Source organism: Paraburkholderia nodosa (assembly GCF_001718195.1).
Lineage (GTDB): Bacteria > Pseudomonadota > Gammaproteobacteria > Burkholderiales > Burkholderiaceae > Paraburkholderia > Paraburkholderia nodosa_A.
The window spans coordinates 1-47572 of sequence record NZ_MCNV01000043.1 but is presented as its reverse complement, the minus strand read 5'-3'; the positions used below and the strand labels follow the sequence as shown (position 1 = coordinate 47572).

Genomic DNA, 47572 nt, shown 5'->3' with positions numbered 1-47572 from the left:
GACCCAGCATGTCGCCCGTCTTGCGGAGGCCGCGCAGTCCTTGCTCATCCCGCGGGAAATGGAGCAGGGAGTGGACGTCCCGGATCTGCAGATTCGCGACGCGAACATTGATTTTGAGAATATCTCGTTCTCGTATCCGGGACGACGTCGCGTGCTGGATCACTTCAACCTGCATATCGATGCAGGGCAGCGCGTTGGGCTTGTCGGAGTGTCCGGTGCCGGCAAAAGCACGGTACTCGCGCTGCTCCTTCGCTGGTTTGATCCACCTGCGGGCGCCGGCGCAGTATGCATATCGGGGCAGCGCCTATGTGACGTGAGCCTGAGGAGCCTGCAAGACGCGGTGAGTATCGTGCCTCAGGACATTTCGCTGTTCAACCGTTCGCTGCTCGACAACCTGCGCTACGGACGCCCTGAGGCAACGGAAGATCAGGTGATGAAGGCCTGCGAGTATGCAGGGTGCCTGGAGTTGATCCGTTCGTTGCCCGACGGCCTGAACACCGTTGTGGGTGAGCATGGATCGAGCCTTTCTGGCGGCCAGCGGCAGCGAATCGCGATCGCGCGCGCCTTTCTGAAGGACGCGCCAATCCTCTTGCTCGATGAGGCGACGTCCGCACTCGATAGCGCGTCGGAAGCTGTCGTCCAGGCTGTGCTGGAAAAGCTAATGAAGGGCCGTACGGTTGTGGCCATCGCTCATCGTCTTTCGACGTTGCAGAACTTCGATCGCATCGTTGTGATCCAGCACGGGCGCCTTGTCGACGATGGCACGCCGCGGGAACTGACGCGTCGGCCCGGAATCTATCGCGATGTCCTGCTACGCCATGAGCGCCGCGCCGGGGTAATGCAAGCCTGACACGACTTTCGCTGTACAAACGGCTGGAGAGGGGTAACATGGGTGCATCAGTCGACCTGCGACCGATCCCAGCCCTCTTCCTGCAGCCTTCCTCGGGGATCGAGCCGCCTCCCTCCATCGCAGACCACGAAACGCGATCGACCGCTGTCCAGATGTGTCGAGGCGGTCGCGTGCGTCCTTATCTCCGCTTTTGCCGCAAACGTGCGGCCAGAAGGTGACATCATGACTGTCGCTGCCCGTCTCTACCGTGGACTTGAGATTTGCCCACTGGTTTATCCGCACCGGCCAACCGCGTCCGGTGCCTGCCATAACTACGACGAGGGGTTTGATGCGGCTGTACGAATCCTGGGACCGGAGGAGCCCGACGGCACTCAACGGAGCCGGGTGTTTTGCCTCGCAGCCAGCCGCCCATTCGGCAGTGCGGGCGATGCGCGTCGTGCATCGATCGAATATGCAGAGCGCCTCATCGATACCTGTTCACCGGGCGAGACTGTGGTCGATATGAAGTCCTGAACGTTTCTCCATTCACGTATCCGCTGTTCCGCGCTGGAGCAATGGCTATGGCTTTCTGATATCGATGGAGGTTCACCGTGAACAGAAACGACCTGCTCAGACGCATCCAGGTCCGCGGCCGCGACATTATCGATGAATATCTTCCGTCGGATGCGAACGCCGACCTGGATAGCCTGATCGGCGACCGTCGCCATGAGGTCGATCCGGAAGCGTACCGGATGTTCGTCGCAGTTCGCGCGCTGTTGCGAGAAAGCGGTATGCCAGGTTGCGAGTCGGATTGCGAGGCGGGGCAGATCATGGCCCTTCTCAGCAGGCGCGCAGCCTGACGACGACGATGGACTCTGCGGCAGCTGGAAGCCGCACCCTGATTGACAAGGTGAATACATGCGTTCCGATTCAATCCGTTTCCGGATCGTCCCAACACCCCGTCGGACGGACGGGGAATACATGGCGCACGCGCGTATCAGCGCCAATCGTGCGGATGGCAGCGAGTAACGACGTTCATCTTAGTGGTGACCTGGCTGGATTCGAAGCACGCGAGGATGCCATTGCCTATGCGAAGCGCTGGGCGCAGCAATGGCTGGACACGCGCTTCGGATAGGAACGCCAGGGCACTGCTGTCGGGTAGAAGGCCGGACGTGTCTGCATCGGATGGACTGCAGCGTATCCAACGGGTCGAGCGGTCTTTTGCTGCATTGGACGGAAAGATAACGCAGCCTTACCGCGGAGCAATGTCCGCCATCACGCGACGGACTTTACGGGATCTGATGGGAGGCATATGGAAACGCGGATCGATACATTCAACGGTTGGCAAATGAAGGCAACAGTAGCAAGCAGACTCACCCCGGCGGGGGAAGCGAGATACTTCATTGTCGAGCCGCCCGTGTACGGTGAGACATCGGAATGCTTATCGAAAATTCGCGCGGACACCGAGTACATCAAGGGTCCATTCGATGATCCCGATGACGCGTTTCGAGCGGCTTTCGATGTCTGCAGACGGGTGATCCAGCAGGCCGAAAGTTCGCGGAACGTGCAGAAGATTGACTAACCGGATTTCTCTATCGTTCTCGCGGGGCTTCCATGCTTCGAGTTTTCTCGCATCGCGGCTTTGATATTCATGTGAGGCTGACGGAGGCTTCCAGAGGCCTGTATGACGCAACGTTCTGGATAACAGGAAACGACAATGTCGGCGTGGTCGAAGAACTTGGCGCCGAGACGAAGCTTTGCAATGGGCCGCTCACTCGCGAAAGGGCTCTGGAGATCGCAGAGAAGGTTGGTCAAGCGGCTATCGATGCCGTTCTGGGAGAGGACGAGTCGTAAGCATCGGCATTTCGTTCAAAAACGGCGAACACCTGGAGTTGGCAGCCCACTGGGAGCCCCAGACTTCGGTGTTCTTCGAAACTCGAAGCTGGCGACAGCAATGGCCACTTTCGCACTCTAACTCTGATCCCCGTATCGGCGCACGACGACACGTCTCCGGTCGGAGCGCAGGATCGCTCCTCATCGTCTGGCGGCTCTGAAGACTACATTTACTTTACATCCCTGGCACGACAAAACTTGGAATGACCGGCCGGGCCTGTTTGACCGCTCTCTGGCCGCGAGGAAGCCCGAGCGTTTCTTCCCGAACAATAGGCATCATGTTATGAAAATGAGGACTGGTCGCCGCAAGGAAATCGTGGGTCTGCACGGGCGTGATCAGCAAGGGTTTGCTTTTAAAAGAGTCATCGTCGTTGTCGCGATGTTCGGCTTGCTCGCCGCGCTAGTCACCTTGAAGATCATGCGCGGCCCGGAAGGAGCGAGGCGTGTCGCTGCGAAACAGGACATCGGCGCGATCGTGCAGGCGATGAGGCAATACCACCGCGACAATGGCCGCTATCCAACCCAGGAGCAAGGCCTGCGGGCGTTGACCGAGAAACCTGCTACCAATCCGGTGCCAATCTTCTGGAAGGACGGAGGCTATCTCCGGCGTTTGCCTGATGATCCATGGGGCAACGCGTATCGGTATCTCAATCCGGGTGTGCATGGTGAGGTCGACGTATTCAGCTATGGCGCCGACGCAAAGCAAGGCGGTGAAGGCGACGACGCCGATATAGGCTCGTGGGAATAGCGGGCGCCCTTTCACTGTGTACCCGATGCATAGCCGCAGCGGTACCCGTCGGTCCAACTACGTGTGCTATGCGTCATGCGTGGGTTCTGGAAGGCGATGCGCGACCGACGTGATTTTCTCTCGAATGGCACGTCGTGGGGGGCCAAGCCGACGTTCGAACGTCCGCGCGGAGGTGTGGGCCATCACCTGTGAGTGACTAAACTCGGATGTCCGTCGACAGCTTGTGCGTAGCAGATCGCCTTTGCCGATGAATTTCTGTAGTCGGCCCGCCGTCGCCGGTCTATCCTGCGTACGGGAGAATGCCGCTACTTTACGTAGAGCGGGCATTCGCCAGTTTACGGTGCGTTACTGTCGCTCCAACATCCCGGTTAACACGCGCAATGATTGATTTCCAGACACTGCTGATCTGCGGTGCGTTTCTGGCGGTTGCGTTGCTCTACGCCAGCACAGGGCAAGCTGGCGCTTCTGGTTACATCGCCATAATGGCGCTGATGGGATACGAGCCCGATAGCATCAAGCCTACCGCGCTTGTCCTGAATATCCTGGTCTCCCTGGTTGCAAGCTGGCGCTTCATACGGGACAGTCATTTTGACTGGGATTTGTTCTGGCCATTTACATTGCCGGCCGTACCGATGGCGCTATTAGGTGGCTATATAACGCTCCCGAATGCAGGGTTCGAGTATTTACTTGGCGCACTTCTGTTGATCGCTGGAACACTGTCGCTGGCGCGTAGGCCATTGAACGACCAGGCTGTGCGACCACCACCTAAGTCCGTCGCGCTCGCTTGGGGAGCAACGATCGGCTTGGCCTCGGGGCTGACCGGAGTGGGTGGAGGCGTCCTAATAACACCGCTCCTGCTGTTTTGTGGATGGTCATCCGTCCGCACCGCTGCGTCCGTTTCCGCGCTGTTCATCCTCTGCAATTCCATTGCGGCGCTGGCAGGTGATTGGACCGCCACAAATCACCTTCCACATGGGATTGGTCCGTTGGCGCTGATGGTGCTCGTGGGGAGTTGGTTCGGGGCATATCTTGGCAGCCGCTGGCTGTCGCCTCGTCAAATTCGTGGCTTGCTTGGCATTGTGTTGATCATTGCCAGCTTGAAACTGCTCCTGCCCATTTGAATTGGCGTAGCTGGCCGCATCTTCGGCGATGATACGACGCACATAGCGGACGCGCGAATACGGCGTACTGCGACGTATGATTGCAGTCATAGTCCGCGCAGCATACCGGCAGCTAAACTGCTTGCGCACTTTCGACTGGAGTACCCCATGGAACGCTCTTCAGCAACTGTCATCGTGGCATGGGCTGTCGTCCTGCTCGGCGCCGCCGTTCTCTCGTCGCCCGCCATCGCCGAAGTCACGGCACGCAAGGGGGACGTTGCGCAACAGGGCGCAAAGGTGATGCCATTCTCGCTTGCCGCTACCACTCACATTTTTACGAAGACCGCAGACGGCGGGATCCAGCAGGTCGTCACGAAGCATCATGATCCGAAGCAGGTCTCCCTGATCCTCAGGCATCTGACCGGAATCGCCCAGCAGTTCGCGGCGGGTGACTTCGAGGCGCCGGAGCAGATCCACGGTGGCGATATACCGGGCCTCGCTGCCCTGCGGACAGCCCAGCCGGGCAAACTGAAGATCCACTATCGAGACTTGCCCAATGGCGGCGAAATCGTGTAATGCTCGGACGAGCCTCGCCTTGTCGCCGCGCTGCACGTGTGGTTCGATGCGCAGTTGTCCGATCATGGCCAGGCCGCGATGGCCCGGCACGATTCCGGCATGATGCATCAATATTCAATGGACGCTTCGACAGCTCAATAGGCCGCGAAGGTGAACATGATCGATCCTTCCGATTTCTTCAGTGAACATGCGGTGGCGGTCATGCGGAAGTGGCCGGACGCGCTGCGCGATTCAGCGCTGGTACGATGGGGGCACTTACGTATTCAATCGCGGACAGCGGGTCGAGTTGGTCTACCGGACGCAAAGCCGTTGATAGCGGCCACCCGAATCTCATGGAGTGTCAAGTGAGCGCGGAGATGCCGGACGCGGTCGGCCGTAGTCGACCCGATATAGATAGTCCGTTCCGCTTTCGTTGATACTTGTTGCACTGGCAGCTTGCTGCCAGTGCAGGCGGAACATGCACCCGCGGGCTACGAATAAGTCGACCCAAACGCCTGGACGTTTGCCGCTTTAGCTTCGAGTCCGCGGGTGCGCTTGCGCTCGTCAACGAATACTCTGGGTTCGCCGTCGCACCGGCTCACTATATTGCCTTCGCAGAGCACAAGCATGCATGTCCCTACTGGATAATCTATCACTCTCAGGGGGCCTTCACTGATCGCTTACGCTGTTGCGCCATCCCGAGCGATTTGCTCCGCTCAGACCGCAGAGCGCAAGCATGCGTTCCCTAATGACCCTGATCGAGCAGCGACGTGAACTGGTTGGTGACAAGACGCGATTCACTAATCGCTTGTGCAATACGCTCAAGCAGTATTATCCGCAGGCGCTGGAATGGTTCGAGCATATCGACACGGTGCTGTTCTGCGACTTTATTGCCCGGTGAGTGTAGGCTTGTTTCAAGTGGCCGACAGGCATCCCCACCGGCAGCGAAGGGCGATCGGGTTGGTTCGGTAGTGCTCGCGGCATCGACTATGTGTGTCACGTCACAGCGTACTGCGGACGCTCGATTGTCCCTTTCCGACTTTTGTCGAGCGGCCGTAGATGGCCGACACCGGCAGCGCTTTCGGCGCCAGATCTTTCAACCGAATCCGCGCCTGCCGTCGATCTCGCAGTGACACAATTGTTGTCGCAACTGTGACGGATTTATTGCGAACTACGGGTGTGCCGCTAGCGGTGCCGATGGCACCGCTTTCGCGAGCCAGGTTACGCCGTAAAGCTGGTTGATAGCTCCAAGTCGAAAGCGCGTACAACTGCTGCGGGCTGCGGTTTCCGCCCGCACTACGAAGAATGGGGACGACCATCATCGGGAAAGCCACCAATAAGATAAACCGTGGCACCAGCGGACACCGGCACGATCAGTATGACGTGCCGGTGGCGAATGTACATCGTGTGTTGCCAGTCAGCCCTCGCGAAGTCGTTGAACTGCTTGCTCTCTTTCCTCGCCGCACCGATGTCGCGATGCCGGCACACGTACCGTCGTCGCCATCCTTGCCGGCTCTCCAGGAAGCGCGCACAGCAGGGTCCGCGACCAGCACACAGCGCGCTATTCTGGTCTCCCCTTGGGAATTGGCGCAGTCACTGAGTATTCGCCGCAACGGAGAGGTCTGATTTCTCATCTCGCGCTACTTCTATTCGGGCTTGTCGGCCGGACCATAAGCGACAGACGGTTCTCTTCCGGTATTGGCGATATGGTCGATGAGCGCGAAGAACGGGTCCACCGCATACCCGGCAATGAACGCGAGTGCGAGAGGCGAAGCCGAAATGGAGCTGTCCATGAACTTGTCGAATAGCCCGATCACCGTGCCCACGATCGCAGCGACGATCACGCGCGCGTGATTGGAACAGCGCGCATGCGACGCGTGATAGGTGTAGCTTCTGGTTCGGGCGCACAGGTCCCGAAGAATGAATGCGAACGTGCCAAGGACCGCGTATAACACCGGCAGTAAATACGCGATGATTGCGCTCCAGAAAAAATCGCTGGTGTGTTCAGCATTCTGCGCCATTGCCCGAATGTCCTGATACACCGCGAGTTTTTCCATGCCATCGTCGATGGCGTGCTCGGGTCCTTTGGGCTTGGGGTCGTCCGTGTCGGCATTGCTCCACCAATTCTTTGGGAGCAGCATCGGCAGGGTGACTTCGAGATTTTCTCTACGGGTCGAAGCGTTCGCCATCCACGGCGACTCGTAGGGGTTCTCGCTGCCATGAAGGGAGAGCCGTTCGAGCCAGATTGTTTCCGCGTAGAGCTGGCGGTTGTTGCGCGCGAACTCCTGAAGCTGTTCCTTTATGACGAGAACAGAGGGTGTCAGCGCCAGATCGGCGTCGATCCCGGGTATCTCCCCGGAGACACGCGACATGCCTTGTTTGGCCGAGACTGGCGTTAGCGGAGTTTTTTGAAGGGATTCGAAGGCATCGCATCGACTTTTAGTCGAGGTAATGGAAATGCGCTGCCGTTCCAGGGCCTCGTGGAGCGGAATGGCGATTTTGTCGTTCTTGTCGATCAACGCCTTGCCGCTCTCCGAAAGCTTCGAGTCGACGAACATGACCATGGAGGCGGGCACAATGATCAGCGTCAGCAAGAGCGCCAGCGAGAAATAACGCCGTGCCGCTTTCCTCGCCGCCTTCATGACTTTCGGATCGAGCGCCTCCGCGGTGACGGGCTTGATTGCGTTAGCCAGATCGCTTTGCGCGCAATACAGCTTCGCTTGAAGTGAAGCGGCCCAGTCGCCGCGCATTTGCGCTTCGCGAGCCATCGCAATCGTTTCTGAAATCTCGAGTTGGATCGGTTTTCCGGCGCGAGCGGCATAGGCCAGCATCCTTTCGGAGTCTTCAAGGAGCTTGACGACGGATGGCCCCATAAAGTTAGGACTGGACATGATCAACCTCGAAGTGATCGCTGTTGGCAAGGTACGAGACCTGGATCGCATCCCTTAAGCATCCATCGTGCCAATCAGCCGACGCCTTGATCCAGCGGACATGCCTGGCGCATCATTCAAATCGGTGTGCCAGGTGTTGCCTCGCGACCAACGCTTTTTCGGATCATGCGTTCGGCGGATTGCGTCGGTGCGGAGGGCACCGCGACGCGCAACGAGCCCAGTTCCGCCTGATACTGACGCCAGTGCTCGCTCGTGCACCAGACTTCTCGCAGCATCCGCAAAAGCGACGCCGCATGTGTGTCGCGGGCGAGGCGCGATCGCATGGCGAGCGTCCGGCAATCGTCGTCAGTCTCGATGAGCGCCGCGTAGCGAGCGTCGGTCAGGCTGGAGGCGAGGCCCTGCGAGGACAGCGCGTCTCGCGCGAAGGCCGCGTCGCCGATCGCAACGGCATTGCCGAACTCGGCCCACTGCATCGACGCAGGCCGGGAGCCGGTGCAGTGCCAGGTCCGCGTGGCGAGGTCGGCGACAGCCCAGCGCGCAGCGCCATTGAGCAAACGCTCACATACTTCGGCCCCGCTGCCGGCCAACATGTGGCCGCGGCCGACGATTCCGATCGTCGTGAAGTGCGCACCAGCCGCTCGATACAGGTAGCCGTGCGGCAGCGCGGCCACCATGAGCGGGGCGATGGCGCGCCGCGCGTCGCAGTCGATTGCGAACGTCCGCGCGACCCAGGGGCGGCGGCAGCGGTAAACATGCGTCGCGGCGACCGCGCGGCGCCCTGAGGCGTCGACGATGCGGCTCTCGCGCCGCCGGTGCGTCGAATCTTGCTCTGCCGGCCAGGCCGGCGCACGGCGCGGCAGGAATTCGATGCGCCGGTTGCGCATGGCGAGGGCGAGCAATGCGCGCTCAAGCGCTGGCCGCTCGAGATGAGCCGCCGGGGCCGTGTCGATGATCTCGGGCTCCGGCGAGCGCCACGCGATGGCTCTCGTGCGAACGAACTCACGCACCCCGAGATCATGTGGATGAACCCCGAGTTCAACGAGCTCCGCAATTGACTTCATGGGCACCGCCTCGATCCAGCTCGCGTCGGCTTGCGAGGCCGCCTTGAGCGGCGGCGTCACGAAGACGCGCTCGTGCCGCGCGCGCCACAGCGCGCAGGCGAGCGCTGCCGGACCCACGCCAATGATGGTGAGGCCGGCTTCGTTCGAAAGCGGATCATCGTCCGGCATCGGCGCGCGCGGCGCGCCGGTTCTCGCTCGACGCGTGCTCAAGGCGGATCCATGGGCGTGAAGCGCGCATCGCCGATGGCGTCGAACACCACGAGGAAGCCTGCGCCGGCAACTGCCTGCATTGCCGGCAACAAGCCGCCGGGCTCAGCGATCATTGCCGACCTCGCCTCGTTGATTTCAGCCGCGCCGGCCGGCAGCCCTTGCGTGTATCCGCTATGCAGTTGGCCCAGCGTTTGCACGTAGAGCGTTTGCAGGGCCGCGTGCGCCGCGTTGTCCGCCGGCGGCGCGGCGAGGTTCGGGCTCACCAGGTAGTCGGCGACCGCATGCCGGCCCAGCCACTCCTGGATGAACTCGAACGTCTCGAAGTGATCTTCGCCTTCGGCCATGACCGTGCGCACCGTCTGCTGGTCCTCGTTGGTGCCGTCGCGCGCCAAGGTAGCAAGGATGCGCGCGTAGAGGCCGTCGATCGACTGCGAAGGCGCTTCGAGCGCAAGGTACCCGACAATTGCCTCGGGCGTGGCCGCGCTCGGCGTCCACGGCGTGCTTCCTTGTCCGGGCAGCACGCGCGCAACATGCAGCGCCGGCTCGAACGCTTGCTGCGCACGCTGCGACATCGAAGCGATCACGCCATTGACCGCGCGCAGATGCTGCATCTCGCCGATGGCGATGCGCATCAGCTCGGCGCGCGCCGCGGTGATGTCATCGCGCAGTGTGCCCACCGGCGCATCGGTTCGCAGCGAGAACGCCGCAGTGAGGTAGGTCTGCATCACGGCCAGTTCGACACCGGACGCGTAGCGCAACTGTGCCATCAGTTGCTGCGCGTTATCGAACGGTGATGCCGTGCGCACCTGGGCAAGGTAGGGGCCGAGATTCTCGCGCCCTTCCAGAACGAAGTTCAGCTCTTGCCAGCGCGCATTGATTTCGTAGTGGTCCAGCTCGGAATCGGGCAGATCGACAGTGGCCGGTTGCGGCAGTACGTCTGCGACACGGGCCGCGCGCTCCCACGGCACATCGGCATTCCATTCGGGAGCCGTGGCACCTACCGCCGGCTCGGGCGGTCGCGCAATGTCAGGGTGATTCGAGGCCCAGTAGAAGCAGGCGCAGTCCCGGAAGTCGTGCGTCCACGGGCTGCACAGCGATTGAGTCAGCTCTCCGGGCACGAACATGCCGGCGAGCGCGCCCTTATCGTCTAGGTAGCGCTGGCGGGGCCCGGTCAGCGTTCGCGACGTCGCCCCGCGTTTGAGCGTGACCGTCACCGGCGTGCCTTCCGTAAGCAGTCGAACAGCGGTCCAGACATCGGGTGGATTGCCATTGGAGTTCGTGGCGTTGAGGTCGGCAATCTTCAACGTGCGTTGACCCAGTGGGCCAAAGGTGCCTTGCAGTGCAGTGATGGTCCAATGGCGGCTCTGCTCGAGGTCACTGGCGATCGCGCCGTAGGTGCTCGCGCTCGCCGCGTCCAGCGCGCCGGCGTTTTGTGCGACGCCAACGCCGTCCTTATCCACGGAAACCACGTTGATCCGGTCGCCTAGAAGATCGACTTCGAGGAACGGGAAGAAGCGCCGCTCCAGGTTGCGCAGGTCGCATTCGAGTCCCGGAAAGCAGTTGCCGACGCCGGACTCGAGCAAGGTCGAGACCGGATTGCCAGTAACCGGGCTTGCAAGCACCGAGGGCGTGCTCGCGCTCGAACTGCGGCGCAGCGCCGCGACGTTGCGCGGCAACAGTTTGACAGGGCTGCCCACTGCGTCCCCCTTCGAAGATGAGTCAAGTGTGGGAGGTCGACGCGCAGGCGTCGAACCAGTCCGGGTGGCTCGTGCCCAGTTCGCAATAGGCCGCAAGGCAGAATTCGAGCCAGTTGCGAATGAAGTCGCACGAGGCCTCGGTGCGCTGCGCGGCCTCCTGATGACAGCCGCCCGCACAGAGATAGCGAGCCCAGCAACTCGCGCACTGGGTCTGCGCGTGCACATGGCGCTGCTGTAGAAAGCGCGTGCGGCGCTCGCGCTCGAGACCGTTCGAATCGCCGACCTTGAAGTCTGCGTTGCCAATCGCGCGATGGCAGGTGTACCAGTCCCCGTTGGCGGCGACGGAGTGATAGCCGCCGCCCGCGCCGCACGGGTAGGGGGAGCTCGCCCCACGGTGCAACTGCTTCAGTGCAACTGCAAGGTTGGTGAGCCGCAGCGCGCCTCCGGCTGGAATACGCGCGAGCTCTCTGCGCGCCAGGTCCGACAAGGAGCGCAGGTAGACGGGCCAGTCCGCGTCTTGCAGCGCGCCTGAGCCTTCGGGGCCACGGCGCAGCGGTGCGAAACCGACTTCTTCGAACCCGAGCGACAGGATCGCATCGAACGCGCGCGGCAAGTCGAGCTGCATGCGCGTGATCGTCGCGCGCGCGGCGATATGCGCCTGGCCGGGGGCGGCGAGCAGTGGCGCGATGGCTTCCCGCAGCCGTGCGTGGCTGCCCGCGCCGTTGCCGGGGCCGCGAACGAACGGGCGCAAGCGTTCGTGAGTGGGCGCGTCGCCATCGACACTGACCGTCACGGCAAAAGGATGGCTGCGCAGCAATTGCCGATCGTCGCCGTCGAGCAATGTGGCGTTCGTTGTGACTGAAAAGCGCACATCGAGGCCGGCGCGCTTCCCGGCATCCGTTGCGTACGCGACGGCCTGGTGCACTAGGTTGCGGTTGACGAAGGGCTCGCCGCCCAGGAATCCGATGGTCAGCGGCGCATCGGCGTCGGCTGCGGCGAGCAACTGGTCGATTGCCGCACGCGCCGTTTCCCAGCGCATGGGCTTGGGCTGCGCGCCTTCGAAGCCGCCGCGCGCGGCGTAGCAATAGCTGCAAGCGAGGTTGCAGCTCGAACTGACGTTGAGCGAGATGCTCTGCGGAGCCGGCACGACGACCTGCGAGAGCGAGCCTGCCGCGGCGCCGTCCAGCAGAAGCGTATCCGCGACGGCACTCACGAGACGGTCGATCTCTTCGTCTGGCTCGCCGTTACCATCCGCGCCGGCGAGGTCGTAGATGCGCGAGCCTGGCACGAGCAAGACATGGTCGCCAACGCGCGAGCGAAAGCGCCGTACGAGTGGCGCGTCGGGTGGTGCAGGCAGCGGCGCAGGCGGGTCGGTGAGTCGCTCCATCACGGCTGCACCCTGCGTACGCGCGCGAGCACCTGGTCGCGACGCCGCTGCGCGCGCGCGGAGAGCGGACTGCCGGCCGGACGCGGAGCCGCTGCTGCGGCTTGTGCCACCGCTTGCGGTATCGCGCCCGTGCCGGTCTCGGTCTGGCTTACCCAGTCCATCAATAATTGGTACTGCCAGGCGGACAGGCTGAGCGGGAGGGCGTTGGACTGGCGCATGAAAGGCGGCATGGCCATCGTGGTCACATCGGCGGTCTCGTTCGCCCTGATTTCGAACGGGCCGCGAATCAAGGCCCGCAGGCGCCCCGGGTTCTTGAGGATGAATGCGACCAGGGCCTGCAGATCGGACAGATACCGGTGTCTCGACCGCGCGTGCTGGGTCATCGGCAAAGGAACGTCGTTGCTCGGAGCCAGCAGTGCGTACATGGGATTGCGCAGCGCGTCGCGGCCGCCGGCAGCATGCGTTGCGTCGGGCGTCGTGTCGTTGGCAATGGGCTCTGGCTTGAGCTGGGCGCCGGTGAGCGTCGCCGCGCGTTCGGCTCGCCAGCAGTCGACGTTGAACAGCGACATGGTTTCGTAAATCCGCTCGAAGAGATTCTCGACCCAGGCATCCCGCTCCGGCGCCGACATCGCGGAAGAGCGCGCGGCGGTGTCGCCCGCGCGGTCGTTGATCTCGTCAGCGAGGGAGACGAAGGGTCGCCGGTCCGGGGCGAAATCCGGCGGCGCAACGAAGATCGACGCCGCCGCCGTGAGCGTGTGGCCGCCTTGCGGTAGCGGGAGCCGGACTTCGATCCGCGCTTCGCACGTGTCGTCGACGACGCCCAGTGAGGCTTGATTGCCGACGCTTGCGCCGTCGTAAGTGTCGGATGGCGCGTCGGGCGCCTTGGTTACAGCGATCGCCCCGGCCCAGCCCGCGGAGGGGTCGAGGAAGGCGCGCGCGGCGTCCACGGGTGCGAAACGGTTGCCCCGGCGCGTGGTGGGCTGAGGCGTCGCGGTGTTGGGCGGCCCGTAGAAGTGACCCTGCGCCGGTGTGAAGCGAAGCCGGATGACGGCGACGTCGACGGCATCGGCCCAAGGCGTGCTTCCGGGCGCCGGCTGCGATCGCGAACGCAGCACCTGCACCGAGCCAAGCGGAATGCTGCGGCCTTCCGGGATCATTTTCGGTTGTGCGTTCGGGGGGCTCGTCGCAAGCAGCAGTTTCGCGCCGTGATCGTCCGCCCCGACATCCACCGGCGCAAACGTGCCGAACCGAAGCGCCGGGTTGCCGGTGCGTCGCGCCGCCTTGCCGTTCATTGCCGTCACGCTGAATTGCAGAGCGCTGAGCGCGATGTCCTCGGCAGTCAGCCGATCAGGCGTCAGCGAGACTTCCCGCCAAGTCGAGGGCGCACTGCCCGGTTCGCCGACGAGCGCCCACACTTCGACAAAGGGTGCCACGGGGCGGATCATGGCGCCGTCCCTGAAGCGCAGACTGGCCGGCAGGTGCGGTGTGACCGTCGCGTCGGCTTCCACGGTTAGCGACCAGTCAGGTGCCGCCACCGTCTCGCCGTTCGACCTTGGATCGGGCGTGGTCTCCCAACGATACGAATCCTGCGGCACGCTGCCCCCGCCGAGCCGCGCAACGGCGAACGGCGGGTTCAAGAACAGGTCCTGAATCACTTCGGCCATGTTCGGTCCTCCTGGGTCATGGGCGCGGGTTCGCGATCGGCCCTTCGGCCCCGTGAACGGCGTTTGAATAAAGAAGCTGCACCGGCAGAAGGGTCGTTCTCGGCGGGTCGCTGATCTCCTTGAAGACCAGCGCTAGGTTTGAGGCGGCCTGGAAGATCGGCTGGTCGCCGACTTCCCGGCCTTGCCTGGAGGACCAGCCGAGATAGTCATTGTTGTTCTTCTCGATCGCGTCGTTGACGTCCGGGTCGGTGCGGAACTCGTTGACTTCGTGATATAGCGTTCCCACTACGCTCTTCCACGACTGATCAAACGAAACGATTCCGTTCTCCTTGTTGCCCGGAAGCATTTCGGAGTACACACTGGCCGAGTAGTACAGCGTGCGTGTGGCGCCGCCTTGGGTGAAGTGAACTGAACCATGATAGCCGCCCAGCCCCTCAAGCGAACTCGCCCCCTGAAGCTCGAGTATCGTTCCAGCCGGCAGCAGCAAATTGAAGAGGCACGTATCGAGGTTGCTGTCCTGGATGAGCGCTGATTCCAGCAGCGCGACCACCTGGTCTTGCACGTTCTTCTCGGTCATCTTTTCGGGCTTCGCTGCGTTGAGAATGACAAACTCACGCTGTTCGCACGCGAGCGCGGCGCCGGGGAAATACTGCTGCATGACGTTGTTCATCTGCTTGTGCTGCATGGCATGCCCGATCGCCGCGTCGATGAACTGAATATCGCTCTGCACCCAAGAACCGCTTCCACCCAGAAAAATGTTCTGAAACTCCATGCTCGGGATCACTTTTCCGCCATGAAACAGCAGGTCTTCGAGCGGTGCAGGATTGACGCCAGGTGCAATGGCTTGCGGTTCCGGCCAGTGTTGACCAGGGAGTTTGGAACTCACGAAATACTCGCGCTCTGCCTTTGAGCCAGGCCTCGCTTGAATTCGCATGGGCATTTGCTTTGGATAGGCGGCCATATTTCCGCTCCTGATTGATGTGGGCGTGATCGAATGCGGCAGGACTTACAGCGAGCGACAGTTTTCACAGTCACATCGACGGCGGGTTGAGCACAGCAAAAAACTTGACGAAAGCCATGACGTCACGTTGAAGGGACACTTGCCGCGCGTCAACGGCGGATTCTCGGCAATCCGGGTGTGGCAGCTTTCGAAACAATGATGCTATCGCCCACTCAATACGTTACCTTTCTTTAAATAAAATTGATCTTTAGTGCCAATTTAGAATTTGTTGTAAGCGATGCTTTTTTATCCGGCAAACGATTAATTCATCAACCTATGTGTGTGTCCGCACAGACTTCCTGTCCTTCGTCTCCCATGGAGTCGGACTGCGAGCATGCCGCGAGGAAGATTGTCGCGCGTACTGACAAAGTTGCGTCGTTTTTCTTATGTCGATCAGAAGCAGGTGCTGAATCAGCTATTAAATCGGAGAGAAAGTTATTTAACAACAAGCGCTATTGTTCGCTTCCGCACACAGAGAATAGATTTTCTGTGTATCACGACTCGCGATTTTCTAATCTTCTCGTCGAAGGCCATCCAAAAATCAAGCCCGGATCACTGGTGCGGGAGTGCTTCTGGGGGCATTCTTCGTTCCACTCCAGTGTTCGTCACGCTTGCGTGAATCTGCTGAGGAGGACGAGTCTCGCCCGAGGATGTCGTCCAGATCGTGTATCGAGAAAATATGAGGAGAGAGACATGTCACGCAATCTGAGCGACGAACCTTTGCTGCCGACAAATGACATTCAAGGCGATATTCTGGCTGGTCTAATCAAGCAAAACGAACATCTTCTTTTCTTCAAGATATCGGACGTGAAGCGTTTCAAAACCTTCCTTCGTTCGTTGCATCTGACGAGCGTCGACGAAGTACTCGCACAGGATGAGATGATCAGAAAGAGCAGGAACGGCACCGGTAGAAAACTGCTGCCCACTCCGGGTCTCAACATCGCTTTCACATTCTCTGGACTGAGCGTACTTGGCATTCGTGATATCGACCCAGGATCGGCGAAGGCTTTCATCGAAGGCATGGGCAAGCGGGCGGACCAGATGACCGATCCGCCCACAACGTCGTGGACTATCCTGCGCCCAGACGCGAATCTCCACGGAGTCTTCGTTGTGACCGGCGCCAGCCATGCTGAAGTGGCGGACATTATCTCTCTGCGTCTCGCTCCACCAAACGAGAATGGCTGGACGCTCTTGCACACGGAGGAAGGCCAGGTACGTCCTGCACCTGTTGCTGGTCACGAACATTTCGGCTACGCGGATGGCGTGTCGCAACCGGGTGTGAAGGGGAGAACCTCTGCCAACGTCGCACTCACACCGACAGCTACTGGTGCGGATCCCTCGCAAGGCCAGAAAGGCCAGGATTTGCTGTGGCCCGGTGAGTTCGTCTTTGGGTTTCCCGGCCAGAATCCGCAAGCCGCTTCGCTGGAAGTCAAGGGAGACGATATAAAGCCCCCCTCGCCGTTCATGGAAAACGGTGCATATCTCGTGTTCCGGCGTCTCGCGCAGAAAGTTCCTGAGTTCAATCGCTCAGTCAAGCTTGCCGCACAAAGCATCACTAGTGCGGCCAACCCGATGAATCCAGATTTACTCGGCGCACAGATGGTTGGCAGATGGAAAAGCGGTGCAGCCATCATCAAGGCGCCGCTCGTTGACAATCCCACCATCGCCGACGGGACGCCCGATGTCAACGATTTCGAATTCGACGGCGACCGGCAGGGCTTCAAGTGCCCGTTTGCCGCGCATATCCGCAAAGCGTATCCACGCGACGACGTCCCGGGCAAGCCAAACGTCAAGGACAAGAAGGAGATCGACGCGGCAGAGGCGTTTACGCAGTCTCACCGCATGCTAAGACGTGGCATTGCTTTCGGCCCTGAAGTGACTGAAGAGGAGGCGCTGAACGAGCAATCGGCAGGTGGCGACAAAACGCGTGGTTTGCTTTTCAAGTGCTACATTACGTCGATTGAGAACCAGTTCGAGTTCGTTCAGCAATCGTGGGCGAACAACGTCAACTTCTCACAACCAGAAAGCGGTATTGATCCCATCATCGGCCAGTCCCATGAAACGCACCGGTTTTTTGCCGGTGCCGCGCCACAATCACTACAGCAAAGCGACAAGCCGCAACTCGAGCTGGAGAGTTTCGTGACACTGGAAGGTGGTGCTTACTTTTTCGCGCCCAGTATCAGAAAGCTGCGCGGGATTGTTTAGATTCCGACTGATAGGAGCGAACGCGAGTAGCCGCCATGCCAGAAGGCGTTTCGGGAAAGCCGCATTCTGCGAAGCAAACCCGAAACGCCTTGCTTTGGTGACGAAACGAAAGCAGTGAAGCCTTCGAGGAGGTGGCAGCGCCAGCTCTGGGTCGTCGAGACTCCTTGGACGGCGGTGAGAGCGGCCAATCGTGCACGCGCCAGCTCGCTAACGTCTGCAAAGGAAAGTGCAACCGCCTCAAGGCTCCCGATCATCGACAGTCTGCCTAGGCCGATGGGACTAAACCGCTCGCGCGGTATGGGGCTCCGTCCAGCCTCTGGCGGCGAATGAGAGGTCAGTGGCGCCGGTGCTTATGTTGGTGACTGAGGCAATCCGCCTCGTTCTCCAGCAGGAGCCCCATCATGACCTCCTCCGATCCGGGCGTCAGCCCGCTGCGACGGCGCATGGTTGATGACATGCGCATGCGCAAGTTCGCACCCAAGACCCAGTCCGGGTATCTGCGTGCCGTACGCCAGTTCGCCAGGTTTCTCGGCCGCTCACCCGATACCGCGACCGTCGAGGACCTGCGGGACTACCAGCTGCATCTGGTCGATCACGGTACCTCGCCGGTGTCGCTCAATGCCGCGATCAGCGCACTGAAGTTCTTCTTCGACGTTACGCTCGGCCAGCCTGAGTTGATGGCCCGGATGCATCCGGTTCGTGTGCCCCGCAAGCTCCCGGTGGTACTCAGCCCCGACGAGGTGCGGCGGCTGACCGCAGCCGCCGGCAACCTGAAGCACCAGACCGCGCTGTCGGTCGCCTATAGCGCCGGCCTGCGCGCGAGCGAGCTGGTGGCGCTGAAGGTCAGCGACATTGACAGCCAGCGCATGACCCTGCGCATCGAGCAGGGCAAGGGCCGCAAGGACCGCTACGCGATGTTCTCGCCGGTCCTGCTCGAACGCCTGCGGCTCTGGTGGCGCGTTGCCCGTGCCCAGGGCAGCATGCTTGACGGCGGATGGCTGTTTCCCGGCATGGATCCCGTCGACCCGCTCAGCACGCGGCAGCTGAACCGCGCCGTTCACGCCGCCGCCGAGGCCGCGCAGATCGACAAGCGCGTCACCCCGCACACCCCGCGTCACAGTTTCGCGACGCACCTGCTCGAACAGAAGGTCGACATCCGCGTGATCCAGGTACTGCTGGGTCACAAGCAGCGCGAGACCGCTGCGCTTTACGTGCAGGTCGCCACCGATCTCCTGCGCGAGGTCATCAGTCCACTGGAGCGTCTGCCTTCCGAGTAACGCGGCGCAGTAGCCCATGCTGGAGGTCGCGGACATCTTCCGCGCTCAGGGCCCGGCATGGCGACGCACGGTGTCGCTGAGCCTGGGGCAGCTGAAGGTCATGTCGGCCATCGAACAGTGCCGCACCGCGGCGCTGGGAGGGCACGTGTTGCGCTGCTCCGGCTGCGCGCGCACCGAGATCGCGTACAACTCGTGCCGCAACCGCCATTGCCCCCGATGCCAGGGCAGTGCCGCATGCCGCTGGCTCGAGGCACGCCAGGCCGACCTGCTGCCGGTCGAGTACTACCACGTCGTCTTTACGCTACCCGCGCCGATCGGCGCCATCGCCTGGTACAACAAGCAGGTCATCTACGGACTGCTGTTCGACATCGCCGCCGACACGCTGCGCACGATCGCCGCTGATCCCCGACACCTCGGTGCGCAGATCGGTGCCACGCTCGTGCTGCATACCTGGGGCTCGGCGCTCACGCATCATCCTCACGTGCACGGTATCGTTCCCGGTGGCGGCCTGTCACCGAATGGTGAGCGGTGGATTGCCTGCCGCCCTGGCTTCTTCCTGCCGGTGCGCATACTCTCACGCCTGTTCCGCAGGCGCTTCCTCGAAGCGCTGACGGAGGCACACCGATGTGGCTGGTTGCAGTTCTTTGGTGAGTATGCCGGACTCGCCGACCCGGCTGTCTTTGCCAGGTAGCTTGCGCCGCTGCGTGCCTGTGAATGGGGCGTGTATGCCAAGCGTCCCTTTGCGGGACCCGAAGCGGTACTCGCGTATCTCTCACGCAATACACACCGTGTGGCGATCTCCAGCCAGCGCCTGCTCGCGTTCGATGAGCGCGGCGTGACGTTTCGCTGGAAGGACTATCCAAGCGCAGGCAGCTGGTGCGGGTGCTGCGGGCAGCATGGTTTCGCAAGGGCTTTCAAGTGCGCTGAGCAACTACTTCGGTGGTGGTAACAACTTTTCGGGCGACTTCTCGGGATCGACGCCATTCTCGCCCAGCGGCTCTTACGACCCGACCACGTTCGGCCCGTCGGGCTATGGCGGGGGCTACACCTACCCCGGCAGCAACTCCTATGGCTTCACGATGTGAGGCAGATCATGGCAAACAACACCAGCAAGCCTCTCGGACCGCCGAACTTCGTGGACATCACGATCAGCCTGACCGGCGACGAGAACAAGCTCATCTCTGCGGCCATTTCCCGCGTGAACGAGGCCGGCTTGCTGTGCGATTTCATGGGACATGCCGGGCCGGGGCTCACGATGGGCATATTCAACAAAATCGCCGTCGCGTCCGCCGAGCAGTGGGACCCTTACGCCCAGGCGCTTTGCCTGCAGGCGGGCCTCCCATTTGGCGGCGGAGCGGGCACGGTGCAATAGCACAGCATGCTGTTGGGCTTGTTTCGGCCGTAAATAGGCGAGCGCTAAGCTTCGTTGAACGAGTAGAAATACGGAACCTCGAATTGATCGAAATCCGGGGCATCGAGCGAGGGAAGAGCCTCTTCAAACACGGCTTTGGCCGACGATGCGTCGTGATCTTTCGCATTCGAGATAAAGCTCTTCAGCGCGGTCTGAATGAATTCTCCGAGGTGGGCCCCTAACTGCAAAAGGTCATTCATCATTGTTTCCGCACCGGTGCGCCAATCGCCTGGGTCAACCTCGTGAAAGAATGCCAGGCCGGCCATTGCGTCGGATGAGTGGTACAGCATGTTTCCATCCAGTTCCCCGCAAACGAATTCAAATCCGGCATTGTTCTCGGCGAGGACCTTTAGTCCTGCTTCCCAGTGCTGCACGCCGGGATAGTGCATCGCGTGGCCATTGCGCGCGCCATTCAACCATTTGCATTTCGATGCCGCGGAGTTGAAGGCCGAGAGCAGCGCGGGCCCAATTCGGTCGGGCACATGCGGAAAGCAATAGGTGCTTAAGAAGGCGTGGATCTCCTTCGAATTGAGCCTCCGTTGCGCCTCATAGATCTTGCCAGCGAGGATGCGGCAGAAGAGTGTCGCCTGACACACCGCGGCCGCCGTTTCGGCTTCGGTGCTGTCGTCACGCTTAGTTTGAACCGCGTACATCATCTTCGTTAGCGCCATCGTCTCGTTAAAAATATGACCGAGAAGATGCAAGCTGTAGCAATCCGCTTTGGATAGTTCCGCGATCGCAGCGTAAGGAATGATGACGCGCTTCAATGCGACACTTTTTGCCATTGAATTCTCCCAGTGCATTCAATGCGGCCCCCACAACGAAGCGCGTACCGGATACGTCATCGGCGCTCTTCTACCACGCTGGGACGCCTTGCATCAGTTGCAGCTGTATGACGTGCAGTAGTGGTTGTAGGCATTGCCGCGCGAGTCGGTGCCGTATACGGACCGGTTGCCGTTGCCGTAATTCTGGATAGTCTCGTTCCAGTGCTGGCCGCTCGCCGCGGTGCCATTGATCTGCGTCGTGTTGCCGTAAGTGTTCGACGTCTGATTCCACTGCCGGTCTGCGCGTTGTAACCGTTGACTGTGGTCATGCTGCCCATCCGGTTGACGGTGTACGAGTTGCCGCTCGAATCGTTGCAGGTCTGCATGTTCGGACCGCCGAAGCAGTTCGCGTATGCCGCGCCGGAAACAGCAACGGCACCGCACAGGATGGCGATGTTAAGCATCGTTTTCATGGAGGTCTCCTCAAAAGGACGAGCTAAATTAGCAGGATTCAGGCGGAAAGCCTATCCGGTACGTCGCCACGGGATCCGCGCCACCCGGCCCCTATCTCGGTTACAGCAGTAAGCGCATCGGGGTTGTACCGACACACTACGAGTACATCGGCACCGTCGCGGGAGTTTGGCCAACGGCGAAGGCATTCGGCGTTGTCATTGAGAGCGGAGTCGTCAACATCGGCGACACGCTTGCCATCGAAGGATCGATCTATTTCGAGGAACAGCCCGTGTCCTCCATCCGGGTGAACAACGCGGAGGTCCAATCTGCGACGATCGAGGACCAGGCCGGCTTTCCGAGCGGCGAAGGCGGCGCAAAGATCCGTGAGGGGATGCGGGTGTACGTGGTGCGCCGCGACAGTGCCGCTTTGGCGACGGAGGCATAAAATCCAAGTTGCCTCACCGGCGTCGCCATCGGAAAACGACTTGGCGGCGCCTGTCACCGCCCTAGTGCAGGCCGCGCATGTCGTCCAGCAGCGTTCCACACCATGTCGAACAGCGGGCCATAGATGTCGGGAGACGACGTGACAAACGATTCCACGAAAAGCTCGGGCAGATAGAGGTTCGCGTAGTATGTGGGCACCACTGCCGGGCCACCGTGAATTGCCGACATCATGGAGTTGCCCGCTTCCAGCGCAGCTCCCCCGATATCCACGAATGAGAGCATGACGAACGCCGGACCATCGACGCCAAGCTTTGTCTGAGTTTCAATCAGCGCTTGATGATGGTGTTGCTTCACGAGTGCGTCTTCGAATGCTCCAACCCATGCCACTTGCGAATGGTTCGATTGCACGGGCATTACTGTCTCTATGCTTCCGTTCCTGAAAAGCTGAGTATAGGAAAACGTCTCGTCAACCGCTGAGATGCTCATGGCTCCGTCCAGGTTAATGCGGGAGCCCCAGCCGCCTGCAGCCACAGGCGGCCGCAGCTGTTGCGCTACACCGTGCAGATCGCCTATAGCAAAATTCAACGTTCCAAGGATGGAAGCCATCGGAACGATATGTAGCACGCCGACAGGCCCTTGCCTCAGAGGTGCCGATAGCGGGCGTTGACGCAGTCCGGTAATGCGTTCTTCCCGAAACGCCCGCACCTTCTCACTTGCCGTCGCACTTTGAAGAAAAGCGCTGCGCAATGTCGTGATGTCCATCGGATCGATGCCAGTAGAGGTTCGGGAATAGAAAACGCCGCTTTTGCGTACGCGGTGTGGCGCCTGAAAACTCGGCGGTGTGCGCACGACAACGACGTGCCCGCCATCCGGCATGTCGACGGCCACGAGGTGCACGCCGGGAACCTTGGGCTCGATGAGGTCGGTCAGTGCCGACTGCAGGGTGAGAAGCGCCTTGTCCACGTCATCGAGTTCGATCGGCTTGAAATCCGTGATTACGCCACCTTGCTCGACAGCCCCCAGGATCAAATCACCGCCCCGGGTGTTCGCGAACGCGACGACGTCAGCAGCAAGGCTCGCCCGCGCGGCTTGGTCGGCCGGGAAGTCACGCTTGAAGTCGAGCGTGTGCGATTCGGGGATCTGGTTGTCCTTGAGCGCTTCGAGGTCGGCGAAGGTCACGTCTCGCAGGTCAGCTTTATTCAGCATGGCTCAGCTCCCCCAAATCAGCGCAGCTTTTTGAACGCGTCCGCGAACGCCTTCTCGATGTGCTGTTTCGCTTCTTTCATCGCGGTGCTCCGGAGCTCGCCATAGGTGCCCGCGGAAGCCCCGCACCCCGCGCACGAAACCTCAAATGAGTCCGCAGCGTCATCAGGCCACGAAAGCTGTGTGCCGCATTTCTTGCACTTGAAAGACACGGAGATCTGATCGTTGGACATCCTTGACCACCGGAAGTAGACAGCTTGGTTAGCAGCGGCACAGCGTTGTCTTTCGCCGGCCGCACACGAAACGCAACGAAGATGCTTTTCTTACTGCGCGCGCGATTCCAGCGCCAAATTCAGGAGAACTTGCAGGTCGTGGCGGATCGTCTCAGCGTCGATCGAACCAAGATCACCCGAGCGTTTCGAGATGCCGTTTTTGCCCGGACGTTGGTCGTAGTACGAGCGGAACTCAACGTCTCCATCCTCGAGCAAGGTTACGGCGTAAGCGCTATCGTCGGAGGCATTGACGCGCAGACGGGTGCCCTGCGTGGCGTTAAAGTGCAGGTTTACGTTGCTGCGACCGTGCCCGTCTTTGGACAAGGGCTTGAATGTAGCGTCGCGCCCGCTTCCTCTCAGCGCGGCGACAAAATCCTCGAACAGCGGGCTCACAATGTGTTCGACGGAACTGGCGAATGACAACTCTCGCTGTCCCGCTTCAGTCTTTTCGTTTTCTGCCGCGTCTACCGCGGCCTGACGTTCAGCCGCTACGCGGCTATCGTGATGGTTAATTAGCTTGGCAAAACCGTTCATATCTCTCTTCTCGTTTTGCTATCCGTTTTCGAATTTGACCGCCAACCCCGGACAGTTCGGTTGTCCCAGATATATGGGGCCAACTCTAGACGCTTCAATCTAAGGGTAAACTCGATTCACTCCGTTGCGGCATCCACCGCCGCAAGATCGAAAAGCTGCCCGCCGATTTGTTGGTATTTATGTTGGTATGACGGGTTGTGCCATGAACGTGTTTGCATCCTGAACACGATGCTGTACCTGAGATGGAGGTAGGCCCTCCGAGGTCCCGTTACTCCCGGGATCAGTGTGGTGGCAACCTGCTTATTGGCCACATGGTGTCCGATGTTTAGGTGGCGTGACTCTAGTCTTGGCTCGGGTATGGAACTTGGGAACTCTGCACGTGATGCCAAGGGAAAACCTTATAAGTGGAACCCACGAAGGGGGAAAATACCGATGCACATGCAGGGGGCGGATCACCCCGTACGAGCGTTGAAGGGCCTGTAATGGGCGTGGAGCAAAGGGGATGACTCAGCTCAAGGAAGGTTGTCGCCAACCGGGAAACCGGGAAGAGCTTTGAATCTTCCGCGTCGTTTTGCCATCGCGAGGTGGCATGGGAATGGCTGGGACGAGCCGTGTAAATGGAAACGTTTACGCACGGTTCTGTGGGCGGCTGGTGGTGAAATTCCACCGGCCGACCCGGCATGTCGACTTCGACAGATTCAAGTCGGGAGTGTCTTACAGGCCGATATTCGAGTCCGGCCCCCACAATGTTGCCCAGCGTTGCCCAGATGTATCAAGAAACCCATGCGATTCAGGGATTTGGCGTGGCGCGTTGCCCAACGTTGCCCAGATGGCTCGCCAAAGAAGCCTCGAGTTCCGCGCGGAACCACACACGGACCTTGAACCGGGTACTGTAGTGATTCACGTGGTGGCGCCGGCAGCGTGGCTCCTTTCCCTCTCTGGTGCGTCGAGCATCAAGCTCGATTGCCTGCAAAGAGGAGGGGGCGCGCGCCGAGCAGCTCCGGCTGCAGCGATTCCTGCGGGACTTCCCGGACCTCGCGGGCATTCGCTCGCCGACTTCAAGAGACCGCAGCTGGCGGACTGGCGCGACAGGCGTCTATCCGGCTACAAACGTGCCGATGGCACGAAGCCCGCGCGGTGGGCTCGGCGTCCGTGAAACGCGAGATCAACCTGATCCGCAACGTGTTCGCCGTCGCGCGCGATGAATGGCACTGGATGGAGCACAACCCGTTCAAGGGGCTGCGACTGCCGCCGACGGCGCCGCGCGCACGCCGCATAGACCCCTGGAAGGAAGCGCGGCCGATTGTCCGGTGGCTTGGATATCGCACCGGCCGCCCGCTGGAGACGAAGAGTCAGGACGTGGCGCTGGCGTTCCTCGTCGCGCTGCGCACGGCGATGCGCGCCGGTGAGGTGCTCGCCCTCGGTAAGGGTAGCCTCGACCTGAAAAAGCGCGTGGTCACGATCAAGCTCAAGATGCAGTATCTAACGGGCCAGCCACACAGGGTCCCGCTAAGCCGGGCTGCGGACAGGCTGTTGCGCCTCGTGGCTGACCGTGACCAGTGCTTCACGGTCACGTCGGCGTCGCTCGACACACTGTTCCGGAAGACCAAGACGTCACTCGGGATCGAGGACCCGCATTTTCACGACAGCCGGGCCGAAGCGCTGACACGGCTATCGCGCAAGGTCGACGTCATGACGCTCGCGAAGATCAGTGGCCACAAGGATCTGTTGTTGTTGCAGGAACACTACTATCGGGAAACCCCTGAGCAATCGCGGCGCGTCTCTGATGTACTGTGGCCCCGTTTTAGCGTCTTGTATTTGAAACGTTTGCCGTCAGATACGTAGCGTGCGGCGCCGCACCGACCGACGTGCGACGCGCTGCGACAGTCAGAGCGAGCTTGCAAATTATTGCGAGTAAACTTTTTGTGTAGAATCGCCGTTAACAGCGGTGTGACAGCACCTCTAAAACCTAACCCCGAAGGAGATTCCATGGTCATGAAAGGCAAGACCGGGAACATCCACGGAGTCGAAGTAAAGGCCCGGGCAGGCGTACAGCTCCCCACAACAAAGGTCAATGCAAGCTCCGCGGATGGTCGTAGGCAGATCGTTACTGCCGCCAAACGTGTTTACGAGCAACATCATTCCGTCATCCAGGCTCTCGCTAAGAGATGATTCTTGACGTGGATATGGTCGTGCTCGTGCACGACTTCATCCTTAGCCAGGAGCCGGGTCTCAATGGCAAAGCGAACAGGGGCGCCTTAGAGGGCGCCCTTGGTCGTATTGAGAACCGGGTTATCTACGATGGCTTGGAGGACGTTTTTGAAATCGCCGGGTTGTATGCAGAGGCGATTGCACGCGGCCACGCGTTCTCAGACGCAAACAAGCGAACGGCACTCGTTTCAGCTCTTACCTATCTTTTCATAGAAGGGTACGAAGTCGGGCGAACGCAGGCGCTCGAGGAGATCATGGTCGATATTGCCGAAGGCAAGCTCAACTACTTGGACCTCGCAAACATCTTCTCGTCGCTAGCCAAGAAGATTGACCCGGCTGCGCGGCTAAACCAGATAGGCAAATGATCCCCGCCTCGAGCGCTGCAGGCCGTCCAGGCGGTGAGAAGCGGCTCGTGCAAGCCCGCTTCGCGGTAGCGTCAACCGAATTTCACCGTTACGCCTCATCTAGACAGGTGGGCCTGTCATCCTTAGCGGAGAGGACAACCCCAAGAGAGCCGCCGGCGATGCCTTGCTGTAGCGATGGTGCGGGTTACCGTCGAGCGCCTGCGGCAGGCTGTGGCGTGACCGAAATGATGCTGGCGGTCGTGACTTCGCCGCGCAGGATGGTCGCGTTGATGCTGAGATAGACGGGCGTCCGGCCCCATTCGGCACTCTGAAGCAGGCCAATTTGTGCGCGGTCCAAACTGTGGTCCTGGAAGGTGGCAAGGAATTCCTTGCCATCCTGGACGCGACGCACGCGCAACTTCACGCAATCAGCGTCTCGCAAGTCGGTGCTGAGGATCGTGTACGTGCCATTCAGCTGAGCCTCTTCCGACTGCGTTCGTTTTGCCTGAGACAGGGTGCGAGCGGTGTCGCGATCAATGGATACGTCGTTCACCGCAAGCGTATTCGCGTCGCCCACGCTCTTCAGGAGCGTATGTCGAGCGCCGTCGAAATCTGTCCTCGCAGCCGCGATCGCCGAATTTGCGCCCATGGCGTTGGCGAGCGTCTCAAGCCGCTTCGTCTCTTCCTGGCTCAGCGCGATTTGCTTATCGGCATCGAGCTGGGCCTTCTTGTCTTCCGATCGCGCCTTCAGAAATCCCTTAAAGGCCACCACGCTTCCCGCGATGGCGCCTAGGCCTAGGACCGCGATCACGAGTTGGTCTGGCGTCATTTTGCTCAACAGTTCCGTGGAAAGCGTCTTTGCGAAATCGCCGAGATCAATGTTGATCAACGACGAGCCCTTGCTAACCTTCGCCTTGAATCGAAGCTTATTGCGTTCCGCACCGGTCAAGGTGCGCGAGTCAGGGCTGTCATGCACGAGGCGCGAATATGCGCGATTGAGTGCCGTCTGAATCTCGATGATCGCTTCGGCAACGTCCGAGGTAATCGAGCTGTTGTAGCCCGGCCCTTGGAGGCGGATGGAGACCTTCGGCCAATCGACAAACTCTAAGTTGTATGTAGCATCCGCAAGCTCGTTTCGCAATGCCCTTTCGAGCGCCGCGAAGGCAGTCTTGTCGTCCGTTATTTTGAGTGTTCGTGACGATGCCATATTTACCTTTTTGACGTTTTTCTGTGCGCTGGTCTGGCGAAACGTTGCGCATCCTAGCACTACTTTGGCAAATATGGGCGAGCACTCACGGCAACCAGGACACCCCTCGGATCCCGCGAAATCGGTGCTTATTCATTACGCATGAGCGCCCAATTGGCGCGGCTGGCGGATTTCCGTTATCGCTGCGTCGATCTGAAGACTGGCATCCGCGCCGCCTTCAGCTTCCCGCCTGCTTTCCGACCCGGTGACGATGCGAGACACGGACGCAGAATGCCTCGCTTTCAGAAAAATTCAACTACTGTCTGGCGATTTATGATGATAATTAACATCGTAAACACCTGTGGCTGGGCGTAATCATCCTGCCATTCTGGAGGCGCACCATGGGCAGACAGATCACGAAACTGACGACCGTGCACAACGCGATGATCGACGTGCTGATCGCCAATCCACGCATCACGAAGATGAACTGGCCGCGCAGTTCGGGTTGACCCCGGCGTGGGTTGCGGCGCTCAGGCACATACGGACGTGTTCAACCGAGGGTTGGCAGACCGCCGGGAAGAGCTGATCGCCCCCGTGCTCATCGCCACCATCGAGGAGAAGATCAGCGCTGTGACCGATCTCGCCGTGGAGCACATCCTCGCGAAGCTCACGGCGAAGACCGAGGACCTCTCCGACGGAAATCAGCTGTCCCACGACTCGACATTGAGGACGATCTGTGCGAGCGGGTTGTTGTCTGCGGACTGGGGCGCGAACTTGATCTGGGCGAACGTGACAACAGCGAAAGCGACGACGAGGGCAGCAGATGCGGCGATGCGAGGAATGTTTATCACAGGGACTTCCTTTCGAGGTGCAGGCAGAAACTGACGAAGCTGACAGGGGCCGAATCACTTCGGCGCCATGGCTGTCGACAACCGGCAAGGCCGCACACGGCGTCCGATTGCGCCTGGCGATCTGGACCGGACTGCAAGAAGAGGGGCGACCCAAACCGGGCCACTATAGAGGTTTTACCAGAGTGCGCAGTGCGACACCCAGTCGCCAATGGGTGCTCAATTGTTTGAGCAGTGCTTCGTGATTGAAAGTTTTCTGCAGGCCGTAGCGTGTGTCAAACCATTGCCGTAGAACACAATAACTCCGTCAATCCAGAATTCTGCTGCAACCCGGCCGCACAACGAAGGCGTTGGGCGGATTGACAAAATTATTGCCACTCGCCGCGCACTAATAATGTCACTTCACGTGAGATCCGAATAAATTTGTCAACTGACGTAGAACGCTTCGAGTTTGCAATTAAGATGTTGATATTACTGTGCTTTCTTGTTCCGCTGGATGCGGCGAGGCTATCGGCGTAGCTTACAACACAAACGGAGCGCCAAAACGTGGTAGGTGCGCCCAGCGTACGTCTTCATATGCGAGAAGAGCATCCAATGCATGTGCTGTATCTTGGTTTTTAATTAGGAATACAGATATGTTAGTTATCCTCACAATTTGAAATCAAATAACCATAAAAACAGGTATTTTCGTGAGACTGGATTAAGCGTTATCTTCTAGCTTGGTCCGGCCAGGGTTAGCTTCGCTCAGGCCCAGAACAATTTCCGACCTTCCTTATCAATATCGTGACGCCAGTCGACAGCATTTGTCGGCAGACCAACTTTCCATTGAAAACCTTTCAGTTGACGCTCCGGCGCGAAAGGTTGCGTTGGAAATTGGACTTGAAAATCACTAACCCATTGAATTTATAAGATTTTGTGGATCCTCAGTGAATGCGGTCGGACCAATTGACAGTTTTAATGCCGAAATGTTGACAGTTTTAATGTGCTCTACGATGGCGTGATCAGCCCGATCTTGATGAATCTGTTTATGCACTATACGTTCGATAGCTGGATGCAGCGGACATGGCCGCAGTCTCCCTTTGCGCGCTACGCCGACGATGCGGTGGTTCATTGCCGCAGTCTGGCGCAGGCACAAGCCGTGATGCAAGCGATTGCAGAGAGGCTGGCAGAGTGTGGTCTGACGATGCATCCGGAGAAGTCCAAGATCGTGTATTGCAAGGACGGTAAGCGCACTGGCACTTATCCAAACGTGCAGTTCACGTTCCTCGGTTTTACGTTTAGACCGAGACGGGCATTGAGCAAACATCGACGGTTATTTGCTGGCTTTCTGCCGGCGGTGAGCAATGATGCCTTGAAGAGGATGAGACATACTGTGCGGAGTTGGCGCATACACCGACGAACACCGGCGACGCTTGATGAACTTGCGCAGCAATGCAACACGACGATACAAGGGTGGTGGAACTACTATGGGGCGTTCTATCGGACGGCGATGCACAGCCTCTTCAGCTACGTCGACCTACGGCTTATGCGGTGGGCTCGGAGAAAGTACAAGCGGCTGCGGCAGCACAAGCGACGTAGTGCGGAATGGCTACGCAAGGTGAAGTCCGCCCACCCCTGGTTGTTTGTCCACTGGCGTGTCGTCGGGGTATCGGTTGGATAACGGGTTGTACCATGAACGTGTTTGCATCCTGAACACGATGCTGTACCTGAGATGGAGGTTGGCCCTCCGAGGTCGATTTGCAGGAGTTGACTTCAAACAGCCGTAAGCTGCTTCAGTCGGAAACGCTGCGGTGGTGAACGTTACGGTCAAAAGGCGTGATCAAACACGTCATGTATGGATTAGAGAGACGAACGAAAGTGAACCGCTGATGACGCATCGAAACCAACTTAGACGACATCAAAACCGGGGGCGCCCGTTACTCCCGGGATCAGTGTGGTGGCAACCTGCTTATTGGCCACATGGTGTCCGATGTTTAGGTGGCGTGACTCTAGTCTTGGCTCGGGTATGGAACTTGGGAACTCTGCACGTGATGCCAAGGGAAAACCTTATAAGTGGAACCCACGAAGGGGGAAAGTACCGATGCACATGCAGGGGGCGGATCACCCCGTACGAGCGTTGAAGGGCCTGTAATGGGCGTGGAGCAAAGGGGATGACTCAGCTCAAGGAAGGTTGTCGCCAACCGGGAAACCGGGAAGAGCTTTGAATTTTTCCGCGTCGCTTTGCCATCGCGAGGTGGCATGGGAATGGCTGGGACGAGCCGTGTAAATGGAAACGTTTACGCACGGTTCTGTGGGCGGCTGGTGGTGAAATTCCACCGGCCGACCCGGCAGCCGTATGAGGCGCGAGCCTCACGTACGGTTCTGCGAGAGACTCGGGGTGCAAATCCCCGGGTCTACTTACCAGATTTGCTTGTGCGAGCGGCAAGCGCGATCGACGACTGGAAACGCTTCCCTTCTGGGGCAGCTATCACTCGAGCAAAACCGAAGCGAGCTAAGATCGCGCTGACCATATTCGACGGTCGGGGGATCATGGCTACATTTAAGGAACTGAAAGCGCAAATGGCCGCGTCGGAGGAGCGGGCGGCGGCCCAGGCGGCACAATATGAGGAAGTGCTTGCGGACATCAGGGGGTGGTCAGCGGTCCCGTCCAGCGGACCCCGCTATCGCAAGTCATGATTCACGGGAAGTCTACCGTACATGCGAGTCGATCGAACGGTGCCTGGACCACGCCGTAGACGGTAATACCCGGATCGCTCGTTTTCATCCTGTACAGGCGGCGAAGCATGGGATATCCGTTCGGTACGTCAAATATTCCTTCGACTGCCCCAGCGGCAGGTGCTGCATCGGTAACTATGTGCGTCTTTTGAATGTGGATTGAGTGTGTCTTTAGTACATCGACTACGAACCGCTCGCCGAATTCCTCGACGATCTCATTATCGATCTCAGGCGAAAGATAGGTTATGTCGTACATGAACGGTGCGCCATCTGTCCAGATCGTTTTCCGAATGCAGAGCATAACGTGATCGGGAGGGGCAAGTGTGTTCATTGTCGGATCAGATATCTTCTCTCGCGTAACCGAAACGGCCTGGATGGTCGTGCCTTGCAACGAAGGCTGCTTCACGTCAAGCTGACACAGCAATCTTGGTTGTCGCTTGACATACGTTCCTTTCCCAGGACTGCGGTCAGTTCTCCGTCCGCTTGAAGAGACCACGCAAGGCGCGCTTTACGGTGATTGAGCTGACGCCAAATTCCTCGCTCAACATGGCAGTCGAAGGAATGGGGGACAACGAGTATGCACCGGACGCAATGCGTCGACGAAGCTCCTCCCGTACTGACTCATGCAGTGATTGCGACGGTTGTATATCGAGTTCCGCCTCAGTACTATGCGCGATGTGAAAACGACCGATCACCCTTGATCGCGGGGCTGGATGCGAGCCAATGCGATGATGTGACCGACGTCTCAGTGGGAGGGGCGATTTTACAACGTATTCATCGCATCGAGCGCGCTTCCGACCATCGTTTTCAACGTCTGCTTAACCATCCGTGCGCGGTGCGAGATCAGCCGGAATGGAGCGACTTCCTCCATGTAAGTGCTCTGGCTCATCTCAAGCTGGATGGCGTGAATACCCTCTTGCGGGGCGCCATAGTGACGGGTGATGAACCCACCCTTGAATCGACCGTCGGCCACCCAGGTGTATCCGCTTCTCGCGGCGCCACTGGTCGCAGCGCGAAGTACGCATTCGGCAGCAGTGCGACCGTCCTGTGTGCCTATATTAAGGTCCGGGAGTTTGCCGTCGAACAGGCGTGGTAGAACGCTCGCAATCGAATGTGCATCCCACAGGAGTACATGCGGATTCTCTCCACGAAGCCGACGAAGTTCCTCTGCAAGACAATCATGATAGGGCTGCCAGTGCGCTTTCACTCGCCAGATTTTTTCATCTGTCGAGGGAATATGGCCGTCCCGATATACTGCTTCACCGCGGAATGTCTGCTCGGGACATAAGCTGGTCGTCAGTTGCCCCGGATAAAGGCTTTCGTCCGAAGACGGCCTGTTCAGATCGATGACGTAGCGGGACACATTCGCACTAAGGACCGTAGCCCCGAGTTCATGCGCGAAATCATAGAGTCGATCGAGGTGCCAGTCAGTGTCGGCAAGCGCTAATGCGGCGTCGGTGTATGTCTCTCGCAGTTCGTTTTGGATATGTATCCCGAGATGTGGGATCGAAATAAGCAGCGGGGCCTTCCCTCGCGTCAATTTGTATATCTCAGTCACGATGAATTTCCGTTACGTTGGAATGTCGTAGTGCGGCTGCAGACATCTGTGGTAACAATTTCTTGAGCGCGGGCCGAATAAGCTCATCAAGAGCGTTCCCCGTGAGTACCGAGATCTCATCGACGAATTCGTCCCACTCGCCACGCCGGTGCAAAATAAAGAATTCCCTTCGACTTAGATTGCTCTTAGGAAGTGGGAACACGACCAGATCGTCGAGATAGTGGCGTGCTTGCCAAAGGCAGAGCGGTGTCGAAATTGCAAATCCAAGATTTGCGCTAACAAGGCTGAGTAAAGGATCCGTCGCATCGAACTCGTAACGACGTGCGCAGTCAATGTTCAGGTGTCGAGCCAGCCTCTCAATCTGCTGTCCGATTACCGAACGAGCTGTATAGCGAATCAGCGGAAGCTCGGCAGCGAGCCGCACCCAATCAGCCTTTTCTCCCCCATGACTTTCAAACCAGCGGCGCGAAGCCACCCCGAGAAAGGCCTCCGACAAAAGCGGCACTTCGATCAGTCGCGTATCGGTGATGGTGGTCTGAGTGCAAACCACAACGTCCACTTCGCGCCGGTGGATCTGGCCGGAAAGCGCCGGGGTGAGCCCGGACCACATTTCAATCTGACGGGTCGATCCGGACACAGCACGGATCAACTCCGGACCCACTGTTGCGGCGAAGGAGTCAACGCACCCAAGCCGGACTGGAAGGGCCTCGCCTCGCGACACGTCTCTTAGCTTGCTGCTGACAGCTTGTGCCTGTTTCAACAGCGGGCCCGCAAGCTCAAGCAAGGCGCGGCCGGCGAGATTTGGTCGGGGTGGGCGACTCTCCCGATCAAAGAGGTCTGTGCTCTGCTCGCGTTCGAGCGACGCGATCGATTGGCTTATCGCACTTTGACTTACTTGCAGCAGCTTGGCGGCGGCGGTCATCGACCCCGATTCACACACGGCGACAAACGCTTCAAGAGCCCGCAGGTCGATAGTTGGACGAGGTCGAGTCATCGGAGACTGCCGAATCGAAGATTGTACGATGAGTGTGTTCAGTGACGATGGCAGCCATCAGAGGCTTGGTCACGTCGTTACTTCACGGGCCGCAATTCGTTCGCATATTCTTTCAATGCTGGGATAGCAGCTGCCCGAATCCACTGATGCGGTCGTCCATTCCGGCAAGTCGCATAACATCCCAAGCGACCGCTTGATTGCTTGTGATGACAGGTTTGCCGGTGAATCGTTCGATCTCGTCGATGACTTCGATTGATCTGAGCGCCCCGCAGCTGATGAAGATTGCATCGGCGTCCGGGCGGTCGAGATACAGCGCCAATTGCACGATGCTATTGGGCGTTACACGCACCATATCGCTGTCTTTTTCAAGTTGAAGGCCGTGGATGGCGAGGACTTCGAAACCCTCGTTTTCGAGGTAGATTTTTTCCAGCTTGTTGATTTCGTCCAGGTACGGCGTCCCAATGACGATGCGTCTGGCGCCAACTGCCCTCAACCCCCGAATGACAGCTGTCACCATACTGGTTGTCTTTGCGTTTGGAGCGCCGCGCGATAATTCTGCAAAGACCTTCTTTTCTCCGACAACCAGACTCCCGGATGTGCATCCATAGCAGATGACATCGAGACTGCCGTCGGGAAGAATCCGTGCCGCGGACTCGGCGAGGCTGGCAGCGATGTTGTCGAGGGATTCCCGCGTGATGCTGTCGGGGTTGGGAACCCGGGTGAAATGGATCCCTACGCCCTTCGGAAGCAGCGTGAACATGTCATCTTCGATCGTCTGCTCGGTTGCGAGCAGTACGAAACCGGCCTTGGCACGATCGTGTCGGCCATTGTCAAATTCGGCTCTAAATACGGAGTCTCTAGTCACGATGTGTGCTCCTCTATATGAAATCCATGGTGATCGAACTATGCGTGGCAGGCCTAATAGCGACGATGCTTTCGACTAACCGGTTATGAAGCGTGCAATTCGGGCAAGTCCAAAGGAGATGTAGTTGCGCTGGACTAGGCCAAGGGCACGCATATCAGCGGCTCGTAACGCGCGGCAGCACTCTTCGAGTTCGCGGTTCAGATATTCAATTTCCTCTTCCCACAGGTCGGTGACGAAGTTGTACCAAACACGTGACGCCTGGAAATAACACCTGTCATGCGTCTGCCGCAGTTCCCTGTTTTTGATCAATTCGTTGATCGAATAATGGAGCTCATGCAGGATCGACCAGAATTCGTCATAATTTCGGGTGCCGTTTGACAACGCCATGGCCCGGGGAATAAGTCCTTCAATGCGCTCAAGTGCCGGGGGGGCGTCGAGAGGGGAGCAGAAATCCCCCAACATCTCACTTAACCGCAGGCGGAAATTGTACGTGTCCCTGTATTCCCGGAAGTCAACGCCGCTAACGAGCGTCCCGACGCCATTCTTGGTTTCGACCAATCCTTCATATTCGAGTCGCTGCAACACCTGACGAATGGGCGTGCGACTGACTTCGAACTCCTCAGCCAGCACATTTTCCCCGAGCAAGGTGCCCGGCGGATAGCGCAGGCTGCAAATGCGATCGCGAACCGACAGGTAAATGTCCGACGTTTGGCCCCGAGGTGCCGTGGCTTTAGTTGTCGGTCGCGGCGCTTTCCCTTTCTGTTTAACCACCCGTGCCATTGATATTCCTCGCAGGACGCCATTGAAGTGCTCATAAGGGCGTCCAGTGGGTTGCCGCACTAGCGCGGCGTATGCCCATCATAGCTACAAACCGCGGCTACATGCAACCTGTACACAGGAGGCAAAACCACCTGGCACACTTTGATGGCGATGAATAAGTTTGTCTTATGAAAGCGCGCGACTGGGTAAGGCGTGGTGGCTAGCGTGTAGTTCATTAAACTATTGAATACAAACAATATTATGGCCATAGAATAGTCGTTATGCATGTTTGATGCCATGAAAATCCTAGGTGAACCACGTACTTGACGGCGAAAATTGTGCTTCCTACAGTGGGACCTGTGTACTTGCTGCATACAGCTAACCAGACGGAGGACACGTGAGCGAATACGAAGGCCGGGTAGGCAGATTGCGCGAAGCACTGCATGCCGCGAATATTGACGTTGCCCTGATCAGCGACCCCGATGCGGTGGCCTATTTCGGTGGTTTCTGGGGTTACCTTGGGATGGATTTCGGCCGGCCGACGCTGCTAGTCATCGCACAAGATCGCGAACCGGTACTGATCACGCCTCTGATGGAATCGGAGATGTGCTCGCTGATGACGTGGATCAAGGATGTTCGCCCATGGTGTGACGGCATCGATGACGAGTGGCGCAAGCCGTTGCGCGAAGTGCTTGCTGCTGCGAAGGTCAAGCGCCTCGGCGTCGAGCACGCGAAAATGCCACCGCTCGTGTCAGGTGCATTGCCTGTCGCCGGGGACCGTATCGTCGATGTTGGTCAGATCATCTTCGATCTGCGGACGATCAAGACTTCGAGTGAAATCGCCACCATGAAGCAGGCTGGGCAGGTGGCGGTTGCCATGGTGGAAGCAGCTAAGGAAGTGGTCCGGGAAGGCGTCCCCGAGTATGAAATCGCACTCGCTGTAATCGCCGGCGGAACGCGCAAGGCGGCGTCATTCCTCGACGAACATACAGACCGGTTTGTATCACCCACGATCTATAACCTCCAAATCCTCCAGTCTGGCCGCGATGTCTGCCTTGTGCATCGCCGATCCTCGGTTCGCAGGCTCAAGCGGGGCGATCCCGTGTACTTGTGTTTCTGTGGTATCGCCAACTTCAAGAACTATAAGCTCGGGTTTGACCGCGAATTCTTCGTCGGTTCCGTGACTGACGAGCAGGCTCGCGTCTACGAAGCGGCCGTGGCGGCACAGCAAGCAGCGCTCACGCAGATCAAGCCTGGGGTGCGCTGCGAGGATGTGAATGCAGCTGCTGAGCAAGTGTACAGGGACGCTGGTTTCGCGGCGGGATACCGCACGGGACGTTCGATCGGTTATTCGTTCCTCGAAACGCCGGAACTTAAGCGCGGTGAGGAGCGCACGCTTGAGGCCGGCATGACGTTCGCTGTCGATGGCGGCATCACGATTGAGGGTGAGTTTGGTGGGCGAGTTGGTGATTCGATCGTTGTCACGACGGACGGCTTCGAGTACCTGACCGACTATCCGCGCAAGCTCGCGGTGGTGTGAAAACATGGCTGATGCAATTTCTCTAAAAACCCTTATCGCAGTGAACCGCGAACTCTTCGGTGGTCGCTGGACGGCAGAAGACCTCTCTGAGTTGGTGGATCCGCGGTTCGGTGTCGTGTCGGATCTGTCCAGTCTCGTGGGGCGACTCGCGGCGATTCGAGCAAAGGATCTCGGCGATGTGGCGCCGCCGTGGGCCGATGGTGCGCGATCATGACACAGGTGCGAGGCACAAACCTCAGAGACATGTCGCACGCGCTTGCGATCGGCGATGCTACGTCCTCGGAGATCGTCGCGCATAGTCTGGCACTCGCGGAGGCGACCAATTCATGGCTGAAAAGCCTGATAACGTTGACAAGTGAATGTGGTTGGGCACAAGCGGCGGCGGCGGATGATCGACGCCGCCGCGGCCAGCCTCGCGGTTTGCTAGATGGCGTTCCATACGTCGCAAAGGACGTTTTCAACACGGCGGGGATCCGGACGACGGCGGGGAGCAGAGTCTATGCGGAACATTATCCAAAGGAGGATTCCGTAGCGGTTCGGAAGCTTGCAGACGCAGGCGCTGTCCTGGTAGGCAAAGCAAACATGCATGAGTTTGCCTATGGCGCAACTGGCGAGAACCAGTTCACTGGCACTACGGTTAACCCATGGGACCGGCGCCGTCTGGCTGGGGGGTCCAGCGGAGGATCGGCTGCGGCTGTGGCCGCAGGCATTGTGCCATTTGCCCTGGGCACCGACACCGGCGGCTCGGTGCGCGTTCCCGCCGCGCTATGTGGGGTGACGGGATTCAAACCATCTTTTGGATTGTTCGACTCCACCGGAGTTATCCCGTTTTGCTGGACGCTGGATCACGTGGGCGTCATTGCCGCAAGCGCAGATGATGTGTCCATTGTCACTGGATGGCTGACCGACCTCAATGTATTCGAGCCAGTCGATTCAGAAAGATCTCTTAGGGTTGGCGTTCTGCCAGAGGCGGCCCTTGTTCTCGAACCTTCGGTCAGAGCGGGCTACAAGTCTGCCATAGCCGCTTTGCGGGGATTGGGGGCCACTTTTCATGAAATTGAGTTGCCCGATGCGGCCGAATCCCGAACTGTATCGCTCACGATCCAGCTCGCCGAAGCGCTGGCGTATCACTCGCCATTGATAGGTGCATCGGTTGACAAGTACGGCGCCGACGTCAGGAGTGGTTTTGTATTAGGCCAGCAGTTGCCTGCCGAGAGTTACGTTCAATGTCAAAGGCTGCTGACTGAGTATCGAGGCACATTTTCACGTCAGTTTGACGACGTCGATTTAATTCTCACGCCGACCTGTCCGATCGTGGCTCCCGAGACTGGGAGCAACCGAGTTCCAATTGGTGACCAGCTATATCCAATCGGGAACGCACTAACACTTTACACCTCGTTTTTCAACCTCGTCGGAGCGCCCGCGATTGCGCTGCCTGCCGGGGCGGACGACAAGGGGCTTCCAGTGAGTGTGCAACTTGTTGGTGCTGCGGGAGCGGACAAGTGGGTTCTTCAGCTAGCCCGGCGCCTGGAGAAAGAACTCGCGCGGATTTGAACGCCTGATTGGTCGTAAAAATAACCTTAACGTGACATCGAGAGGTAAATATGAAACTCCGAAACACATCGAAGCAAGCGCGTGCGTGCCTGTTTGTGGTGCTGGGTGCAGTTCTGCCAGCTGCATCGGCACATGCTCAACAACTGGTTGTCGCCTCTTTTGGAGGTGCATACACTGCCAGTCAGGCCCAAGCATTTTTTGAGCCTTACACTGCCAAAACCGGCACAAAGATTCTGTCGGCGGATTACAACGGCGGTCTCGCGGAGCTTCGCTCACAGGTGCAGGCTAACTCCGGAGCCTGGGACGTGATCGATCTTGAGTTCCAGGATGCTGCCCGTGCCTGCGACGAGGGTTTGATCGATCCGATCAAGGCAAGCTCGCTTGCGCCGTCGCCGGACGGAAAACCCGCCTCCACCGACTTCGTGAACGGCTCGTTGATGGACTGTGGCGTGGGGACCATTCTCTGGTCAAACGTAATTGCGTTCGACAAACGGAAATTTGCCGGCGCCCAGCCGACGACAATCGCTGACTTCTTCGATCTGAAGAAGTTCCCGGGAAAGCGGGGTTTGAGCAACAAGCCGAACGGCAATCTGGAATGGGCTCTGATGGCCGATGGCGTACCTCGCGATAAGGTCTACCAGACTCTGCGAACGCCAGATGGGCTTGACCGCGCTTTCAGGAAACTCGACACGATCAAGTCAAACGCGATCTTTTGGGGAGCGCAGGCGCAATCAGTTCAGCTGCTCGCCGATGGTGAAGTTGCAATGACCGAAGGCGGCAATGGCCGATTCACCGACGCTATTACCAAAGACAAAAAGCCGTTCGGAATCATCTGGCAAGGCCAGATCATCAACGGCGATGTATTTGCGATTTCGAAGGCGAGCAAGAATAAGGCGGCTGCACTTGATTTCATCCGATACGCAACATCGGCGCCCCAGCTTGCGATCCAGACCAAATTCATCAGCTACGCACCCGCGCGCCACTCGGCACTTGCACTTGTGGATGCGTCCCTGCGTGATAACCTGCCGACGTCTCCGGCCAACCTGAAGGTCGGCCTCGCGAACGATACCGGGTTCTGGAATGAAGAGCAGGACGAAATCAACCGGCGCTGGGCCGCCTGGATGGCCCGCTAAGGATCAAGGTAACGCAAATGCTAAACGTTTACCAGCAGCGTATTAAAGGTAGTCCGAAAGCGGCTGACGGTGACCACGTCGTATTCTCGCAGGTCGAAAAGAGCTACGACGGGAACACTCACGTCGTGAAATCACTCTCCCTTGCGGTCAGGCGAGGCGAATTTCTCACGTTACTGGGGCCGTCGGGATCGGGCAAAACGACCACCCTCATGATGCTCGCGGGTTTTGAGGCCCCGACTGCCGGGACGATTAGCATCGACGGCGTGAATCTGACAACAACGCCGCCGCATAAACGGGGCATTGGCATGGTCTTTCAAAACTATGCCTTGTTCCCCCATATGTCGATCGCTGAGAACGTGGCGTTTCCGCTTGCGGCGAGAAAGATTCCAAAGGATGAAATTGTCAGGAAGGTAGCAAATGCGCTGGAAATGGTGAAGATGCAAGACTTCGCGTCTCGGCGGCCGGCTCAGCTCTCTGGCGGACAACAACAGCGGATCGCCCTTGCCCGCGCACTAGTTTTCGAGCCTTCTCTGGTGTTGATGGACGAACCGCTCGGCGCGCTGGACAAGCAACTTCGCGAGCACATGCAGACGGAAATCAAGCATCTCCACAAGATGCTTGGCGTGACGGTCGTCTATGTGACGCATGATCAGGACGAAGCGCTCGCCATGTCTGACCGGGTTGCGATCTTCAACAATGGAATGATCGAACAGATCGGGCCGCCGTCCGAGATCTATGAATCGCCTAACACGGAGTTTGTGTCACGGTTCGTGGGTGACAACAATTTGCTGGACGGCGTTGTTCGCGAATGCTATGCGTCGTCAGACGGCGACTATCGCGCGAAGGTTACTCATGGAGAGTGTCATTTCGAGGCACTGACCGAGAAACCGATTGCCTCCGGGTCGCGCGTGTCCCTAGTGTTGCGTCCGGAGCGGGTAGCAATCGCCTCGCAAGGAGCCGCTCTCGAAAACCAGGTGGACTCCGAAATTATCGATTCAACTTACTTCGGTGACCACGTCCGGCTTACATGCAGGATACCCAGTGGCAACGAAATCTCAGTGAAAGTCGCGAACACCTCAAGTCTCGGATCGCTGCGCTCCGGACAGACGCTTGCAATTGGCTGGCGCTCGGCTGATAGCCGTGCGTTGCTGGCTGCGGGAGGACCGAGATGAGCCCAGTAACAATGGCTGAGAATAGCGCTGACGACGCCTGCCAGGAACAATGGGGCGGCACGTTGAAGAGCCGCGTCCACAGGGCGAGGCGCGGTGAGACACGAAGATCGTTCCTGCTTGTCTTGCCGGTGATCGTGTTTTTGCTGCTGGCCTTTATTGTGCCGATCGCGAAGATGTTTGAGGTCAGCATTTACGATTCAACGCTTCGTGATCTTCTTCCGGCTACGGCGCAGGCGCTAGATAAAGGGTCGAAGGATGGTGCGGGCGACGTGTGGAAAGGGCTGGCACATGATCTCGTGACGGCAAGAGAGAATGGCAATATTGGCATGGTTGCGAGCCGACTGAATGCCGAGCGCTTCGGACTACGATCGACTGTTGAACGTACTGCGCGGCGCGCTGCTGCGGCCGAAGAAGCGCCGACTGAGCAGTGGTTCGCGAGCGTTGATCCGGTCTGGAGCGATCCCGGTCTGCTACCGATGCTTGCGCGCGCAACACGACCCTTCACCTTCGATAACTACCTCGCGGCGCTCGATTTCCGACGAGATCAGCAGGGTAGCATCGTATCGCAACCGGAAGACAGCCAGGTCTATCGCTCGCTCTACCTCAAGACGTTCTGGGTTGCCATTGCCGTGACCGCGTTGTGCGCTGTGATGGGGTATCCGATTGCGTACCTCATGGCAACAAGCTCAAAGTCGACCGCCAACAAATTGATGATTCTGGTGTTGGTGCCTTTCTGGACATCGATGCTTGTTCGCATCACTGCATGGATGGTGATGCTGCAGTCGCATGGGGTGGTCAACGATCTTCTCGTCCTGGCCGGAGTGGTCTATGACAATAACCGCGTCATGCTGATTTATAACCTGACCGGCACACTGATCGCCATGACGCATATCCTGTTGCCGTTTTTCATTCTGCCACTGTACAGCGTGATGGTTGCTGTTCCACCTAGCTACATGCGAGCTGCCCAATCTCTCGGAGCGGGACGTTTCAGTTCGTTCTGGAAGGTATATTTCCCGATTACGCTGCCAGGAGTGGGTGCCGGTGGTCTTTTGGTGCTGATCCTCGCGCTAGGTTATTACATCACGCCTGCGCTCGTTGGCGGCCAGTCTGGGCAGATGATTTCGAACATGATCGCTTTCAACATCCAGACCTCGCTGAACTGGGGCTTGGCGGCGGCGCTCAGCATTGTGCTTCTTGTTGTCGTTCTCGCACTCTACTTTGTGTATAACCGCCTGGTTGGCGCTGAAAACCTTAAGATGGGGTAAGCATGAACGTCCATAGTCAGCCGTTTCGTTCTCCCGTTGAAAAGGGATGGAGCGTGCTCTTCGTCGTGATCTGCGCAGCGATTCTCTTCTTCCTCGTCGCGCCGGTCCTCGTGATCATCCCGCTCTCGTTCAACACAGAACCGTACTTCACCTTCTCCCGAGCGATGTTGCATTTGCATGCTGATGCCTGGTCGCTTCGGTGGTATGAGTCATTTTTTGACAATCCACGGTGGCTGCTCTCGGTCAAAAACAGCCTGATCGTGGGTGTTGCCACAACCATTCTCGCCGCGTCGATCGGCACAGCTGCCGCGCTCGGGCTGAGGCAGCGACTGTTGCCTGGTAGGTCACTATTGATGAGCTTCATTCTTGCGCCGATGGTCGTGCCAACGATTGTCACAGGCGCGGGAACCTACTTCGTATTTGCGAAGGTTGGGCTCGTCGACAACTTGTGGGGTCTGATTGCGGCCCACACTGCGCTAGGCATTCCGTTCGTCGTGGTTACCGTTCTTGCTTCAGTCAGCGGACTGGACCGCTCGTTTGAACGGGCAGGCGCAATCATGGGAGCACCTCCCTGGATGGTGTTTCGCAGAGTAACGCTGCCGCTCATCATGCCGGGCGTGTCGGCCGGCGCTGTCCTGGCGTTCATCACATCGTTTGACGAGGTGGTTTTCGCTCTCTTCCTGCTCCCGAGTCCGCAGTATTTCACGTTGCCGCGGCAGATGTGGTCGGGACTTCGGGAGCAGATTAGCCCGGCAATTCTGGCTGCTGCCACGCTCTGGATTGCGCTCTCGCTCATCCTCATGTGGTCGATGGGCGCGCTGCGGAAAAGGGCCGCACATGTCCGTCGCGCTTCCTGACCGCATCGCGGGATGCTCGAGCAACTCTTATGGCATCCGGCAGGGCGCCTCGCCCCTGCTGGTCGTGCTACCACACGTCGGCTCGGACGTCCCCCCTGACAAGGTCGAACCAGGGTGGGATTCGCTCGGAGGGGAAAGGGCAGAACCGGCTGCCGATGTGATACGGCGCGCAGCAGAAATTGTGAACCTATCCGAATGAAAGATCCTATGAAGCATGGCTGCCTCGACGACCTAGTCGGCGCCTAAAATCTGTGCGTCGACCCAGGCTCATAGGAGAGAATCATGCACGCTGAACCAGCATACACAACGGTTACAGAGCCAATTGTGCTTGCGGAGTCGCTCGAGCTTGCCGCGGCCAAATGGAAGGTCGCGCTACACGACGGGCAGCGTAGCCGACCAGCTGTGCATACTGCGGGACCGTGACGCTGCGGGGCGGCTGCAGGCCGTGCTGGACCTCATCGAGCGGCATAAAGCCAAGTGGATTCTGGCGACGGATGTGCGCGTCGTCGTCAGCTATGAAGCCGGCCCGGATGCGTTCTGGATCTATCGCACGCTGCGGGCTCGCGGGATCGAATGTTATGTGGTCGATCCCGCGAGCATCCCTGTTGAGCGCCATAAGAGGCGCGCGAAGACCGACCGGCTCGATGCAATCAAGCTGGTGATCAACCTGCGCGCATGGCTGCGCGGCGAGCGCGACCGCATGCGCGTAGTTCGAGTACCGTCGCCCCAAGACGAAGCGTCCCGTCATCTGATGCGTGACAGGGCCCAGTTGCAGAAAGAGGTGCTACAACACCGAGATCGGATGCGCAAACTGCTGGCCACACTCGGCTGCTGGGAGAACGTCGAGCACAAGGGCTTCGCCAGCCGGCTCGCTGGAAATGAGGTGCGGTGTCACGACGGCACACCTCTGCCGCCAGAACTGAGCCAACGGCTATTGCGTGAGTGCGAGCGCCTAGCATTCGTCGAGCGGCAATTTGCAGCCCTTGAGACCGCGTTACATGGCAGTTTGCCTGCGGCAGCATCCAGCCGCGTAGAACATCTCACCAACCTCAAGGGCATTGGGCGGGTCGGTGCCCAACGACTCGCGCTCGAACTGTTCTGGAGATCCTTCGATAATCGTCGCCAAGTCGGCGCCTGCGTGGGCCTTGTGCCACAACCGTACGATAGTGGCGACAGTCAGGTAGATCAGGGAATCAGCAAACAGGGTAATCGACGGGTGCGCGCGTTACTGATCGAGATAGCGTGGTCGTGGTTACGATATCAACCCGACAGTGCACTCACCAATTGGTTTTATCAGCGAACGCAGGCTATGTCCTCGAGTCGCCGAATTCGGCGGGTTGCGATCGTAGCAGTCGCGCGCCGACTCGCGATTGCCCTGTGGCGTTATCTGAAGGGGACGGCGTCCTGCCAGAAGGTGCCCAGCTCAAGTCGGCATAGCTCGCACACATTAGACGAAACGCAGCAACTGGCTAGCCGGCTACGCCAGCATAAAGGATCTGAAGTGTACGCGTCCGTGGAAGTCCCTGGTTATCTGTGTGGTAACCGATTGAAAGATGGGACGCGTGCCCCGGAGAAATCTGGGCGAAGCGCGCATGCAGGATGAGGCTGGTCACACAGCGGGCCAGCGGATAGAAGGTGAGTGCAGACTAAGGTCTCACGAGCGCGATTGATCGGCCTCAGATTCGTCATGCACGGTTAGCATGCTCTACCATTGATAACTCGTTGCCAACATGATACGCAATCCCAAATATTGGAGGCCGGACCGTTTGTCAATCTGCTCAGCAGCTTGACAAACGGGTGCTCATAGAAGGGACTTCCCCGTCCCGAGGCTGCGGCGGAAGCCGCGAGTCGGCATCGAAGTGCCATGATGGAGTGTCGAACTACATCAACGCCAACAGGAGGGGAAGTCCATGCCAATTGTCACCGTCGGGATCGATCTTGCCAAGAACGTGTTTGCCGTCCACGGCGTTGATGACGCCGGCAAAGCGGTGCTGATCAAACCTCGTGTATCTCGCGACCAGCTGAGTGCATTGATCGCCCAATTGCCGCCGTGCGTAATCGGTATGGAAGCGTGCTCGGGAGCACACTACTGGGCACGCGTGTTCCAGAAGTGCGGCCATACAGCGAGGTTGATGGCGCCAAAGCTGGTCGCTCCCTACCGGATGTCCGGCAAGCGCGGCAAAAACGACGCGGCTGATGCGGCCGCTATTTGCGAGGCGGTGACGCGACCCAGCATGCGTTTTGTGCCGCTCAAGGACGAGCATCAGCAGGCTACGCTTTGCCTGCATCGGACGCGACAGGGATTTGTCGAGGAAAGAACAGCGACCTACAACCGGTTGCGTGGCCTGCTCTCGGAGTTCGGAGTGGTTCTACCGCAGAGCCCGGAAAAGCTACGGCTAGACACCGCGACTCACCTTGACTCGTTGCCCGGCTGGGCGCGGCGGTGCATCAGCGATTTGCTCGAGCATGCTGGCGACATCGAGGACCGGCTGGGCGAATATGACCGCGCGATTGGCGAGATTGCCCGGGAAGATGAGCGCAGCAAGCGGCTGATGCAATTACGTGGCATCGGTCCAACCACGGCCAGCGCTTTGCTGGCCAGCATTGGTGCCGGGCATGACTTCCGGAATGGCCGGCAGGTCGCGGCGTGGCTTGGGTTGACACCAGGACAGCACAGCAGTGGCGGCAAAGCCCGGCTGGGCAGCATCACGAAAACAGGCGACGCGTATCTGCGTAGTCTGCTGGTCCTGGGAGCTCGTGCCGTGATGGCCAACCTGGGCGACAAGCAAGACCGGTTCAGCAGGTGGGCCAGGAGCCTGGTGGAGCGCCGCCGTTACTGGCGGGCAGCAGTCGCCATCGCAGCCAAGAATGCGCGGATGGCCTGGGCAGTTCTGAAGTACGGCGGCGACTTCAGGCGCGAGCCAGTGGCAGCGTGACGTGCGGAGCTAATCTGCCAACAACTAACACGAACACCACGATAGTACACATGACTGGATAAAAGATCACTTTGCACTGCCAGCGGTGATGTGAAGCGGGTTGGACCCGCGCGGGGCGTACCTGGACAAAATACAGGGAGCTCAATCCCGATATCCGAACGAGGTCCTCGCGCGCGTCTTTCATCAGGGTCCGGACCATTGGTCCAATATGACCGTTTGTAGCATTGCAGTCCTTCACCTTCTCACTTACACCAGCGAAGCAGCGCAGTACGTAAAGACATCAAAGCAACGTTGGGTTTGCAACCGACGGGGAGCCCTTGTAGCCATTTTGTGGGCGAGGCATATCATGAGAGGTAAAGATCATGGATATGCCGATGGACAAGAAACAGAAACGACGCACTGTCGCTTCGCAGGCAGCGGCCCGAGGGCCGCTGCCTGCCTTGCCTGAAGGGCTGCTCGACGAACTGGTCAAGGGGCCGATGACACCCGCGCAGGTCAAGGACCTGATGCTCGCCTTCAACAAGGCCGTCATTGAACGCGCGATGGGCGCCGAAATGAAGCTGCATCTGGGGTATCCATCCGGCGATCCCAGGCCGGATGGCCAGACCAACGAGCGTAACGGTGCCAGTGGCAAAACCATCATCACGGACCACGGTCCACTCAGGGTCGATCTGCCACGTGACCGTGACGGCAGTTTCGAGCCGATACTGATCCCCAAGCACGAACGCCGCTTTACCGGCTTTGATGAGCGCATCATTGCCATGTACGCGCGCGGCATGAGCGTGCGCGAAATCCAGGCGTTTCTGGCCGAAAGCTACGGCACGCAGGTGTCGCCCGACTTCATCAGCTCGGTCACCGACGAGGTGATGGCCGAGACACTCGCCTGGCAAATCCGTCCGCTCGAACCGATGTATCCGGTCGTATTCTTTGATGCGCTTCGTGTAAAGATCCGCAGCGACGGCGTGGTGAGCAACCAGGCCGTGTATCTCGCGCTGGGCATTCAGGCCGACGGCCAGCGTGACGTACTGGGCTTGTGGATCGAGCACACCGAAGGTGCGAAGTTCTGGCTCAAGGTCTTCAATGAACTCAAGACGCGCGGCTGCCAGGACATCCTGATCGCCGTGGTCGATGGCCTCAAGGGGCTGGCCGATGCGATTGGCACGGCCTATCCGCGCACGGCCGTGCAGACCTGCATCGTGCATCTGATACGCAACAGCCTGGAATACGCGAGTTACAAGGACCGGAATGCTATCGCCGCGGCGCTGCGCCCGATCTACACGGCCGCAAGCGGGCAGGCCGCGCAGCAGGCGCTTGAGGCATTCGCTGCAGGCCCATGGGGCACCCGATATCCGACCATTGTGCAATCCTGGCGGCGTGCGTGGGAGAACGTCACGCCGTTCTTCGTGTTTCCACCAGAAATACGCCGGGTCATCTACTCGACGGATGAAATATACAAGCCCCCGCGCCGCACTTCGCCCGTTCGCTATGTCCGCGCTTCCGGCCACCGTATCGGCGCGCCGTCTGATTTGGGGCGCGACTGCTTCCACCGGTTAACAGTCTCTGATAGGTTCGCTCGGACTGCTCAGCCACGGCCCGCTCCTGCTGGAGGACGCTCTTCAGACTGTAGGCGGCAGCCGAACCTTTGCGCGAACCATGCTGCGCCGGCATTCCGGCCTGCAGCTCCAGCGCACGCAGTTTGTGTGCGGTCAACGCCGGACGATCCCACGCGAACGGCTCGTTGTCACGGGGCGGCGTAATCGAGCCGGGGATGGGCGGCGTAATGGAGCCAGCAGAAACGGGGGTAAAGCGCAGATTCGAACGGGCTCAAGAATGCGGTTTTTTGCCCGATTTGGCAACCGCGTTTTCACTGCCTCCTGGCATTGGTTTGGGCTTGCGGAAGCTCTCGCCCTCGATCACGACGCGATAGGCGCCGTGGCGTAGCCGGTCCAGCGTCGCGGCGCCCAGGATGCGGTTGTCGGGAAACGCGTCGCCCCATTCGCTCAGATCTAAATTTGACGTGACGATCGAAGCCGCTCG

General features: G+C 59.2%; 42 protein-coding genes and 7 pseudogenes. 30 read left to right on the top strand and 19 right to left on the bottom strand.

All coding sequences use genetic code 11. From position 1 onward, the window contains the following. The 10 genes and pseudogenes from BFD71_RS36845 to BFD71_RS39940 form a co-directional block, all read left to right on the top strand. Positions 1-850, top strand: an 850-nt coding sequence (locus tag BFD71_RS36845) for an ABC transporter ATP-binding protein (protein WP_141710940.1), incomplete at its 5' end; no start/stop codon positions are given. Between the two features lie 222 nt (positions 851-1072). Further along, positions 1073-1363, top strand: a complete 291-nt coding sequence (locus tag BFD71_RS39955) for a hypothetical protein (RefSeq protein WP_083245695.1) — start codon at positions 1073-1075, stop codon at positions 1361-1363. Between the two features lie 77 nt (positions 1364-1440). After that, complete coding sequence (locus tag BFD71_RS36840; RefSeq protein WP_069269119.1) at positions 1441-1689, top strand: hypothetical protein; 249 nt, start codon at positions 1441-1443, stop codon at positions 1687-1689. A 58-nt stretch (positions 1690-1747) separates the two neighbouring features. Next, a pseudogene (locus BFD71_RS42550) lies at positions 1748-1964 on the top strand (hypothetical protein). A 177-nt stretch (positions 1965-2141) separates the two neighbouring features. After that, positions 2142-2411, top strand: coding sequence for a hypothetical protein (locus tag BFD71_RS36835; protein ID WP_141710939.1), 270 nt, complete (start codon positions 2142-2144; stop codon positions 2409-2411). Between the two features lie 32 nt (positions 2412-2443). Next, positions 2444-2683: a hypothetical protein gene (locus BFD71_RS36830; RefSeq protein ID WP_069269117.1), complete on the top strand. Its 240-nt coding sequence runs from the start codon at positions 2444-2446 to the stop codon at positions 2681-2683. Positions 2684-3005: 322 nt separating this feature from the next. Beyond that, entirely contained in the window at positions 3006-3470 is a 465-nt protein-coding gene (gspG, locus tag BFD71_RS36825; protein ID WP_069269116.1) for a type II secretion system major pseudopilin GspG, read from the top strand. A gap of 380 nt (positions 3471-3850) precedes the next feature. Next, entirely contained in the window at positions 3851-4591 is a 741-nt protein-coding gene (locus tag BFD71_RS36820; RefSeq protein WP_069269115.1) for a sulfite exporter TauE/SafE family protein, read from the top strand. A gap of 147 nt (positions 4592-4738) precedes the next feature. Then, a pseudogene (locus BFD71_RS36815) lies at positions 4739-5287 on the top strand (aspartate carbamoyltransferase). A gap of 523 nt (positions 5288-5810) precedes the next feature. Continuing rightward, positions 5811-6023: pseudogene (locus BFD71_RS39940) on the top strand (IS110 family transposase); the annotation flags it as partial. A 748-nt stretch (positions 6024-6771) separates the two neighbouring features. Here BFD71_RS39940 and BFD71_RS36810 read toward each other — a convergent pair. The 6 genes from BFD71_RS36810 to BFD71_RS36785 form a co-directional block, all read right to left on the bottom strand. Then, positions 6772-8016 carry a hypothetical protein gene (locus BFD71_RS36810; protein ID WP_141710937.1) on the bottom strand — a complete coding sequence of 415 codons (1245 nt, stop codon included), beginning with the start codon at positions 8014-8016 and terminating at the stop codon, positions 6772-6774. Positions 8017-8132: 116 nt separating this feature from the next. After that, positions 8133-9287, bottom strand: a complete 1155-nt coding sequence (locus BFD71_RS36805) for a hypothetical protein (protein WP_141710936.1) — start codon at positions 9285-9287, stop codon at positions 8133-8135. After that, positions 9284-10984 (bottom strand): ferritin-like domain-containing protein, encoded by a 1701-nt coding sequence (locus BFD71_RS36800; protein ID WP_069269112.1) that lies wholly within the window; start codon positions 10982-10984, stop codon positions 9284-9286. Before BFD71_RS36800 ends, BFD71_RS36805 begins: the two co-directional genes overlap by 4 nt. A gap of 22 nt (positions 10985-11006) precedes the next feature. Further along, on the bottom strand, positions 11007-12371 hold the full coding sequence (locus tag BFD71_RS36795) for a radical SAM/SPASM domain-containing protein (RefSeq protein ID WP_069269111.1): 1365 nt from the start codon (positions 12369-12371) through the stop codon (positions 11007-11009). Then, positions 12371-14035 (bottom strand): hypothetical protein, encoded by a 1665-nt coding sequence (locus BFD71_RS36790; protein ID WP_069269110.1) that lies wholly within the window; start codon positions 14033-14035, stop codon positions 12371-12373. Before BFD71_RS36790 ends, BFD71_RS36795 begins: the two co-directional genes overlap by 1 nt. Before the next feature lie 16 nt (positions 14036-14051). Beyond that, positions 14052-14996, bottom strand: coding sequence for a hypothetical protein (locus tag BFD71_RS36785; RefSeq protein WP_069269109.1), 945 nt, complete (start codon positions 14994-14996; stop codon positions 14052-14054). Positions 14997-15728: 732 nt separating this feature from the next. Here BFD71_RS36785 and BFD71_RS36780 point away from each other — a divergent pair. The 5 genes and pseudogenes from BFD71_RS36780 to BFD71_RS36765 all read left to right on the top strand — a co-directional run bounded on the left by BFD71_RS36780 (position 15729) and on the right by BFD71_RS36765 (position 19889). Further along, positions 15729-17240: a Dyp-type peroxidase gene (locus BFD71_RS36780; RefSeq protein ID WP_069269108.1), complete on the top strand. Its 1512-nt coding sequence runs from the start codon at positions 15729-15731 to the stop codon at positions 17238-17240. Between the two features lie 401 nt (positions 17241-17641). Beyond that, a complete protein-coding gene (locus BFD71_RS36775) occupies positions 17642-18517 on the top strand; it encodes a tyrosine-type recombinase/integrase (protein WP_069269107.1) in 876 nt (291 codons plus the stop codon). Between the two features lie 16 nt (positions 18518-18533). After that, positions 18534-19376: pseudogene (locus BFD71_RS36770) on the top strand (IS91 family transposase); the annotation flags it as partial. Positions 19377-19413: 37 nt separating this feature from the next. Further along, positions 19414-19602: a hypothetical protein gene (locus BFD71_RS41085; protein ID WP_141710935.1), complete on the top strand. Its 189-nt coding sequence runs from the start codon at positions 19414-19416 to the stop codon at positions 19600-19602. A gap of 8 nt (positions 19603-19610) precedes the next feature. Further along, complete coding sequence (locus BFD71_RS36765; protein WP_069269106.1) at positions 19611-19889, top strand: hypothetical protein; 279 nt, start codon at positions 19611-19613, stop codon at positions 19887-19889. A gap of 44 nt (positions 19890-19933) precedes the next feature. Here BFD71_RS36765 and BFD71_RS36760 read toward each other — a convergent pair whose 3' ends face one another. Then, a complete protein-coding gene (locus BFD71_RS36760) occupies positions 19934-20713 on the bottom strand; it encodes a hypothetical protein (RefSeq protein WP_069269105.1) in 780 nt (259 codons plus the stop codon). A 721-nt stretch (positions 20714-21434) separates the two neighbouring features. On the opposite strand from BFD71_RS36760, the gene BFD71_RS41735 reads away from it, so the two are divergent. Further along, complete coding sequence (locus BFD71_RS41735; protein ID WP_176733019.1) at positions 21435-21590, top strand: hypothetical protein; 156 nt, start codon at positions 21435-21437, stop codon at positions 21588-21590. Positions 21591-21643: 53 nt separating this feature from the next. Here BFD71_RS41735 and BFD71_RS36755 read toward each other — a convergent pair whose 3' ends face one another. From BFD71_RS36755 to BFD71_RS36745, 3 genes are all read right to left on the bottom strand, one after another. Beyond that, a complete protein-coding gene (locus BFD71_RS36755; RefSeq protein WP_069269104.1) occupies positions 21644-22795 on the bottom strand; it encodes an AlbA family DNA-binding domain-containing protein in 1152 nt (383 codons plus the stop codon). Positions 22796-22812: 17 nt separating this feature from the next. Beyond that, positions 22813-23025 carry an ECs_2282 family putative zinc-binding protein gene (locus BFD71_RS36750; protein WP_069269103.1) on the bottom strand — a complete coding sequence of 71 codons (213 nt, stop codon included), beginning with the start codon at positions 23023-23025 and terminating at the stop codon, positions 22813-22815. Positions 23026-23115: 90 nt separating this feature from the next. After that, a complete protein-coding gene (locus BFD71_RS36745) occupies positions 23116-23598 on the bottom strand; it encodes a hypothetical protein (RefSeq protein WP_069269102.1) in 483 nt (160 codons plus the stop codon). 1152 nt (positions 23599-24750) lie between these two features. On the opposite strand from BFD71_RS36745, the gene BFD71_RS36740 reads away from it, so the two are divergent. After that, on the top strand, positions 24751-25443 hold the full coding sequence (locus BFD71_RS36740; protein WP_256095082.1) for a tyrosine-type recombinase/integrase: 693 nt from the start codon (positions 24751-24753) through the stop codon (positions 25441-25443). 341 nt (positions 25444-25784) lie between these two features. Further along, positions 25785-26174, top strand: coding sequence for a type II toxin-antitoxin system death-on-curing family toxin (locus BFD71_RS36730; protein ID WP_256095084.1), 390 nt, complete (start codon positions 25785-25787; stop codon positions 26172-26174). Between the two features lie 184 nt (positions 26175-26358). Here the strand turns inward: BFD71_RS36730 and BFD71_RS36725 are convergent, their stop codons facing one another. After that, complete coding sequence (locus BFD71_RS36725; protein WP_141710934.1) at positions 26359-27360, bottom strand: hypothetical protein; 1002 nt, start codon at positions 27358-27360, stop codon at positions 26359-26361. A gap of 525 nt (positions 27361-27885) precedes the next feature. Between BFD71_RS36725 and BFD71_RS36720 the strand changes: the two genes are divergently transcribed. Both BFD71_RS36720 and BFD71_RS36715 read left to right on the top strand, forming a co-directional pair. Continuing rightward, entirely contained in the window at positions 27886-28224 is a 339-nt protein-coding gene (locus BFD71_RS36720; protein WP_069269098.1) for a hypothetical protein, read from the top strand. A gap of 960 nt (positions 28225-29184) precedes the next feature. Beyond that, positions 29185-29847 carry a reverse transcriptase domain-containing protein gene (locus tag BFD71_RS36715; protein ID WP_256095081.1) on the top strand — a complete coding sequence of 221 codons (663 nt, stop codon included), beginning with the start codon at positions 29185-29187 and terminating at the stop codon, positions 29845-29847. A gap of 1017 nt (positions 29848-30864) precedes the next feature. Here BFD71_RS36715 and BFD71_RS42545 read toward each other — a convergent pair. From BFD71_RS42545 to BFD71_RS36690, 6 genes are all read right to left on the bottom strand, one after another. Then, on the bottom strand, positions 30865-31293 hold the full coding sequence (locus BFD71_RS42545; RefSeq protein ID WP_256095080.1) for a UTRA domain-containing protein: 429 nt from the start codon (positions 31291-31293) through the stop codon (positions 30865-30867). Between the two features lie 76 nt (positions 31294-31369). After that, positions 31370-31597, bottom strand: coding sequence for a GntR family transcriptional regulator (locus BFD71_RS42540; protein ID WP_256095079.1), 228 nt, complete (start codon positions 31595-31597; stop codon positions 31370-31372). A 68-nt stretch (positions 31598-31665) separates the two neighbouring features. After that, a complete protein-coding gene (gene hutG / locus BFD71_RS36705; protein WP_069269096.1) occupies positions 31666-32460 on the bottom strand; it encodes an N-formylglutamate deformylase in 795 nt (264 codons plus the stop codon). Continuing rightward, the gene (locus BFD71_RS36700) at positions 32453-33454 is read right to left on the bottom strand and encodes a LysR family transcriptional regulator (RefSeq protein WP_069269095.1); all 1002 of its coding nucleotides are present in this window, start codon (positions 33452-33454) and stop codon (positions 32453-32455) included. The genes hutG and BFD71_RS36700 overlap by 8 nt, the downstream gene beginning before the upstream one ends. Positions 33455-33566: 112 nt before the next feature. After that, positions 33567-34319: a maleate cis-trans isomerase family protein gene (locus BFD71_RS36695; RefSeq protein ID WP_069269094.1), complete on the bottom strand. Its 753-nt coding sequence runs from the start codon at positions 34317-34319 to the stop codon at positions 33567-33569. Between the two features lie 75 nt (positions 34320-34394). Further along, positions 34395-35099, bottom strand: a complete 705-nt coding sequence (locus BFD71_RS36690; protein ID WP_083245693.1) for a GntR family transcriptional regulator — start codon at positions 35097-35099, stop codon at positions 34395-34397. Positions 35100-35475: 376 nt separating this feature from the next. Here BFD71_RS36690 and BFD71_RS36685 point away from each other — a divergent pair, with 376 nt between their 5' ends. The 10 genes and pseudogenes from BFD71_RS36685 to BFD71_RS36645 form a co-directional block, all read left to right on the top strand. Continuing rightward, positions 35476-36618: a M24 family metallopeptidase gene (locus BFD71_RS36685; protein WP_069269093.1), complete on the top strand. Its 1143-nt coding sequence runs from the start codon at positions 35476-35478 to the stop codon at positions 36616-36618. 4 nt (positions 36619-36622) lie between these two features. Then, a complete protein-coding gene (locus tag BFD71_RS41080; protein ID WP_141710933.1) occupies positions 36623-36832 on the top strand; it encodes a hypothetical protein in 210 nt (69 codons plus the stop codon). Beyond that, positions 36829-38172: an amidase gene (locus BFD71_RS36680; RefSeq protein ID WP_069269092.1), complete on the top strand. Its 1344-nt coding sequence runs from the start codon at positions 36829-36831 to the stop codon at positions 38170-38172. The genes BFD71_RS41080 and BFD71_RS36680 overlap by 4 nt, the downstream gene beginning before the upstream one ends. 50 nt (positions 38173-38222) lie before the next feature. Further along, positions 38223-39305, top strand: a complete 1083-nt coding sequence (locus tag BFD71_RS36675) for an ABC transporter substrate-binding protein (RefSeq protein ID WP_069269091.1) — start codon at positions 38223-38225, stop codon at positions 39303-39305. A 17-nt stretch (positions 39306-39322) separates the two neighbouring features. After that, positions 39323-40477 (top strand): ABC transporter ATP-binding protein, encoded by a 1155-nt coding sequence (locus BFD71_RS36670; protein ID WP_069269090.1) that lies wholly within the window; start codon positions 39323-39325, stop codon positions 40475-40477. Beyond that, the gene (locus BFD71_RS36665) at positions 40474-41742 is read left to right on the top strand and encodes an ABC transporter permease (protein ID WP_083245692.1); all 1269 of its coding nucleotides are present in this window, start codon (positions 40474-40476) and stop codon (positions 41740-41742) included. The genes BFD71_RS36670 and BFD71_RS36665 overlap by 4 nt, the downstream gene beginning before the upstream one ends. A gap of 2 nt (positions 41743-41744) precedes the next feature. Continuing rightward, the gene (locus BFD71_RS36660; RefSeq protein ID WP_069269088.1) at positions 41745-42599 is read left to right on the top strand and encodes an ABC transporter permease; all 855 of its coding nucleotides are present in this window, start codon (positions 41745-41747) and stop codon (positions 42597-42599) included. A 282-nt stretch (positions 42600-42881) separates the two neighbouring features. Beyond that, positions 42882-44036, top strand: a pseudogene (locus BFD71_RS39930) (IS110 family transposase). Between the two features lie 473 nt (positions 44037-44509). Continuing rightward, positions 44510-45535, top strand: a complete 1026-nt coding sequence (locus tag BFD71_RS36650; RefSeq protein ID WP_069269086.1) for an IS110 family transposase — start codon at positions 44510-44512, stop codon at positions 45533-45535. 374 nt (positions 45536-45909) lie between these two features. Continuing rightward, positions 45910-46986 (top strand): annotated as a pseudogene (locus tag BFD71_RS36645) (IS256 family transposase); the annotation flags it as partial. A gap of 32 nt (positions 46987-47018) precedes the next feature. Here BFD71_RS36645 and BFD71_RS43110 read toward each other — a convergent pair. Together BFD71_RS43110 and BFD71_RS36640 are read right to left on the bottom strand one after the other, a co-directional pair. Further along, a pseudogene (locus BFD71_RS43110) lies at positions 47019-47275 on the bottom strand (IS110 family transposase); the annotation flags it as partial. An 84-nt stretch (positions 47276-47359) separates the two neighbouring features. Next, positions 47360-47572, bottom strand: a 213-nt coding sequence (locus BFD71_RS36640; protein WP_176733018.1) for an ATP-binding protein, incomplete at its 5' end; no start/stop codon positions are given.

Bases quoted from the DNA above. Each gene is read 5' to 3' on its own strand.
- BFD71_RS39955 (WP_083245695.1), top strand. From the start codon at position 1,073: ATGACTGTCGCTGCCCGTCTCTACCGTGGACTTGAGATTTGCCCACTG.
- BFD71_RS36835 (WP_141710939.1), top strand. From the start codon at position 2,142: ATGGAAACGCGGATCGATACATTCAACGGTTGGCAAATGAAGGCAACA.
- BFD71_RS36830 (WP_069269117.1), top strand. From the start codon at position 2,444: ATGCTTCGAGTTTTCTCGCATCGCGGCTTTGATATTCATGTGAGGCTG.
- gspG (WP_069269116.1), top strand. From the start codon at position 3,006: ATGAAAATGAGGACTGGTCGCCGCAAGGAAATCGTGGGTCTGCACGGG.
- BFD71_RS36820 (WP_069269115.1), top strand. From the start codon at position 3,851: ATGATTGATTTCCAGACACTGCTGATCTGCGGTGCGTTTCTGGCGGTT.
- BFD71_RS36810 (WP_141710937.1), bottom strand. From the start codon at position 8,016: ATGTCCAGTCCTAACTTTATGGGGCCATCCGTCGTCAAGCTCCTTGAA.
- BFD71_RS36795 (WP_069269111.1), bottom strand. From the start codon at position 12,371: ATGGAGCGACTCACCGACCCGCCTGCGCCGCTGCCTGCACCACCCGAC.
- BFD71_RS36790 (WP_069269110.1), bottom strand. From the start codon at position 14,035: ATGGCCGAAGTGATTCAGGACCTGTTCTTGAACCCGCCGTTCGCCGTT.
- BFD71_RS36785 (WP_069269109.1), bottom strand. From the start codon at position 14,996: ATGGCCGCCTATCCAAAGCAAATGCCCATGCGAATTCAAGCGAGGCCT.
- BFD71_RS36780 (WP_069269108.1), top strand. From the start codon at position 15,729: ATGTCACGCAATCTGAGCGACGAACCTTTGCTGCCGACAAATGACATT.
- BFD71_RS36775 (WP_069269107.1), top strand. From the start codon at position 17,642: ATGACCTCCTCCGATCCGGGCGTCAGCCCGCTGCGACGGCGCATGGTT.
- BFD71_RS41085 (WP_141710935.1), top strand. From the start codon at position 19,414: ATGGTTTCGCAAGGGCTTTCAAGTGCGCTGAGCAACTACTTCGGTGGT.
- BFD71_RS36765 (WP_069269106.1), top strand. From the start codon at position 19,611: ATGGCAAACAACACCAGCAAGCCTCTCGGACCGCCGAACTTCGTGGAC.
- BFD71_RS36760 (WP_069269105.1), bottom strand. From the start codon at position 20,713: ATGGCAAAAAGTGTCGCATTGAAGCGCGTCATCATTCCTTACGCTGCG.
- BFD71_RS36755 (WP_069269104.1), bottom strand. From the start codon at position 22,795: ATGCTGAATAAAGCTGACCTGCGAGACGTGACCTTCGCCGACCTCGAA.
- BFD71_RS36750 (WP_069269103.1), bottom strand. From the start codon at position 23,025: ATGTCCAACGATCAGATCTCCGTGTCTTTCAAGTGCAAGAAATGCGGC.
- BFD71_RS36745 (WP_069269102.1), bottom strand. From the start codon at position 23,598: ATGAACGGTTTTGCCAAGCTAATTAACCATCACGATAGCCGCGTAGCG.
- BFD71_RS36730 (WP_256095084.1), top strand. From the start codon at position 25,785: ATGGTCGTGCTCGTGCACGACTTCATCCTTAGCCAGGAGCCGGGTCTC.
- BFD71_RS36725 (WP_141710934.1), bottom strand. From the start codon at position 27,360: ATGGCATCGTCACGAACACTCAAAATAACGGACGACAAGACTGCCTTC.
- BFD71_RS36700 (WP_069269095.1), bottom strand. From the start codon at position 33,454: ATGACTCGACCTCGTCCAACTATCGACCTGCGGGCTCTTGAAGCGTTT.
- BFD71_RS36690 (WP_083245693.1), bottom strand. From the start codon at position 35,099: ATGGCACGGGTGGTTAAACAGAAAGGGAAAGCGCCGCGACCGACAACT.
- BFD71_RS41080 (WP_141710933.1), top strand. From the start codon at position 36,623: ATGGCTGATGCAATTTCTCTAAAAACCCTTATCGCAGTGAACCGCGAA.
- BFD71_RS36680 (WP_069269092.1), top strand. From the start codon at position 36,829: ATGACACAGGTGCGAGGCACAAACCTCAGAGACATGTCGCACGCGCTT.
- BFD71_RS36675 (WP_069269091.1), top strand. From the start codon at position 38,223: ATGAAACTCCGAAACACATCGAAGCAAGCGCGTGCGTGCCTGTTTGTG.
- BFD71_RS36670 (WP_069269090.1), top strand. From the start codon at position 39,323: ATGCTAAACGTTTACCAGCAGCGTATTAAAGGTAGTCCGAAAGCGGCT.
- BFD71_RS36665 (WP_083245692.1), top strand. From the start codon at position 40,474: ATGAGCCCAGTAACAATGGCTGAGAATAGCGCTGACGACGCCTGCCAG.
- BFD71_RS36660 (WP_069269088.1), top strand. From the start codon at position 41,745: ATGAACGTCCATAGTCAGCCGTTTCGTTCTCCCGTTGAAAAGGGATGG.
- BFD71_RS36650 (WP_069269086.1), top strand. From the start codon at position 44,510: ATGCCAATTGTCACCGTCGGGATCGATCTTGCCAAGAACGTGTTTGCC.